We start from the raw sequence: 57671 nt of genomic DNA on the forward strand, positions 1-57671 counted from the left end.
GTGCTATGTTTTTGCTTAAAGTAGCCATGGTTGCTGTGGTGTTCTACGGTAGTATCAACACTGCTAATCTTGCATGGGCGCTCGGCGACGTTGGTGTAGGACTAATGGCATGGCTGAATATTGTTGGTATTTTAATTATCTTCTTTTTGGCTAAACCGACCATCGTGGCGCTAAAAGATTATGAAGAACAGCAAAAGCAAGGCGTTGAAGAATTTACTTTCAACCCCGTCAAGCTTGGCATTAAAAATGCCACTTATTGGGAAGAGAAATACCTACGTAAAACAGGCCAAGCTCCCACCGCTGAGCCTGAAGGTAAAACAACCGAGCAGCCAAGTACCTAATGAGTAAGGCCGCTTTGTAAACACAACCTGCTGTATATAAAAACAAAAAACAGTACCAAGGGTTAGCGATTGCTAACCCTTTTTTATATTTGCATAATGCTGAGTATGATAAAACCAAGCGTAGGGTAAACGGTTACGTCCCCCCGCTTTATAAGGATTTACATGGATGTTTAAAGTACTGATCACCGGCTTTGAGCCATTTGGAGAGGATAGCCTTAACCCATCACTGGCATTAATCAATGCACAACAACAACAACTACAACTCACAGGGGTTGAGGTGATTGGCTGTGTTCTACCCGTGGTTCGTTATCAAGCCGCTGAAACTGCGATTAAAGCCATTGAGATACATCAACCCGATCTAGTCTTGATGTTCGGGCAAGCCAGCGGACGCGCTGCCATTACGCCAGAGCGAATAGCCATTAATCTTGATGACTACCGGATAGCCGATAATTCTGGTCATCAACCGATCGATGAGCCCATTATTGCCGATGGGCCAGCGGCGTACTTTACGACCCTACCGGTCAAAACCATGGTGGAGGATTTACAACAAGCGGGGATCGCCGCCGAAGTATACCACTCGGCAGGAACCTTTGTCTGTAATCATCTGTTTTATTCTATTCAGCATTATTTAGCTCAACATGATATTCCGAGTGGCTTTATCCATATCCCAGCATTACCAGAACAAGTTCCAGCGACTAATCCATCACTACCCAGCTTAGGATTAGAACCGCTCATAGCAGCCGTACAAGTTATGATTCAAGCCTGTTATCACAGCAAACAAGACAGACAAATCGTCGGTGGCAGTGTGTGCTGATGAACTAAGTAATAACAAAAATTAAACTCTTGTTTATATGACGATATTTAAAACAGTAATGGGCTTAAATTTATTAAGCCCAACTCACTAAACAAAAAGCGCCTAGATATTCAGCCACAAATAAAATTACTATCTTATATAATCATAACAGCAGCTAAAAATTATAAATCAAACCTAATGTCAACATATGAACACCTTGATGCTCTGAGCGATAATGAGCAAGTTCTCCAAGTAGACTCCAATTAGAGCACCATTGATAACGCGCACCAATACTAAACATCCCTGAATGGCCATTACGAGAGAAGGTAGCTACTTCATGAATATCAACATCTTCTTTCCAAACAAAAATACCTGTGCGAGTAAAAAAATCAATGCTGTCGGTAACAGGTAGTAAACCAATAATAGAAAAGTCCACACCACTTCCTGAACTAGGTAAACTATTTTTATAAGTATCAACAGGTAATAAAGGATCAATATCTATCTGAGTTTTTACTTTACCTAAATCAACATAGCCAACCTCTAAAGCAAAATGCTTATTCAATTTAAAGCCACCAAAAATACGTAAACCGAATCGTTCAGAATCAAGTGAGTTAACTTGATTACCAGAAGAAAACTGGTCAAGGCGAGTCTGCACCGAGCTTTTTGACTCTCCGCCAAACACGCCGCCTAATTGACCGCCTAAATACCAAGAACCTTCATTACGAGGTTCGGAAGCCACAGATGGAAACGATAGGACTATCATCATCGTAGTAATAATCAAGATAGACGAGTGCTTAGTACCTAGTAACGAGCTTATCGAACGACGATAAACCCCTAGCACAACAATAGCCAAAAGGTACATGATACTCATCACACCTCCCGAGCTAACAACTTGTATTGGCTGGGTTGTTTTATCTTGTTCAGCTAAACCGAGGGCAAGTGTTCCTGGATCTCGAATCACTCCATCAGCTCGCCCATCAATATCGTTGGGCCCACCATCTTCGATAATTAAGCGAATACAACCATGACCAGTTATCAATCCCGATTGCCAACGAGGAGAACCGCTCCATGGGCATATACCATTAATCCGAGGCGCAGAATGAAGTTGATTCGCTAAACCATCACTTTCAAAGTCTCTCCAGCCAGATTCTCCATGCCACTTTCTCCACGTTGCATTCTCTGGGATCACTGTACCTTCTGGCAATGGAACAACGACTGGCACTGATTGCCCTGGGAATTGTAACTCACTTATTTCAAAATCAATTAAATAACCCAAGTGCTCAAAGCGGGTATCGTTACGGTTACTAGCAGGGTTACCTTGGCTATCTTTCAAATTATCGGTGTTGATACCGATCCCGAAACTATCTTCACTCCAAGATACTTGTTCAGCATTTTGTCCCATTCGTAAACGATACCCAGAGGGCACTTCTAATAAAACATCTGAACTGAGTGTTCCGGCACACTGATTGTTACCAACAGCCCTGAATTCACCAGCAGAACAAATAGGTAACCGATGTGAACCATTTTGTTCCTGTTGTTGAATAAGTTGGGTATAAGATTCTGAAATGTCTTCAACAATTCTCAATCTCTCTTCTATCAATAAACGACGTCCATCTTCATGAGTTACCTCGATACGAATTGGATGAACACCAGCCCCCAAAATGGCTGGCGAGATACTGGTTGAGCTTCCTGTTACAGAGTTAAGCAAAGGCGTTGATCTGCTCCAATCGAAACTCTGAGCTTGTGGAGCATTCACTACGATAGATATATCTTCGTCATTTAACCGAGCAACTTGCTCAGACATCGTCAGCTGTGCAACAAATGGCATTTGTTGAGGTAAACGAAGTTGAACAACATGCTTATCTGGCGTACCTACCATAACGGTATCTTGCATCGCCTCCTGATTCAGAGAAACAACCACTTGCTCACTGACGCTATTCGGAGTAGCAAGAAGAGTAATCACTGATTGTGTTCCTTTACCTTGAGTAACTGCAAAACTTCCACTAGGTAAGGTTAAAGTTTGTTCTGAAGTCACTAAATTAGATAATAAGAGATGGTTTTCTATCTCGTATTCAATATCTATGGTGGCAGATTCTAAGAGCCCATTAACTATCAATCGAATTTCAACTGCATCGCCATCCGTACCAAATTGACGGCTACTTGCGAAAGCCAATTGAGGCAAAACTAAAAACTCAACAACAACAATAGTTTGATCTTCATTTTGAAAAATTACCTCGTAGCGGCCTGCAATCGGAGATTCGAATACATAAACACCTTGCTCATTGATCCACAACACTACATTACCGGTTGCTTCATCAATCAAAAGATTCGGATGTTGTCCGGGAATGAGCCTCGTTGTTTCTTCTCCGCGAATGATACTACTTTCAATAAACTGGCCATCATTCTCAGAAAGGAAGCGTAACTCTTCTCCAATAGAAATTTTACTGCTTTCTAAAGGCTCTCCGTCTTCGGTAATCAAAGGATTGTCTTGGCTAGGAGGAAGTATCACTCGCCACTGTGCAGTTACTGTCAAATTAGTCGCAGGCATAGAACTAGGCAGTGCTGGCGTCCAACCAACAAAGGAATACCCATCTTTTATTGGTACCTGTGGAGCATTGACTGTTGTTCCAAAGTCCTGTGTAATCGCCTCTACCGGGCTACCACCATCACTATTAAAAGTGATGGTGTACTGATTAACACTCCACTGAGCTGTTAGCGTAAGGTTCTCTGCTGGCATGGTAGCTGGAATGTCTGGACTCCAACCCAAGAAATGATGCCCTTCTTTGCTAGGAGTGAGAGGAGCAGCTACTTTTGAAGCAAAATCTTGAGTAATCGACTGAACTGACGAACCACCTGCACTATCGAACTTAATGGTGTATTGATTTCTTGCCCATTGTGCATAAAGCGTCACCTCACCAACGAGCTGAGTAATGTTATCTCCTGCCATATAAGCCGTACCGCTACCATCCGCTTCATTATTCCAACCAATAAAACTAAAACCTATTTTGGTGAGAGTTCCCTGATCAGGATAAACATCTTCTCCTTGATAAAGCGGTGCTTCTCCCTCATCAGCCCCATTAGCCTCAAAACTCAGTAAAAAACCATTAAATTGATAGGCTCCAATATCAACACTGTCAACACGTAAAAACCCTCGTTGATCATCTTTTGGAATCGAAGATCCACTCTGACCAGCACCAATAGCAGGGCTGCCAGATAAAAGCGCTAAAGTTTGAGTGGGCCCACCATTATCAGCTAAAGGCCCTAATAGTGGGTCTTCATTAAGTAAGTTATCTAGGGTTTCGTCATTAACAACAACTCTATTACCGACAACACTATGGCTGTAGAGCATTTTTTGACCCACAGGTACTGATACATCAGCACTATCCGCATCTAGGCCAGAACTATTGCCACTAATAATAGTATTAATAATCTGGTGAGTATTAGAACTACTAAACTCTTGTCCTATACCTCCTCCCCAACCTGAAGAATGATTATTTACCAAAGTTGAGTTGATTAAAATCAAAGTACTACCAGAACTAGGAGCGATAGTTCCACCTTGTGTTGAATTAGAAGGACTAGCGGCAGTTAGGCTATTGTTATAAAAAGTAGAATTGGTAATTTCAGCCAAACCTGAGAAACGAATTGCTCCGCCCCACACCTGACCACCATTGGTTCGATGAGCGCTGTTTTCATCAAATAAACAACGATTAATGATTAGCCTACTGTTAGAATTTATTGCCCCTCCCCCACCAATAAAGGTGGAAACATTACGGTTATTGCTCAATCGACAACGTTCTAAAAACAATGGAGACTGAGCCTGAATGGCTCCACCATAGCTATTCCCCCCCGAAGCATTACCATTTTGTAAAGTGAGATCACTGATTCTAATTTCGGGTAAACCGGAGTTGATATTAAAAATTCTTCCTGTTTCTGATTCAGGGACTTCCATTGCTTGAATAATCGTGTGTTCAGCGCCAGCACCTCTAATGACTAATGCTTTATCGATCGTAATGTTTTTTTCGGTGAAAACTTCTGCTTCCAATTGCAAAATATCATAAGGCTCAGCAGCAGCCACTGCTGCTGCTATGGTGGCAAAGTCGCCACTGCTACCTACGGTATGCAAATCTCGAAATTGCAGCGTTAAATCATTGACTTGGGCATTAATATTGGCACCAGCATCCCCATTGATAAAAGCGGAATCCAATAATTGAAGAGTCAAATCCGTTACCGTATCCATTTGACCATTATTGTCTGCGTTACCGAGAATACTCAGCTCCAATTCACTACTGCTGTTAAATATTAAACTTGCAGTTAAGCCAACTGGAAGATGAGTTAAAACGGCCTTGCCTTGCTGTAGAAAGTCATCACCGACATGCCCACTAAAACCATCGCCATCCAACAGGTTATGGCTAATCAATACACTACCATCAAAACGGCCATCATTATGTAAGCTTTCAAATAGAGTTTTGCTACTAAAACTTACCACTGGGCCAGCAGGAAGCACCGTCGGTGCGGGGCTCGACCAACCGCCCCATCCACTTTCTGGCGGTGTATCCGCATCAGAAGTAACACGATAGTACATACCAAAACAAGACTCATACGGTTCGAGAAACCAGTTACCATAACAACGTTTTAGGTACCAGGTCTGTGCTCCTTCTTCTTCTTTACGAAAAGCAGGTACATCATCGACAAGTCCATATTCCATATACAAACCATTGGCATCATCATCACCAGCATCACTGACGATATAAGCCGCTTGAGCCGTTGACATATAGAAAATAGCAAGCATAAACACAGTGATAAAATACCGCATCCATAGGTTGCTTTTGCTAGTCATAACATCCATGTGTAAGCCCTTTCTATTCACTCCATTTATATACAAACTAGGGCATAGTTTAAAAAAACACCAGTTAATGTGCTTGTTTTTATCTTTATGAAAGCCATTAAACCTAAGCAACGTTTGCTAAAGATAGAGAGCAATAAGCTGGCCACAATTCATAAATTGAATGACTACGAAGAATAATTGAAAAGGTAAATACGTAAGGGTCGATAGATATAGAGAGAATATGATTGGGGTAAACGAACGTAGCCAATACGGCAGCCGCTCTTCAAGTTGGAAGGAAATAATACGAAAAAGCCCACACATAGAGAATCTAAAGTTTGCTACGTGTGGGGTGATTGAGATGACTAAGCCGTTAATGGCCTTGCTGTTTCTACTTTACGCTTAGCACCAATAGGTAATACGGTTCTGCCATATTCATTATTGATCACTTGCGCCATGGCAAAATAAATCGCACTCGCACCGCAAAAGATACCTTCAAAACCGGCAATTGTGCCAATCAGCTCACTACCAGTAAAATCACGGATCGCCAGTAAAGCAAACAAGATAGTTAACGAACCAAACACAACTTGTTTAGCTAATGGGTAGCACAATGAACCAATAAACATGAAGCCAGTAAAAATGCCCCACAAGGTTAAATACCAGCCCATAAAATGAGCAGGACTGGCTGGCAGCCCCATATATGGCATCACTAATAGACCAACTAAGGTTAACCAAAATAAACCGTATGAGGTAAACGCAGTGGTACCAAAAGTATCCCCGCGTTTAAAGCACATGATGCCAACAATCACTTGGCTCAGACCTCCATAAAAGATCCCCATAGCCAAAATCATTGAATCAATTGGGAAGAAACCAGCATTATGGATATTAAGTAGAATTGTTGTCATACCAAAACCCATCAAGCCAAGCGGCGCAGGGTTAGCAAGTTGCGTCGACATTCACATTACCTTCAAAAATGTTAATAAAAATTACGCGCGAAGTTTAGTGAACAAGTCGTAAAAAAGGAAAAACCATTAATGAAAACTTAGATTACATTTATACAACTTTTGTTACATTTAGCATTCTATAGTCAAAGGGCCTGAACTATCAGACAACCAAGGATGGATCAGACCTCATGCCTTTGCTGGTCATCCGCCTATCTCTGCCCTCAATTAATACCGAGAATAACTCAGCTTAAGTTATTTTAGCCCTCTGGTTCAGCGGCTTGAGCTGAGGATGAGCCGCGAGTTAGCAAGGTAAAGCAAGCTTGTGCAATTAATACAAACGTAAACGGCAGTGCCCCTGCGATAGCAATCTGTTTATTGAGATCAACATCGTTAATCGTAACCAAGGCAATAGCTAAAGTGACCACAATCACTGACCAACTAATCTTACTGGTCAAACGTTGATCATTGGTCAACATCCCAGCGGCATAGATAGCCGAGTCAGCACTTGAAATCACAAACGTCAGTAACAATACCAGCGCCACTATCGCTAATAGATTACTCGCCGGAAGATGAGAGAAGAACACGAATAAGCCTTTGGTGTAATCATCACTGACTGCTGTGATCACTTCTTGTAGATAAAGGCTATCAAATATTGCGCCAGCAAAACCGGAAAACCACAAAACAGAAGCAAGTGTCGGAATAAGCACGGTACAACATAAAAATTGTCGAATGCTTCGTCCGCGACTAATACGAGCAATAAATGGCCCAACAAACGGCGTCCACGCTATCCACCAGACCAGATAAATCACCGTCCAATTTTGACTCCAGCTTTTATTTTCTCCCAGAGCACCAAGCGAAACTTGCGGCAAAATGTTGATATAGGTGACTAAAGAACTTAATAGGCGCTGAATAACCGCTAAGGTATCAACGTAAACCAATACCACGGCAAATAAAATCAACATCAACAAAACGTTAAAACGGCTGAGTTGTTTAATGCCCTTTTGTAATCCTAGTGCACTTGATGCAGTAAATAACACGCCAAGTAATACCGTTAAACCAATACGAAATATGGTTAAATCTCCTTGATAACCACTGACACTACGTATGCCTTGCTCAACCAGCGCCATGGTATTGGCAAGTACGCCTGCAATACCAAATAATATCGCCAATACGGCAATTAAATCCATGCTGGATAACCAACCCGCTTTATTGTGACCAACAAATGACGCACTGACTCGCATCGGTCTTTTTTGTACATAAGCCAACCATGCCATCATCAAACCAGCGAGTGCATACAAACTCCAAGCATGGATTCCCCAATGAAAATAGGTTAAGGCTAAAGCGAGATCTTTTTGATCCCCTTGATAATCGATACTTGGCAGATGATTAAAATGGAAAATCGGCTCTGCAACGCCCCAAAAAATTAACCCCGATCCCATTCCTGTAGTAAAGAGCATGATGAGCCAAGTCGAAAAAGAAAACTCTGGTTGACCATCACCAAGCGTTTTTTTGCCGATTGGGCTGACACAAAGTGCAATACACAATATAACGGCCAAGCTGGAAAGAAGGATTATTTGATCGTCAAACTGCTCAATACTCCATTGGGTTAATTGAGCAAGTTTAGCCACGCTGATGCTAGGGAAAGCGACAAAAAAAACCGCAATTAAAGCGGCAAAAAAAATCAGGCGGTGGGAAGCTTGTGGTAGAAAAGTCATGATGATCAAATAGTAGTTAAGTCAATCGGCATGACCTAATACGCGATTAATTCGCTAATAGGTCATCAGAAACCATTTTTAAGTACGATCCCGTAACCATACAGAGAACATACTCAAACTATGGTGTCTGTAGCTTAACACAGTTTATTTTCATTTTTGTAACCTTGATGCTCACCTCCTGCCCTTTGTCGATAAAAGCAGCAGACAATATAAGTTAATCCATGCCGCCTGCTGCTTTAAAGATAACGCTATTTATCTAGGGCTGTGTAATCGCTATCCAAGGATCACCCGCCGTTGGTACATCACCTTGCGACCACCATTTCGCTTGATATACCCCACCTTGATAAGTCACGAGATCACCAGCATAGTAAACTTTACTGGCTTGCCATAGCTCTGTTCCTTCAACCGGTGGCTCATCTGGCTGTTCAGGCTCGGTTGACTCTAATTGTTCCACCACTCGTACTTTAGGCCAGCTAGCGTGAGACTGATAATAGTTAGTCACACACTTTTCATAATCGCCTTCAACCAGAGCTGAATAGGCGGTTTGAAAGCCGATTAAATTACATTCAAAAGAATAGCCACCGGGACGATCAGGATAATAACGCCAGTTACCATCCCAATTGGTGTAAAGGACATCCGTTGCGCCATTTAAATTTAAGCTGCCATAGGGCGTTTGTTGCCAACAAGTATTCAGCTCATCAGTTTCAATCGGGATCTGATAATGCTCAGCCAAACCTTCCCAATAACGAATCCGGTTAACCGGCTGACCTTTATCTTTGTTTTGCTCGCCACACTCAATTCCACCATTAATGACATTGATGGTGGTACCAAATCCATAACCAATTCCTGCATCAATTTCACGTTGAGAAGGTGTCCAAGTTCGGTCGATAACGTGCAACATCGCCGGTTTAGGCGCTTGAGGCGTTAAAAAGAACCAAATCGCAGAAGCGAGATTCAACCAAGAGTCCGCGACTAATCCGGGATTATTCAACAATACAGAAGCATCACCATCAAACATCACCTCAGAAAAAGCACCGTAATTAAAGTGATAAGAAAGTTGTTTGGCACCACGACCAAAATAGCCTTGCCCATCACCACAAGGCCATTTCCGGTTTTGCCAATCATTTTGTCCACACCCAGTGGTATAACCGAGCTGTCCTTCCGACCAGCCCATTTCCCGAACATGGACAAGCGCTTGCTGCCACTCCTCCAATCCAAGTGGATTATCAGAAATATTATCTTTCGCTATATGACCACCCGTCTCTTGAGCAAAATGAGCAAAAGCCGTGATCACCGACTTTTTACAAATGGCATCGGCATCCCGTCCATCCTCATAATCACCACAAAAGGCGGGGAACTTGCCGATGGCCCTTAAAAATCGAGTATAGGTGTATTCTGGTGCAGCCATATGAGTGAGGAAATTCCATTCATGCTCAGGAAAAACCCTCTCTACTCGCTTCACATTGTCTGGATTACTCGCCAACCCCGGTTCAATACTTTCGACTAAACTATTGGGTGCTGTTCGTAAAGCTTGTGACCAAATCGCATACATAGGGTCAGCCGTTTTTTGCTGCTCAATGGCTTGTAGCTCAGCACGAGATACCACGTACCCAGAGCTATCGAGAGGATCGACTTGAATCGTCATTGCATAACTTGGCAGTGCACAAATAAGGCTCACCCAACAGGCCGTTTTATTGAGTATGAACATGAAAAAATCCCTCTTATTGATAAACGCCACTTTAGGATAAAGGCTATTCATCTGCTTTTAAGCAAAAACCAATGATGATAAGACGGTTTTGCGAGGCACTAGCGATCATCCTGCGTCCATACTGTATCGTGACATTTTTCTTGGAAGCACCACGACAAATGTGACTGTAGTGGTCAACTAAAATTGGCCACGGTTTTAGATTTTTCCCAATACAATCGTTCTGACTCATTGGGCGTCAAGCCACCGTTATACTGATGGGGCCTGAGCTGGCTATAATATCCAATAATGTAGCGGATGATCTCTTGTTGAGCCTCTGCAAAGCTACGATAACCTACTGTTGGAACCAATTCCGTTTTCAAGCTTCTAAAGAAGCGCTCGATCGGCGCATTATCCCAGCAATTTCCTCGGCGAGATAAACTTTGTTTTATTTGAAAACGCCACAGTAACTGACGGTATTGACGACTCGTATAGTGACTGCCTTGATCACTATGGAACATGACGCCTTTAGGCTTTCCACGAGACTCATAAGCCATCGAAAGCGCTTTGCCTGTTAATCGTGTATCAGGTGATACTGACATTGCCCAACCAATCACTTTTCGAGCAAAAAGGTCGATGACTACCGCTAAATACATCCAACGATTTCCCGTCCAAATATAGGTCACGTCACCCACCCAGACTTCATTTGGTGCCGTGACAGCAAACTGACGATCTAAGTGATTCGGGATTTCAATATGCTCTTGTGAGGCTTTACGGTAACGATGTTTTGGTACTTGGCAACTCACTAATCCCAGCATTTTCATTAGCTTAGTTGCTCGGTAACGACTCAGACTCACGCCTTGGTTTGTTACAATATCGGCAATGGTTCTTGCTCCCGCAGAACCATTGCTTGCCGCATAAGCTTCGCTAATCAAACTGCGAAGTTTTACGGTTTCCGCCTTTATTTCTGTTGGCCGTTTCAGCCAATAGTTATAACTGCTTCGATGAACATTGAAGACTTCGCATAATGTTTTTATGCTGTGGCTCTGCTTGAGTTTCTTGATCATCAAGAATTGTTCAGTGAGTCCGACATCAAGAGAGCCGTGGCTTTTTTTAATATTTCATTATGCTCTTCAAGACGAGCTAGCTTCTTTTTTAATTCACGAATTTCAATTTGCTCAGGTGTGATTGGTGACGCTTTAGGTGCTCTTGTTTTAATTGGCGAACCCACTTATCCATCGTAGATTTACCTACATTCATGGCTTTAGCCGCTTCAGTCACCGAGTAGTTTTGATCGAGCGCTAGCTGTGCCGCTTCCAGTTTGAATTCGGCACTAAATAGCCGTCTTGTACGTTTTGTCATAATGTCACCTATTAACTTATGAGATGATGATATCACCTCTAACTAAGTGACCAAATTCACCATACCACTACAAATCATTGTTTATGATTTGTGAAGGAAAGAAACCTAATAGATCAAAACTAGCATCTGATATCAGTTTAAAGTCGGATAAAAAAACACGACTGTGTGCCTTGTGTGGAAACCCTACAGAGTTTTCACAGTTCATGCACACATGGACAAAACACGGATATATTGAGAGAGAAAACAATGATCATGACAATGCTGAAGACAATGATGAAAAAGAAGGGAAAAAAAAGCGGCCGGATCTGAGTACGAATTACTGTCTAAACCATCGTCCCAAGCTTAATGGCCGATGGAACTCTCTATATAAGCAAGCCAAGCGCTCTGCAGAACAATTTGAGAAAGAAGTCTTGAGATTACAACGCCAAATCGCTCATCCAGACCGTCATAACGCTAAGTCCGGAGATAGATTAATTGATGAGTACTTTTATCACTTCATGCTGAACTCTTCACTGGCCCCAACTAATGTACCCGAACTGCGCAATTTAGCGCGCAAGATGGTAGATTCTCGGATAACGGACAATAAAAAACGCATGCTGGTTCTTCGCAAACAGAACAAATCTAATGAAGATATTGGTATATTGCTGGGTGAAATCACGGGTAAGCCGTTGTCAAACCAGGCAGTGTCTAAGGCCTTGGGAACGATTCGAGAAGAATTTCTATTATCTGGTTCGAAGATCTAAAAATTTTAGCGGCTAAAAGCACTAATTGACTACCAAAGATTCAATTAGGCAAAGAAGTAACTAAAGAATACGTTAAACCTATTCCACCACTAAGGTTTAACGTACTACCTTATAACCTTAGAGCAAACCAGCCCTTTGACCATTTTCAGCATTATTACCATAAAATGTATCTACACCAATACTATTTGTGATCGAATCGGGTATATCTATATTTTCGACAATAATAAATTGCCCAATATTATTTTCGGTTAAATATTTTAAGAAATGATAACTAACCTTAGTATTTGCCAACTTTTTCTCATCATCATCCAAATCTCCATGTTTACTTTTTAATGGGTCTCTATAAGTAACTAAAGGAGAATCGAGTACAATAATCCCTGGGTGGTAAAGGCTACTTTCCTTACAGTGTTTAAGGAGAGCAATTTTAAACACTGAATGTAATATTGCCCTAACTCCTTTGCCATTTAAACTTCTAGGCTTGCCATCGATAACCACATCAAAAGTAGAAAAGTCGAAAGAAACCTCATTATCACCAGGAAAATTTATTTGATTTAAAATATCTTTATATATTCTACAAAAATTATCTACAGCTTCGTTTTCAGGATAAAAATCATGGGATTTATATTTCTTCGGTGTAGGGGCGACTTCTGTTTCTTGGAGTTTTTTATAGAAAAGATTTATACGTTCAAGCAATCGGATATCTGATACAACAAGATTTCGCTCTTCCGTCAACTCTGATATTTTTTCATCAATAATCTTTATTTCTGGAGTTCTATTTTCAACTTCATCATCTATACACTTCAAGTCATAGCTTAAGCTTTGTGACCTTGAATAATAAGTATCTAGCTGGAATTTTAATTTTAATCTTGTTTCATTTAACTCTAATAATTTATATTTTATTTTTTTAATTTCTACTTGAGATGATCTAGCTAATTTTTCGACATCCATCAAGTCTTCACATATTTTCTCTGGTGTCTTACCGCAATGCTCACATTGAGCATGATGTCCGACGCCTAATAGGAATGCAGCTTCCTCTTGGGAACTCAATCTTTCGATATCGCTAATATATATTTTCTCTAATATTTCAAAATTAGCTAGATTTGATTTAATATTATCATTTCTTTCATCAACACTAATTAATTCATTGGCAATATTTCTTTTATTCTTTACAACTTCTGATAGAGACTCTTTCATCAAGCTCATACTATGATTTAACTTTTCTATCGCACTATCTAGCTTAACCTCTCTTTCTTTAAGATCTTCATAACTCTCATCTTTAAACATCAAATCAGATTGTAAAGTCTCTACAACATCTCGTAATACATCTAACTGCCCTTTCTTTTCGCTCTTAAATTCATTACCACGAACTACAGTTTTTACGTTAGAGTCATCATTTCCAGTAAGTAGAAACTTAAATATATTTTTATTTTTACTATCTTCGCTAGTATCTCCAACGACAATCGGAGAATTAGAACTAATTATTTTCTCCTCACTAGAAAAGAAAACCCTTGATAATAATCGTATTGTAAGAGAACTTTTTTCACCATATAGATTAGATGATATTTTTACATCTCTTAAACCGCTTAGATAAAAGTCACTAATATTTCTTACTGTTTTTGTTTCTTTTCCTACTTTAAAATAGCTATAAAAATTTGCACCATCTTTTTCTTCAACGAAATCATGATATATTTCAAAAGAGTTCGAGGGCCATTTTCTAAAAACAGTATAAGGTTTACTATTTAGATAAAGCTGCATTGCTACTTCTGAGTATTTTTCACTTTCTGGTTTAACCTCTTTAAGCTCCTCAGAACCAAACATATAATCTATAGCTTCAATTAATAGAGATTTCCCTGTATTCGAGGCACCATGCACAATATGAAGGTGATTGGAAAAATCAATCGATGCTTTATTATCATCACCAATAAATAGTATTTTATTTATAAAAAAACCAGAATTCATTAAAACACCTTATTTTCCAGAGTTATGTTAAACTTTTCAAATCCATTTTTGTTTAATTCTTTTGCTAGCCATTCTGAGATTGTAATTAATGATAACGAATAATTGGACTTCATTAGATCTAAGTAAGGACTGACATACTCTGATGCTTTATAAGCGACTCCATTATTTGTGTAATCAACTTCGACAAGCCCAAACTTTCTCATAAGATCAAGTCCTGATCTGACTTTCTCTCTACGGGAAAAGTATTCCCCCTTCCGATTAGGTGTTACTGGATGAAGACTTTCCGGGCCACCAAAGTCACTAGAATGAACAAGTATGAAATCAATTTTCATCAATCCATCAAAATCCATACTCTCTGGAAAGTATGAATCAAGAAAGCAGATAGTCCTAACACCTGCTTCTAACGAGCTATTGAAAACATGTGTATTGGACATTATTTTTTCCTCCAGTGTAACTTATCTTCATTAGCAAACTGATGACAATACCCTTGTTTGACGTCTATCTTTCCATGAATTGCTAATTTACCAGATGGCTGTAGTTTTCCAGCTTCAGATAAGACAGTACACATTCTTATAAATGAATTAGGATAATCTAACCTAAGAATTGGTTTTACACCTTTAAGTATTTCTTTCTCAAAGCAATCTAAAACACCATCTACTGTATTATCTCTATAAAATAAACGAAATGCTTCTGCACTATAAAAACGTTCTCTTTGCTCCACAAAGTCTTCTTCAAACTCATCATGGCCAACCACCTCTTCTGGCTTTGAGTATATTATTTGGTCATGATCACTATAAGCATCTAGAATTTTATTAACATAATTTAGTTCACTATCGTCGATATTTTTAGGAACCTCAACAGCTGGAGCACTAGGAAGTTCCCCGCCATATAAATCGACTAAAATTGCTCTAAAATTAGAATCATCGACTATATCATCTATTCCAATAATACTAATAGAAGAGAAATCATAACTTAAAATAAATTGTTCCAGATCTGGTTCAAGAATAATCTCCTTACCATCAACAATAGTGTCTTCACAATATTTACCCCAGTTTTCTATTAAACCTTTCTTCAATTGTGAGGGGTTTAATATCCAAGTTCTAAGGTTTCTATTAATACCTTTTGGCGCTACAAAATAGTAATTTTTTGGTTTTGAGAACTCACCTAAGTAAGAGTAATATAATATTTTTCCAAGCTCATGCATTCCTTTATCTGTTGGGACTGCTTTATTGTATTGTTTGCATTGATAGTTATCCCAATCTCCTTCAAATTTATTTGGAGTATAGAAACCTATTACGTCACAACCTCTATCACCGGCTCCCGCAGGCCGATGTACTGAGGCATACTTACTTGATTGGGCGCTTACCCACTTTCTAACCAATATCTCCAGTTCATCCGAACCCATTGATAGAATATAACGTGTGTAATCAAATATGTTCACATTCTCGTCCTAATGATTGATTAAGTGGGCAAGTCTCTGCCTGCCGCCATTTCCCTACTTATCGTCATTACAGCGAACTACTCAAATAATTGAAGTTACTATATTATTGACTGGCATAGGTATTCTATCATTTGAAAACTCTAGAACTATTCAAACTAACACATATAACAAAAAAAATTTGCTCAAAAGTAAATTTTATTGATCTAGCTATTGCTATAACCCTGATTAGCTCATTTACATATCTAGACTGTCCACTCATCAATCATGTCAGCCCAATCCTGCAACATGGCCGCGCGCTGTTCTCGGTACTCGGCTTTGTTGTAAACTGCCCTAACCCCTTTCTGCTCATGTGCCAAACATTTTTCTATCCAATCAGTGTTGTATCCAGCCTCATGCAGCAAAGTGCTCGCAGTTCGACGCAGGTCATGCGGCCCAAACTTACTTAGTGACTGACCTTCCTTTTGCGCGGCTTTGTATGTCAAATCCATGACTCGGTTCATCGTCGCACTACTCATGGGAGCATCTGAGTCATAACGGGAAGGAAGAATGTGATTAGACCCACCGGCAAATGTCTTCAAGGCGATCAGAATGTCCATCGCCTGGCGTGATAAAAATACTAGGTGAAGGTTACGCCGTTTCATCCTCTCTTTAGGTATCGTCCACAACGCTTCGCTAAAGTTAATTTCGCTCTAGGTTGCATTGGTTAATTCGCTTTTACGTACCATAGTCAGCAATAGCAACTTTACCGCAGCACGAATCGAAGGCGTGGTTCCTACCTTTTCCATATAGCGGTACATCAAACCAATCTCAGCCGGTGTTAACGTTCGGTCTCTTGGCTCAAACCGCGCGATACTTGCGGGCCTCACCAGGTCTGCCGGGTTCTCAACTTTCTGCCCTCTCTCAATCGCCCATCGATACACCTGGAGTACAATATCACGTGTGTACAGCCGTTGCCGGCGCTCCACGCTCTACTATCGTGTCAGTTAGTGCTCGTAGATCTTCATGGGTGATTTCGGTCAGCTTCTTATTGCCAAATTTGCTCACTAACTCTCGGGCATAAACTGAGCGACGCATATCCCGGGTAGAGTCGGCCATCTGATAGCCACGCAGCCATTTCTGAGCCCAGGCACCAAAGGTTTCAGCATCTTTCGTTCTCGCCTTCGCACGGGCTTTCTCTTTGGCCGGTGACTTTCCATCAGTAACCATTCTCTTCGCTTCATTGAGACGCTCACGCGCTTCTGCTAACGTGATGCCCCCTACTCCGTAGCGGCCAAAGGTAATGGTTTCTTGTCTGCCATTGATCGAGTAGTTGTAACGAAATGAGATAGAACCCGCAGTGGTCACAGCAACATAGAGGCCATCACGGTCATTGACTTTGTAAAGTTTATCTTTGGGTTTGAGATTGCGTAGCTTGGTATCAGTCAGCATGTTTTGACCTATTATTCTTGTTTGATACCATGCTGAAACCCCCCTAAAAAACCAGAAATTAATCTTTATAAAACAGATAGATATGAAAACTTAATACCATGCCCCATCAAAAACACTCAGCATGGTATCGGGCGTAATCCATGGCATCACCGATGAATCATACCCATCAAAATACCACGGTCAAACCGTGCTTGGCGTTGCCAGACATTGCCAAAAATGACTAAGCCAAAAACAAAAAAAGTCCGCCATTACGCGGACTTAAGGTTGATTTAGTGCCTGTTAATGCCAGACCTTTCTTAAAGGAGGATTATTCCCACTCAATCGTCGCGGGTGGCTTACCGGAGATGTCATACACCACGCGAGAAATACCACTCACTTCATTGATAATGCGGTTGGAAACCTTACCCAAAAATTCATAAGGTAAGTGAGCCCAATGGGCAGTCATGAAATCGATCGTTTCTACTGCGCGTAGTGATACAACCCAGTCGTATTTACGGCCATCACCCATGACACCAACAGAGCGCACGGGTAAGAAAACGGTAAACGCTTGCGACACTTTATTGTACAAATCGGCATTGTGCAGCTCTTCAATAAAGATAGCGTCAGCACGACGTAGCAAATCGCAATACTCTTTCTTCACTTCACCGAGAACACGCACGCCAAGACCTGGTCCTGGGAATGGGTGGCGGTATAGCATGTCATAAGGTAGACCTAACTCAAGACCTATTTTACGTACTTCGTCTTTAAACAATTCACGTAATGGTTCCACTAGGCCCATTTCCATATCATCTGGTAAACCACCGACGTTATGGTGTGATTTAATCACATGCGCTTTGCCGGTCTTAGAGGCCGCTGACTCAATCACATCTGGATAAATCGTGCCTTGTGCTAACCATTTAGCGTTTTTCAGTTTCTTGGCTTGCTCATCAAAAACATCAACAAACACATGACCGATGGTTTTACGTTTGTCTTCTGGATCAGCTTTGCCTTCTAAGGCTGATAGGAAGCGCTCTTCAGCATCAACTTTAATGATGTTTAGGCCAAATTTATTGCCAAACATATCCATCACTTGCTGACCTTCGTTCAAACGTAGCAAACCGTTATCGACGAATACACAAGTCAATTTATCGCCAATCGCACGGTGTACCAACATCGCAACAACCGATGAATCGACCCCACCAGATAGACCAAGGATCACTTCATCGTCACCAACTTGCTCTTTAATTCGCGCTACAGCATCTTCAATGATCGATTCAGAAGTCCATAGTCGCTCACAGCCACAAATATCGAGTACAAAGTTCTCGAGCATTTTCAGGCCATTTTTAGTGTGGGTGACTTCTGGGTGGAACTGCACCCCGTAGTATTTCTTCTCTTCATTGGCCATGGCTGCGTATGGGCAAGTCTCGGTTTCACCAATTTTTACGAAGTCTGCTGGGATCTCAACGACCTTATCACCGTGGCTCATCCACACATCTTGAGTGGCTTCAAGCTCTTTAAATAAGGCTGACTGGCCTGAAACATTAACTTGTGCGTAGCCAAATTCACGCTCAGTGGAAGTTGCCACGCGGCCACCCAACTGCTCGGCCATGGTTTGCATGCCATAGCACACACCAAATACCGGCACGCCTGAATCAAATACATATTGAGGTGCGCGAGGTGAGTTAAGCTCAGTTACGCTTTCAGGGCCACCAGACAGAATAATGCCGTCTGGGTTAAATTCGCGAATGTCCGCTTCTTCGACATCCCAGCTCCATAACTCACAGTAAACACCAATTTCACGTACACGACGGGCAACTAATTGAGTGTATTGTGAGCCAAAGTCTAAAATAAGGATTCGTTGATCATGAATATTCTTGGTCATAGTTAAGCAGTCTTATCAGCTAAATTAACAAACGGAGGCGAGTCTACCCGCCTCTCTGAGTGGCATCAAGGAAAAAAGCAAACGTTTACGTTTAGCTCATCCGATAGTTAGGCGCTTCTTTAGAAATTTGCACATCATGTACGTGCGACTCTTTCATACCCGCTCCAGAGATACGTACAAACTGTGCTTTGGTGCGCAACGTTTCAATATCTTGTGAGCCAGTCAAGCCCATGCACGAACGTAAACCGCCCATCTGCTGATGAACAATCTCTTTTAATAGGCCTTTGTAAGCGATACGGCCTTCGATGCCTTCAGGAACCAATTTGTCTGCTGCATTATCGGTTTGGAAATAACGATCAGAAGAGCCTTTTGACATCGCACCTAGTGATCCCATACCACGATAAGCTTTGTAAGAACGGCCTTGATAGAGAATAACTTCACCCGGCGCTTCTTCGGTGCCAGCAAACATGGAGCCAACCATGACGCAAGATGCGCCTGCAGCAATGGCTTTAGAAATATCGCCCGAGAAGCGAATACCACCATCAGCGATCACTGGAATACCGTATTGATTAGCGACTTCTGCAGCATCAGCAATGGCGGTGACCTGTGGCACACCAACACCAGTGACGATACGAGTAGTACAAATAGAGCCAGGGCCAATGCCCACTTTAACCGCGCTAACGCCGGCTTCAATCAATGCTCGCGCACCTTCGGCAGTGGCTACGTTACCACCAATAATATCCAGCTCAGGGTAAGCAGCGCGCGTTTCACGAATTCGTTGTAGTACGCCTTCTGAGTGACCATGAGACGAGTCAATCAACAAGACATCAACACCGGCTTCAACTAGGGCTTTAACGCGTTCTTCATTACCTGGCGCAGCACCTACGGCAGCGCCTACACGTAGACGACCCTGAGCATCTTTACAAGCGTTTGGCTTGCTTTCCGCTTTGTGGAAGTCTTTGGCGGTGATCATGCCTTTTAATTGAAACTCATCATTAACCACCAAAATTTTCTCAACGCGCGCTTTATGCATCCGCTCTTGAACTTCTTGGCCTGAAGCGCCCTCTTTCACCGTCGCGAGACGATCTTTCGGAGTCATCACATCAGAGACTAACTTAGTTAAATCGGTTACAAAGCGCACGTCGCGCCCAGTAATGATCCCAACCAGTTCATTATTTTCAGACACCACAGGGAAGCCCGCAAAACCGTGTTTCTCGGTTAATGCACGCACATCGGCAATCGTTGCCTGAGGGCGAACGGTAACCGGATGAGTCACCACGCCCGCTTCAAAGATTTTTACTTGATGAACTTGTTCCGCTTGCTGTTCTATCGACATATTTTTGTGGATAAAACCAAGACCACCCTCTTGGGCAAGTGCGATTGCTAGGCGAGCTTCTGTTACTGTATCCATAGACGCAGAAATCATAGGGATATTGAGCGTAATGTTTTTGGTAAGTCGAGTGCGAAGATCGGCTGTATTGGGGAGAACAGTAGAGTGTGCAGGGACGAGGAGAACATCGTCGAAGGTCAGAGCTTCTTTAGCAATTCTTAGCATTTGCAATATCTCACAACGTGAAGGTTAAGAGTAGTAAATCGCTTTATCGTTTCGCGTAATAAAGAGATTTAGATTTGATATTGCGGTCGGATTATACGCCCAGAGCAATCGCTTGACCACTCATTTTTTAATTTTTTATTTGCAATTACCCCCTTGATATGTATTATATTACCGCTAATTTCCATACTTATGTCTGGCCAAATTAGCGGTGCCCTCCTTTGACTAATCCAAATATCTACACAGTTTCACGTCTTAATGCTGAAGTAAGATTATTACTTGAAAATGAAATGGGCATCGTCTGGTTAATCGGTGAAATTTCTAACTTCTCTGCCCCTGTATCCGGTCATTGGTATTTGACCCTCAAAGACAGCCGCGCTCAAGTCAAATGCGCGATGTTCAAAGGCAATAATCGCTCAGTTTCTTTTAAGCCGAAAAATGGTCAACAAGTGCTAGTTAAGGCTAGACTTTCCTTGTATGAGCCTCGTGGTGATTATCAAATTATCATTGAAAGCATGCAGCCTGAAGGCGATGGACGACTACAACAAGAGTTTGAACAACTGAAAATGCAACTGGCCGCAGAAGGGCTATTTGCGCAATCACTTAAACAACCCCTCCCCGAACACCCGCGCTGTGTGGGCGTGATCACCTCAAAAACCGGAGCAGCCTTACACGATATTTTGCAGGTGTTGAAACGCCGCGATCCAAGCCTGCCGATCATTATTTATCCGACCCTAGTGCAAGGTAGTGAAGCAGCAATCAGTATTGCTCAAGCGATTGGCTGTGCGAATTCCCGCGCCGAATGTGATGTGTTGATCGTCGGCCGCGGCGGCGGCTCACTGGAAGATCTGTGGTGCTTTAACCATGAAATTGTCGCCAGAACGATAGCAGCAAGTCAAATCCCGATCATTAGCGCTGTCGGCCATGAAATCGATGTGACTATTGCTGACTTTGTCGCCGATATGCGCGCACCGACACCTTCTGCAGCGGCTGAAATGGTCAGTCGAGATAATAGCCATAAAAAGGTCGCCTTTAGCAACCAGCAACAGCAGTTAACCAATAGTATCCGCTATTATTTTTCTCGCCAGAAAAGTCATTTGCAGCAGTTACAGCATCGGCTGGACAAGCAGCATCCAGCTCATCGCCTACAGCGACAACGCCAACAAATTGATGACCTTAGCATGCAATTGACACAAGCGATGCAGCGACGTTTAACTTCGCAAACTAAAGCGCTCAATCAACAACAACATCGTTTACAGCTACACTCACCAGAAAAACTGCTTAATACACAAAAGCATCAATTAATGATGAGTCAGCACCAATTGCGTAAAGCAATGGAGCGCCAGTTACTCGAGGCCGAGCATCGTTATGCGCGCTTAGTGGATAAACTCAATACCGTCAGTCCACTCGCTACCCTTTCTCGCGGTTACTCGATTACTCAAAATGAACGCGGTGAAGTGATCCACAGCCAAGATCAAGTGCAAACTGGCGAAATCATTGTCACCCGCTTAGCACAGGGTGAAATTAGCGCTACAGTCAATTAATCATCATCAGCAAGCATTGAGCTGGTTACTGCGCTTTGACAAATTCAATTCGAATACGTGATTTAGACTTAAGTTCGTTACACGAATGACAAAAATAATTCGCTGCTCCGCAAGCCTGAAGTTTTTCTAACTCCGCGCTACAATCTGGGCAATAAGCCATTTTTGTATAATTCACATCACACTGTGCACAGTAATAACGACCACTCCAAAGCAATTCATGTGAACATTGCGGACAACGTGTTTCCATCGCTGTTTTCCTTATTGATTATGATTACTCGGCGACAACTCTACCTAGCCGCTGAAAAAATCGTGGGTAACTCTAATTAGTCAGCAAGTAAACGAAGGTAGCAAGCACCACAGCAGCTTCAAGTAAAAAAGGGATTACCTAGAAAAGTAGGCGGCTAAAAGACATCGAGCGCTTTTTCTTCAAATCACAACGCACCAGCGATCATACCGTCAAGTTCTCGATAGAACAAATCAGTCATTACCAATGTCAGCCCATCCATCTATTTACATAAAATCACGTGAATAGCCTCACTTGCTGCGCTTTGGGGATCTATCATGGATCTTTTGCTTTATCTACCTTGATCAGCGATCTACCATAAAAAGAACATTTATATCACCACACACCGAAAGCATAAGTTACATATTCTGTATTTGGATTTTAAACAGATTAAAAATCTAAGCAGGTTAATCAAAAAACGAAATAATGAAATTTAATAAAAAGATCATTATCACTTATTATCGCTCATAGGATCCTATTTTGAGCATAACATAGAGCAATACTCAGAATTAAACGTTAGTTAGTCGGGCAATAAACAACCAGTAAAATACTGTAACGAAAAAGAATAAAAAAGCCCAAGCTATGGGCTTGGGCTTTTATAAAATATCAGTATCAGTCTATTTTCGACGATCTTTTACCATGTTCATTAAACGCTTACGTTTACGTTCCTGAGACAACGTCATCTTATTGATTTTGTTCTCAAACGGGTTTTCGCTGCTTTGGAACTGAATCCGGATTGGTGTCCCCATGATTTCTAATGATTTCCGGTAATAATTCATTAGATAACGCTTATAAGAATGAGGTAATTCATTCACTTGGTTACCATGAATAACGATGATTGGTGGATTGTAGCCACCCGCGTGAGCGTATTTCAATTTAACGCGTCGACCACGAATCAATGGTGGCTGGTGATCATCAGTCGCCATTTTCATGATACGAGTTAATACTGAAGTTCCCACTCGTGTCGTTGCAGAACGATAAGCTTCTTGCACCGACTCAAAAAGATGTCCGACACCAGTACCATGTAGGGCTGAGATAAAATGGATACGAGCAAAATCAACAAACCCTAAGCGGCGATCTAACTCTTTTTTAACGCGCTCTTTGGTATCATTGCTTAAGCCATCCCATTTGTTGATCGCTATGACCACAGAACGCCCAGCATTTAAGGTAAAACCGAGTAAACTTAAATCTTGGTCGGAGATATTTTCGCGAGCATCGATCACTAACAACACAACGTTAGCATCTTCTATCGCTTTTAGCGTTTTGACGACAGAAAATTTTTCTACCGTTTCATTGATACTTTTGCGACGGCGAACACCCGCGGTATCAATCAAAACATACTCACGATCATCACGCTGCATTGGAATATAAATCGAGTCGCGTGTAGTGCCGGGCATATCATAAACCACAACCCGTTCTTCGCCTAAAATACGGTTTGTCAGTGTTGATTTACCAACATTAGGCCGACCAATAATAGCCAGTTTAATCGGTTGATCTTGTAACCGTTTAAATTCTGCTTCCGCTTCTTCTTCGGTATATTCCAACTGCTCGGGTTCATCAGTATCCACAAACTCTGTCAGATCTTCTAGACTCTGTAGTTCTTCGTTCATCTGCTCAGCAAGTGGATTCAACGCACGATCGATCAGAACAGCAACGCCTCGGCCATGAGCTGCGGCAATTTGGTACATCTGCGATCCCATCCCGAGCTGCCAAAATTCAGCACAGGCCGCATCAGCATCAATACCGTCAACTTTATTCACAACCAAAATTGCGTTTTTCTCAATACGGCGTAAATGCTGAGCAATAGCTTCATCAGCGGAAGTTAACCCAGCACGGCCATCAACCATAAATAACACGACGTCCGCTTCATCGATCGCCGCCAATGATTGTTGAGCCATTTTGGTTTCAACGCCTTCTTCTGTACCATCAATACCACCGGTATCAATCACGATGAATTCGTTTTCACCTAATTTTGCTTGGCCATATTTTCTGTCGCGGGTTAAACCGGGGAAGTCCGCTACCAGTGCATCTCGTGTACGGGTGAGCCGGTTAAATAGCGTCGATTTACCTACATTGGGACGCCCAACAAGAGCAACAACAGGTATCATAACAACCTCAATAATAATTCTTTCTTATGTAATTATACTCAAATGATTTTGCTACTCGGTACTAAAGTTTAGTATGACAAACACATTTGGGTATACAAACTCAAGGTTTATTGCAGCAAAACGGCCCCTAGCTGTGTACAGCCAGGAGCCGAATGTGAATTATATCACGATTTATTGAGTGATAGTCAGTTTCTTTATTTTACCATCTCGCGAGATAATCAAGTAACCATCGTCAAGCGCAAGAGGACCGACAGCAAAACCGCTTTTGCTGACGAATTGTTGAGCAACAAATTCACCACTATTGCGATCCAACCAGTGAAGATACCCTTCACTATCTCCAACGACCAAATAGCCATCAATCAATTTCGGTGCTGTTAATAAACGATGCTCTAGCTGACTATTCTGCCATAGCTCCGTACCACTGCGAGCATCAACGGCAACAACATGATCTTTATCCGTGACTAAAAACAGACGGCGACCATCACTAGCCATATCAGTCGTTGATGAATAATTGCGTTTCCATACCGCACTACCGGAACGCAAATCAATCGAAATCAACTGCCCGTTAAAACCGATGGCATAGAGATTAGCTCCGATGATCAACGGAGCGGCATCGACATCCACCAAGCGATCAATTTCAGTGGCACCTTGCGGCTGTCCTATCGGTTGTTGCCAAATTAATTGGCCACGCTCAATAATCGCCGCAGCGAGACGGCCGTTAGACGTCCCCCAAAAAACACCACCAGAAGCAGTCACTGGCCGACTATCGCCACGTAAGGTTAAACTTGGCACCTCAGTACTGATAGTCCATTTTTGAACACCATTAGTACTGTCTAACGCAAGCAATATGCCTCGGCTGGTATTGACAATCACTAGGTTACTGTCTGTCGCAACCGAAGCCAGTACTTCACCGGCTACGTCAGCTCGCCAATTCAGCTCGCCCGTTTCCGCATCTAAAGCTAATACTTGACCGTTTTCACTGCCAATAAACAGCTGATTGTAAGCCGCAACAATGCCTCCAGATAAACGAGCTGGCATATCTTGTCTTACATTAACACGCCATAATGTTTTCCCATCATTGGGATCAAGTGCTTTTACTTCACCGTCACGACTGGCGACAAATACTTTGCCATAAGCGTATTCAGGAGTCAGATTAGAGAAAAAATGACCGACTCCCCGACCAACCGAATTACTCCAAATGGGTTGAGGCGTAAATTCACTACTCACACTGGGTAGTGGAGCCATAATGATATTTTCTTCTTCCCCAGCACATCCGCCTAACAAACCGATTACGGCCGCAGACAAAAGCACTTTGTTGAATATTTTTTTCATCAACAGATGCCCTTATCTGGCTAGATCATCAAGTTTCAGTTGCAATGTCTGGCTAGCATTACTCGATTGTTGAGCTTGTGAATAGGCTGCATAAGCCGCGTCTTTATCTCCTTTACGTAATGCTATATCACCACGTAATTCAGCGACACGCGCAGCCCAACTGGCCTCAGTAATCGTTGTTAGTTCAGCTAGAGCGGCATCAAATTGTTGCTGTTCGGCCTGTAAACGTGCAATGCGAAATGCGATCACAGGTGTTAATGCCGCGTCTTTCGTGGACTTCTTAGCCCATTCAAGTTGTGCTAACGCCTCATCAAACTGTCCAGCATCAGCTTGTGCTTTAGCAAGCTGCATCGCCGCTAAAACGGCATACTCCGATTTCTGATGATTATCGATAAAATGCTGTAAATCAGACTCAGCTTGCGCCCCTTTAGCTGAAAAGTTAGCGATTGCTTTGCTATACGTTTCAGACGTTGTTTCTTGACCTGTCGTGGTTGAATGTTGGTAATAACGCCATCCAAACAAACCGCCAAGACCAAGCACAGCACCAAGGAGAACGGCCTTACCGTTCTCTTTCCACCAATCTTTGATCGCTTCAACTTGTTGTTCTTCGGTATCGTAGAGTTCCACTTCCTGTCCTCTTAAATAAGAAATCTCAAAAACGTGCGTTTAAACGAGATGAGCCAATTGGCTAGCAATGTCAGTTTGAGATAACGTGGTTTGTTGACCACCAAGTAAATCTTTTAGTACTACGGTTTTTTCAGCGATCTCGTCTTCACCAAGTACCAGAGCCACCGCAGCACCGACTTTATCTGCGCGTTTAAATTGTTTTTTGAAGTTACCACCGCCACAGTGGTTCATCACGCGTAAACCTGGAACTTGCTCACGCAACTGTTCCGCAAGCTTCATACCTGCCATGGTGGTACCTTCACCAGCGGTGACAATATAAACGTCTACGCTACGCCGCACGTCTGTATTACCTAGGGTTTCCATCATCAATACCAGACGCTCAAGCCCCATAGCAAAACCAACAGCCGGAGTCGCCTTCCCTCCAAGCTGTTCAACCAAGCCGTCATAACGTCCACCGCCACACACGGTGCCTTGTGAGCCTAAGCTTTCTGTTATCCATTCAAAAACCGTTCGATTGTAATAATCTAATCCACGCACTAAACGTTGATTAACGGTGTATTCGATACCTGCCGCGTCAAGAAGTTCACACAAACCGCTAAAATGTTGTTTCGACTCGGCATCTAAGTAGTCGGCCAATTCGGGCGCATCACCAAGTATCGCTTGAACGTCTGGATTTTTACTATCCAGAACACGCAATGGATTGGTATACATGCGACGTTTGCAATCTTCATCTAATACATCTTGATGTTGCTCTAAATACTCAATCAATGCACTGCGATAATCAGCGCGAGCCGCCAATGAACCAATCGAATTAAGCTCTAGTCGCACATGCTCAGCAATGCCAAGTTCACGCCATAGCCGTGCTGTCATCATGATCAGCTCTGCATCAACATCTGGCCCATCGATACCAAATACTTCAACGCCACATTGATGGAACTGACGATAACGACCTTTCTGAGGACGCTCATGACGGAACATTGGTCCGATATACCATAAACGCTGCTCTTGATTGTACAGCAACCCATGTTCAATTCCGGCACGAACGCAACCGGCTGTTCCTTCAGGACGAAGGCTTAAGCTATCGCCATTACGATCCGCAAACGTATACATCTCTTTTTCGACCACATCGGTCACTTCACCAATAGCACGGCTAAAAAGTGGCGTCATTTCAACGATAGGCATACGCACTTCGCTATAGCCATAGGCACTAACGACATTTTTAACTGCGTTCTCCACTTTTTGCCAAAGTGGAGATTGAGTAGGGAGGCAGTCGTTCATGCCTCGAATTGCTTGAATAGTCTTTGCCAAAATATTTACCGTAATATCGTGAGGTTAATCTTGCTCGATTTGCTGAATAGCAATACGATTTTTCGTGTCTAATTGAGCCGCTTTTGAGCGGATTCTAGCTTCGAGCTGAGCAACGAGATCATCGTTATCAAAGCGCTCTTTCTGACGAACACCATCTTCGTAGAAAGCACTTTTTTTATTACTGCCAGCCAATCCTAAGTGAGAGACTTCCGCTTCACCAGGGCCATTGACAACACAACCAATGATCGAGACATCCATTGGAGTTAACACATCTTCTAAACGCTGCTCAAGTGCGTTGACCGTACTTATCACATCAAATTCCTGACGAGAACAACTTGGACAAGCGATAAAATTGATCCCACGCGAGCGAATACGCAGTGATTTCAGAATATCAAAACCGACTTTAATCTCTTCAACAGGATCGGCTGCTAAAGAAATCCGTAACGTGTCACCAATACCTTCTGCTAATAGCATTCCTAAGCCAACAGCCGATTTAACAGCCCCCGCTCGGGCACCGCCCGCTTCGGTGATCCCTAAATGAAGAGGTTGATCAATTTGTTTGGCCAGTAAGCGATAAGAATCCACTGCTAGAAACACATCCGAAGCTTTGACACTGACTTTGAATTGATCAAAGTTTAGTCTGTCGAGAATATCGACGTGGCGCATCGCAGATTCAACCAAAGCTTCGGGTGTTGGTTCGCCATATTTAAGCTGCAGATCTTTTTCTAATGAACCACCATTAACACCAATTCGAATCGGAATGCCTTTATCACGAGCACAGTCAACGACCGAGCGAATCCGAGCTTCATTACCGATATTGCCAGGGTTAATCCGTAAACAATCAACACCATACTCGGCCACTTTTAAAGCGATTCGATAGTCAAAATGAATATCTGCCACTAAAGGAATCGAGACCTGTTGCTTAATTAACTTGAATGCGTCAGCAGCATCCATGGTTGGAACGGAAACGCGGACAATATCTGCGCCCACTTTCTCCAACGCTTTTATTTGAGCGACGGTCGCAGCCACATCTGTGGTTCTGGTGTTGGTCATGGATTGTACGGCGATAGGCGCGCCATCGCCAATAGGTACGTTACCCACATAAATACGTGTAGAGGGGCGACGCTTAATAGGAGACTTGTGTTGCATAATTTCGTCTAAGGTAAGGTGAATCTAGCTACTCTGCCTGAAGTATACCCAGAAAGGTCGACAGGTTCACTCGCAAATGTGACAGAAACACCTTCTGGTGCTCCAAGAATGACACTAATTGGGGTTTCACCACGCACATTGACCGATTGACCGGCTTTTTTAACGCCAGTAGACAATGTTTTGCCTGTGGCATCTTTAACTTGAATCCAACAGTCGGCGCTAAAAGTCATGCTCAGTAAATTACTCTCGTCAGCGTTGACAGGAGTATTTTCTGTCACTGCGGATGTGATGGATGGCTCAACCTCTAAAACAGGCTCAACAGCACTGTCGTTAACGGATTCACTTTCTGATTGCTCGGCAACTGAGGCATCGTTATCAGCAGTAAGCTCACTGACCGTCGGCAACTGATCTAAAACTGGATCGACCGTTGCTAAAGGACGCTGGCTATTTTGCTCAGTAATCAGTGAGCTGCGCTCACTCGACGACGTGAGATTATTGTGTTGGTTATTCTGCCACCACCACAGTGATGACATACCAATAATCACCAATACAATAACCCAAGTGATCAACATGATACGGCTATCGTGCTGATCACGCTTGGTTTTTTTAGAAAAACTTTGCATCTTCTGCTCTTGAGGCTCAATCACATAGTGCACCTCATAAGCTTCGACGACTTCAGCAGCCGAAAGTCCGACGGCTTTAGCGTAAGAACGCAGATAACCACGAGTAAAAGTGGCCACTAAATCAGAATCAAATTGGTTATCTTCAATATTGCGAATAATCGCTACCCGCAATCGTAAGCGATCAGCCACCTGCTTTTGACTCAACCCTAAAGCTTCTCGTTTAAGCTTAAGCAGTGTGCCGGGTTGTTGAACGTTCGGCGTTTCTTCAACGATGGTCTCTTGTTGTGTATTCATCCGCGCTATCAATCTCTTTTATTCGTGTTCGAGCCGAAGCCTACGCTGTTATTTTTGTCTCTATTCGTTAGTCGCGTTTAGGTTCTCAGGGCTCCAACAGGGAAAATGGTTTCATCCAATTCACTTAAGTTTCAATAACGCCGACTTCCGTACTGATTTTGCTTATACAGCGAGGAAATTGCATTATTACTCATCAACTAATTTGGATATCACGTTTGTTTGATTCGACCGCTACATCGAATGGGCTATCATTAATTCATTCTAATGGATCTTAGGCGGTAAACAACATTGATTTGAAAAAGAAATTACAGCTAGGTCAAGATTTTTCGTTAAATTGACATAAAAAAGCCATAATTTGCCACTGTGAACTAAGAATCCAACTATGCATCAAAACACCTTACGCAGCCTGTTTCAGTTAATAGCATGATTCTATCAAGGTGCTCTATGACCGATAAAAACTGAACATCCCTTGGCTTATAAACTCAAAATCTAACTCGACTTGTTTAGCGGTTTTCTCTTAACAACAACGCCAGCGAAAAGGCTGGCGTTGTTAAAAAGGTTTATAAGGTTTTTACGGGAATAATCTGCTCCGGCTGCTGCTTTAATTTCGTCCGTTTGGTTCTGTCTATTACATCACCAACCAACTGGCCGCAAGCAGCGTCAATATCATCACCACGCGTTTTACGTATTGTCACCGTATGCTCATATTGCATTAAGGTTTTTTGAAAACGATCAATGCGTGAGTTACTGGGTTTTTTATACGGTGAGCCTGGATAAGGATTAAACGGAATCAAGTTAATTTTACAAGGTGTTCCTTTCATCAACTGAGCCAACTCATGCGCATGTTCCGTGCCATCATTGACATGATCCAACAAAACATATTCAACAGTCACTTTACCGCGATTAGCGTTAGAAGAGGCAATATAACGGCGCACTGAAGCAAGGAAATCTTGAATATCCCAACGATCATTAATAGGCATAATTTCGCTGCGTAATTTATCGTTAGGTGCATGAAGTGAAATCGCTAATGCCACGTCAATTTGCCCGGTCATTTGATCTAAACCAGAAACGACACCTGAAGTAGAGACCGTTACGCGACGTTTCGATAAACCAAAACCGAGATCATCAAGCATAATTTCTAACGCAGGAATGAGGTTTTTCATATTGAGCAACGGCTCACCCATACCCATCATTACTACGTTAGTGATCGGACGGCGGCCCGTTTCTTTTTCCAAACCAATTTCACGTGCAGCACGCCAAACCTGACCAATAATTTCCGAAACGCGTAAATTACGGTTAAACCCTTGCTGGGCGGTTGAACAAAACTTACATTCCAGCGCACAACCAACTTGTGAAGAGACACATAATGTAGCGCGATCTTCCTCGGGGATATAGACGGTTTCAACATCTTGATCCCCCACTCGCATCGCCCATTTTATCGTGCCATCACTGGAGTATTGAGCATCAGAAACGTAAGGCGCTCGAATCTCACAATGAGTCTGTAATTTCTCACGTAGGTTTTTGTTAATGTTGGTCATTTTTTCGAAGTCATCACAACCGAAGTGATAAATCCACTTCATGATTTGATCAGCTCGAAACGCTTTTTCACCCAATTCTTCTGCGAAATAAGTACGTAAGCCTTTGCGATCAAAATCGAGCAGATTGACTTTTTCAGTGGTCATGTGGCCTCTCCAAAATGGAACTAGAATTAAGGGCGCGAATTGTACAGCCTTTATTCAGTGACAACAAGCACAGTAAAACCCTGAATTTTTTACGACATTATCGGGATAGGAAAGCGGTTCTGGTCGATGATAAATCCCTGATGAGATATGACTTATCAGGGATTACAAATAGATATGGATATGAACTATTTACCAACAGCTTAACGTTTACTTTATAGTGAGGTAAAGCCATAAACCATCCAGATCTGAGTCTTGATGATGGTATTTTTGTTCTACGGCAAATCACTCACTGCGCGGGCAAATTTCAGCTTCGGGAAAAAAGAACTCAATTTCACGAGCTGCGGAAGCCGGACTATCACTGCCATGCACGGAGTTATAACGCATACTCAGCGCATAATCGGCGCGAATCGTACCACAAGCCGCTTCTTCAGGATTGGTTTTGCCCATTAATTCACGGTAACGAACAATCGCATTTTCTCCTTCTAACACCTGAACCATGATCGGACCTGATGTCATAAAGGCTTTTAGGTCATTAAAGAAGGCTTTCCCTTCGTGCTCAGCATAAAAGCCACTCGCTTGATCTTCGGTTAAATGAACCATTTTGGCTGCGATAATTCTCAACCCAGCTTTTTCTATGCGATGGTAAATCTCGCCAATCAAGTTACGCTTTACCGCGTCAGGCTTGATAATTGAAAACGTTCTTTCAAGAGCCATAAGATGTCCTTTTTACATTTTGATAATAATAGTAAGGCTTATTGAACCACTCCCCAACGGCTTACTGTGGCTAATCTGCGAGCTAATCAGGCCAAGATAGAAATAGACTCATCAACGCCGTCAATAGCACTACCCCAGCAAAAACAATGGGTATAAAACGGGGCAAACGACTGCCCCTTAATTAATCATTATTTGGCCTGATCCAATAAAATACGCGCGACGGTCTTAACGCCCATCGCTGTTGCCCCTGCGGCCCATTTATCACTAGCGGATTTACGATACGTTCCCGCGCAATCAACATGTAGCCAGCCTTGATGGTAATCGTCAACAAAGTAGGATAAGAAAGCCGCTGCCGTACTTGCACCCGGTGAATAATCACCAGAACAAATATTAGAGAGATCAGCAAAGTTCGAGGGCAACATATCACGGTGAAAATCAGCTAATGGCAGTGCCCATAATCCCTCATTTTCCTCTTTAGCCGCATCGAGCGCTTGTTGACTCAAAGTTTTATCAAAACTCAGCAATGCATGATAGTCATTACCCAACGCATTTTTTGCAGCTCCCGTTAGGGTGGCACAATCGATGATCAATTGTGGTTTTTGCTCTGAAGCGTAAATCAAACCATCGGCTAAAACTAACCGCCCTTCTGCGTCAGTATTCATAATTTCAACGGTTTTGCCGTTTTTATAGGTGATCACATCACCCAATTTTAATGCACGGCCAGATACCATGTTCTCAGCACAACACAAAATGAGCTTAACGCGTTTATTTAAGCCACGCATGATAGCCAGACCAAGGGCTCCGGTGATGGTTCCTGCTCCGCCCATATCCGCTTTCATCGAAGACATGAAATTAGACGGTTTTAAACTATAGCCACCAGAGTCAAAGGTAATGCCTTTGCCGACTAAGCAGGCAAATACAGGGGCATTATCATCGCCCGTTGGGTTGTAGTCTAATTGCAACATGGCAGAAGTGCGCTCAGAGCCTCGCCCTACCGCATAAATGCCTTCCCAGTTTTCCGTCAATAGGTCTTTGTCTTTTACAATTCGATAAGAGACGTGATCCGGAGCTAATGACTTAATAAACTCGGCAGCCATGGTCGCTAATTGACGAGGAGCCACTTCTTCAGCACTTTTATTGATAATATCGCGTGTCCAATCCGCCGCTTTAATCCGTGCTTCAAGTTCCGCTTGATCAGCGGCAGCTAACGATTCCCACTGCAAGGTATTTTTCTTTTTAGGATCACGGTAACCTTGGTAAAATGCCCAGATCGTTTCCAAAGTCCATGCGGAACCGGATAAATGTAATGAACGCAATCCTTGGCCATCTAATTTACGCGCAGCACGCTGAATGGCATTGAGATCATTCTCTTTCGATAAATGAATGGTCGCGCCTTGCTCTGTAAATGATACGAGGGCTTTTTCTCCCCACTGAGGCTGGGCTGATTCTAGACTAATAAATACAGGCATCTGTGTAGACATGGTTTCTCCTTGTCCTATATGGTGTGGCCTTAATAGATATATTCCATTGTTCCGTTACACTACCGCGCGATTACCGCTCTAGTAACGAGTTGAGAATAACTACTCTCGGATATATCTGAATCACAACGAATAATCAACCTAACGATGTTAACATTTTGTCGCGTAAAAATACCCACTGGATAAAAAAACGGACCATTAGGTCCGCTTATTTTGCTTAAAATTGTTAACTCAACACTGATTTGATGGTTCGCTACCTACTATATCGTTGCGCTTTCTTTGTGCATTTGCCACAAAGGCGACATATTACGCAATTGAGTGACAGCACTACGAATATGTTCTATTGCATAATCTATTTCTTCTACGGTTGTAAAACGGCCAAATGAAAAACGAAGCGAGCTATGTGCTAACTCATCATCCAAACCCAGCGCACGCAATACATAAGAAGGCTCTAAGCTAGCAGACGTACAAGCACTGCCTGAAGAGACCGCAAGATCTTTCAGCGCCATTAACAACGATTCGCCTTCGACAAAAGCAAAACCGAGATTAAGATTATGAGGAACACGCTGCTCTAGATCACCGTTAATACTTACGGCTTCGATGTCTTGTATGCCATTAAGTAAACGGTCACGCAAAGTTTTAGCATGCTGATAATCATGTTCCATCTCTTGTTTAGCGATGCTAAACGCTTCTCCCATCCCAACAATTTGATGGGTCGCTAACGTTCCTGAACGGAAACCGCGCTCATGACCACCGCCATGCATCTGTGCTTCAAGATAAATACGCGGTTTGCGACGCACAAAGAGAGCGCCAATACCTTTAGGACCATAAATTTTATGCGCTGAGAGTGAGATAAGATCGACTTTCATCGTTTGCACGTCGATCTCGACTTTCCCCGCTGATTGAGCAGCATCGACGTGAAAGATAATATTTCGCTCACGGCACAGCTCTCCTATCGCGGTGATATCCTGAATCACACCTATTTCATTATTGACATGCATTACGGAGACTAACACTGTGTCCTCACGCATTGCGTCTTGTAATTGGTTTATATCAATTAATCCACGATGGTCAGGATCAAGATAAGTCACCTCAAAACCTTCACATTCAAGCTGGCGCATGGTATCCAATACCGCTTTATGCTCAGTTTTACAGGTGATGATGTGCTTACCTTGTTTAGCGTAAAAATGCGCCGCACCTTTAATCGCCAAGTTATTCGACTCGGTCGCCCCTGAAGTAAAAACAATCTCACGCGGATCAGCATGAATAAGTTCAGCAACTTGTTCACGCGCCGTATCCACCGCTTCTTCTGCCTGCCAGCCATAACGGTGCGATCGAGAGGCCGGATTACCAAACGTCCCATCCATCGTCATATGCTGAATCATCTTTTCGGCAACACGCGGATCAACCGGACATGTAGCCGAATAGTCTAAATAAATAGGCAGTTTCATTTTTTACTCCAGTGTAAACATTGCCGCTATGAGCGAACGTTAAGACCAAAGGAGGCTGCACCAATAGTGACAGATTGAGAATGCTTATGGCCACTCCCTTGGTTCGCCGCAAGGTTCATACCTTGACGGTCAGAAATTTGTAAGACTTCATTATCAACCATCAACTCACCGAGAGTGATGTTATTTAAGAAGTCACTAATACGAGAACTGAGATCACACCACAAGGTATGAGTGAGACAACGAGTGCCACCTTGGCAATCACCTTTACCATGACACTTCGTCGCATCGACAGATTCATCTACCGCGGCAATGACCGTACCAATAGAAATGGTGCTTGCTTCTGCACCTAAACGATAACCACCACCTGGGCCTCGCACACTGGCGACCAAACCAGCTTTGCGTAACTTAGAAAAAAGCTGCTCTAGATAAGACAGAGAAATACCTTGTCGCTCTGAAATGTCCGCTAGCGGTACTGGGTTTTGTTGCGAATTTAGCGCCACATCTAACATGGCCGTTACCGCGTATCTTCCTTTAGATGTTAATCTCATATTACACCATATCCACATCGATTATGTGGTTGGAATTCTTCCATACCCTACTAAACCAGTCAAGTATTTAATTGGCTAAATTACTCAGGTATTTAACCTTAAGTTAATCAGGTGATTAGTGATAATTAAGGCTGACGCATTTTTTTCTCTACCGCAGTCAATACACCGCGTAAGATATTAATTTCTTGTGATTCTGGACGAGCTCGACTGAATAATCGACGGAGCTTGTTCATTACCTGCCCGGGTTGTGAAGGAGAGATAAACTCACTTTCCAGTAATACTCGTTCTAGATGCTGATAAAATCGGTCCAACTCTTGATGACGAGGATAGTCAGCCACCGATGGGGATGAAAATTCACTCTGTTGCTGAGTTAAGTGAGCAACGCGAATCTCATAGCATAACGTTTGCACGGCCATCGCTAAGTTTAATGAGCTGTATTCAGGGTTGGCAGGAATGCACACATGATAATGACAAAGCTGTAATTCCTCGTTGGTTAAGCCCGTTCTTTCACGGCCAAATACTACAGCAACCGCGTGTTTTTGAGCTTCAAGCGCAAATTGCTCACCACACTGACGAGGGTCAAGCATCGGCCACTCTAATGTGCGTGAGCGGGCGCTGCTACCAACAACTAACCCACACTCAGCGACGGCCTCACTCAACGTACTGACGACCTGCGCATTTAACGCAATATCACTGGCACCAGCCGCTAACGCTATTGCTTGAGCATCCACTGCACATTCAGGAGCCACCAGCACCATCTGGCTTAAGCCCATCACTTTCATCGCTCTGGCGGCTGAGCCAATATTCCCAGAATGTGAAGTGCCTACTAAAACGATTTTAACATTGTCTAACATGACGTTCATTTACCATCAGTTTATCGCTCATTTCGCCGTCGATAGTGATACTCACTCGCTAATTATTATCGACGATAAGCATCATCTTAAAATTGACGGTATTGAATTGGCTTGAAGGATTGGCTCAGTAACCTAGGGATAATGAATAAAAGAGCAGTTACTTGGCGTTAATCGCCAGATAATAGCATAAAGCAAAATGAAATGAGCAGGCCCTTTATTAGCAGAGCCATTAAGCGCATAAAAAATAACCACTTCCTTTTTGGTACGATTTTGCTATAATACGCTCCGCTTTTTTCGTTCTTTAACATCCGTTGGGAAACTCGTATGCATCCAATGCTAAACATTGCTATTCGCGCTGCGCGAAAAGCAGGTAACCATATTGCTAAATCTCTAGAAAACGCTGACAAAATTGAATCCTTTCAAAAAGGAAGCAATGACTTTGTTACTAATGTCGACAAAGAAGCCGAAGCGCTAATCATTGCTACCATCCAAAGCTCTTACCCTGAGCACTGCATTATTGCCGAAGAAGGCGGTCTTATCGAAGGTAAAGATAAAGACGTACAATGGATCATCGACCCACTGGATGGAACCAATAACTTCGTGAAAGGTATCCCTCATTTTGCGGTATCGATTGCCGTAAGAATGAACGGTCGCACCGAAGTTGCCTGTGTTTATGACCCAATGTTAAATGAACTATTTACTGCTCAACGCGGCTCTGGCGCTCAATTAAACAATGGTCGTATTCGCGTTAAGCCATTGAAAGATTTGCAAGGCGCTATCCTTGCAACTGGTTTCCCATTTAAGCAAAAGCAGCACTCTGAATCTTACCTGAAAATTATTTCTTCATTGTTTGTTGAGTGTGCCGATTTTCGTCGCACTGGGTCAGCCGCTTTAGATCTGTGTTATTTGGCGGCTAACCGTGTTGATGGTTACTTTGAACTGGGTTTAAAACCATGGGATATGGCGGCAGGCGAATTGATCGCTCGTGAAGCTGGAGCAATTCTGACCGATTTTGCTGGTGGTACTAATTACATGCAATCGGGCAATATTGTCGGTTCAAGTCCTCGTGGCGTCAAAGCGATTTTGCAACACATCCGTGAAAACGGAAATAGTGCTATTTTTAAATAACCGCTCTGTCGTCAAGCAACGGCTATTGATCAATAACTGATGTGAGTGTGATAAAAAACCGCTGAATATTCAGCGGTTTTTTTAGTTATTGCTTAAGAGGAATATCACCCTTAAGGCAATTCATCCAACTCAACCCCCTCTTTTTCCACCACTGGTGGAATCAGGTGTTCACGGGTAATACCAAGTTTTAACGCTAACGCAGAAGCAACGTAGATAGAAGAATAAGTACCAACGGTGATCCCGAGTAGTAATGCGGTAGCAAAACCATGAATATTAGCGCCACCTTGGACAAATAGTGCAATCACCACAAACAAGGTCGTTCCTGAAGTAATTAACGTCCGACTCAGCGTTTGCGTAATGGAGCTATTCATCACTTCCGCTGAATCGCCTTTGCGCAACTTACGGAAGTTCTCACGAATACGGTCAAAAACCACAATCGTATCGTTCAACGAATAACCGACCACCGTCAATAAGGCAGCGACAATCGTTAAATCAATTTCGATTTGCAGTAACGAAAAAATACCTAAAGTGATGATGACATCGTGAGCAAGAGATAATACGGCTCCAGAAGCTAAACGCCATTCAAAACGCATTGAAACGTAGAGCAAAATACAGATCAGTGAGGCTAAAATGGCTAAGCCCCCCGCCTCTGCCAGCTCATCGCCAACGTTAGGACCAACAAACTCGATCCGGCGCATCTCAACGCTTTCACCCGTTCCCTCTTTAATGGCATTAAGAATTTGGTTACCAAGCGTTTCTCCTGCAACCCCTTCACGAGGGCGCAAACGGACCATAACATCACGTGCTGAACCAAAGTTTTGTACCGTTGCATCACCAAATCCACGCTCATCAAGAGCATGGCGAATTTTCTCCAGATTCGCCGGTTCTGCAAAACCCACTTCTATCAGTGTTCCGCCAGTGAAGTCCAATCCCCAATTTAACCATTTGGTGGATAAGGTAAAAATTGACGCGCTAATCATCAATAACGATAAGACAAACGTAAACTTTGACCAACGCATAAAGTCGATCGTTTTCTCTGCTTTCAGAATTTGATACATAATGATTCCTAGCCTTAGATCGACAATTTATTGATACGTTTCCCGCCATACAGCAGGTTAACCACACAACGCGTACCGATAATTGCGGTAAACATCGACGTTAAGATACCAATTGATAAGGTAACAGCGAAACCTTTGATCGCACCAGTACCCACCGCAAATAAAATAATCGCAGTGATAAGCGTCGTGATGTTCGCATCCGCAATAGTACTAAACGCGTTCGCATACCCCTGATGGATGGCTTGTTGCGGATTACGACCTTCACGTAACTCTTCACGAATACGTTCAAAGATCAGTACGTTAGCATCCACTGCCATACCAACAGTTAACACAATACCGGCAATGCCAGGTAAGGTCATCGTTGCTCCGGGAATCATCGACATAATGCCGATAATCAGCACTAAGTTGGTTAACAAAGCTAAGTTAGCGATCAAGCCAAACGTACGATAGTACAGTGCAGTAAAGATCATCACCGCAAACAAGCCCCAAATACAGGCTTGAATACCCATATCGATATTCTGTTGTCCCATTGACGGGCCAATCGTTCGCTCTTCAACGATCGAAATCGGTGCGATTAATGCACCTGCACGTAGTAATAAAGCTAAGTTCTGAGCTTCTGCCGCCGAGTTGATGCCAGTGATTCGGAAATTACGCCCCAATGCTGACTGAATCGTCGCTTGGTTAATCACTTCTTCATGCTTTTCTAAAATCACTCGACCGTCAGCCGTTCTTTCACCACTGTCTCGATATTCAGCAAAAACCGTGGCCATTAGTTTGCCAATATTATTTCTTGAGAAAGCCGACATCTTACTGCCACCTTCACTATCAAGAGAAATATTGACCTGTGGACGACCGTATTCGTCGGCACTTGAACTGGCGTCAGTAATACTGGAACCACCCAAAATGACCCGGCGCTTTAAAACAACAGGACGACCATCACGATCCAGTTTAATTTCACTACCAGCAGGCACTCTGCCCGCCGCCGCCGCAGCTAGATCAGCGGTGGCATCGACTTCACGAAACTCAAGGGTTGCTGTCGCACCTAAAATTTCTTTAGCACGAGCAGTATCTTGTACGCCAGGCAGTTCAACCACAATCCGACTCGCGCCTTGACGCTGAACCAAAGGTTCTGCAACCCCTAACTCATTGACACGATTACGTAAAATAGTGATATTTTGCTCAACGGCGTAGTTGCGAATTTCTTGTAAACGGGCGTCTGTAAATTTGGCCACCAAAAGGAAGCGCCCATCACGATCAGAAGCGGTAAAGTTCATATCACGATGATTCGCCTCTAATAGACGGCGAGTGTCTTCAAGCTGAGCGGCATCGCGTAAAATGATCTCAACAGAATCCGCTTGACTGCGGATCGCACGGTAGCGAATCTTTTCGTCACGCAATTCACTACGAAAAGCTTCTTCTTGTTGACTAACTAATCGCTCCATTGCCGCATCCATGTCCACTTCCATCAAAAAGTGAACCCCACCACGTAAATCAAGGCCAAGTTTCATAGGCGCTGCGCCAATGGATTCTAGCCAACGAGGAGTGGAAGGCGCTAAGTTCAGCGCAACAATGATATCATTGCCTAAAGCTTCATTAATGATGTCACGAGCACTGATTTGGGTATCTGTGTCATTAAAACGCACCAAAATTGAGCCATTTTCGAAAGCAATGGATTTATGAGAGAGTTGCGCTTTATCGAGCGCTTGGGTGACAGCATCCAGCGTTGACATATCTACAGAGGCGCCACGCGCCCCTGTAACTTGAATAGCCGGATCTTCACCGTAAAGATTAGGAAGTGCGTATAAAGCAGAAATGGTAATGGCAAACACGACCATTAAGTACTTCCATAACGGATAACGGTTTAGCACAGCGAGGATCCTCTAGCTGTTTTACAAAGATTTAAGTGTACCTTTTGGTAACACGGCAGAAACGAAGTCTTTTTTAATCACAACTTCGTTGTTGTTGTTCAATTCAACAGAGATAAAATCGTTATCATCAGCAATTTTCGTGATTCTTCCCACTAAACCACCACTGGTTAAGACTTCATCACCTTTCGCCATTGAGGCCATTAGGCTTTTATGCTCTTTCACTCGTTTAGACTGTGGGCGGTAAATCATGAAATAGAAAATCACCGCAAACATGCCAAGCATGATCAGCATTTCGAAACCACCACCCTGTGATGCACCTTCACCTGCTGCGTGTGCTACAGAAATTAGACTCATTGAGAAACGTCCTCTAAGTTATTGTTTGTAATGTTTATAGGTATTGGGCCGCACTGAGACAAATTCAAGCTATCAATAAGCTCTTCAAGATAAATCCATCTCAGTGCTTGCTATTACGCTTGTTCGACTTGTAAAGGCGGCACTTCGCGTTGACGACGTGCGTAAAACGCTTCTACAAATTGATCAAAGCGATCTTCATCTATCGCTTTACGAATACTTTCCATCAACCGTTGATAATAACGGAGATTGTGAATGGTATTCAGACGAGCGCCAAGGATCTCGTTACAACGATCCAAATGGTGCAAGTACGATTTAGAATAATTTTTGCAAGTGTAACAGTCACAATGTGGATCGAGTGGTGTTGTATCCGTTTTATGTACTGCATTACGGATCTTGATCACACCACCAGTCACAAATAGGTGGCCGTTACGAGCATTTCGCGTTGGCATCACACAGTCAAACATATCGACGCCACGACGCACCCCTTCCACTAAGTCTTCTGGCTTGCCCACGCCCATTAAGTAGCGAGGCTTATCTTCCGGCAGTTGTGGGCACGTATGCTCCAAAATGCGATGCATATCTGGTTTCGGTTCCCCAACCGCAAGACCACCGACGGCATAACCATCAAAACCGATTTGGGTCAATCCTTTCACTGACTCATCACGCAAATCTTCATATACCCCACCTTGAACAATCCCAAACAACGAATTGGTATTGTTGAGCTTGTCAAAATGGTCACGAGAGCGCTGCGCCCAACGCAATGACATTTGCATCGACTTTTTCGCTTCTTCATGCGTCGCAGGATAAGGCGTACATTCATCGAAAATCATTACGATATCTGAACCTAAATCTTTTTGGATTTCCATCGATTTTTCGGCATCCATAAAGATTTTGTCACCATTAACAGGGTTGCGAAAATGCACCCCCTCTTCGGTGATTTTGCGAATATCCCCCAAACTGAAGACTTGGAAACCGCCGGAATCGGTCAGGATTGGGCCTTGCCAATTCATAAAGTCATGCAAATCGCCATGCATTTTCATCACTTCTTGACCGGGACGCAGCCAAAGATGGAACGTATTGCCAAGCAATATTTCAGCCCCCGTTTCTTTGACTTCTTCTGGGGTCATGCCCTTTACTGTGCCATAAGTACCGACGGGCATAAAGGCCGGGGTTTGTACGGTGCCACGCTCAAAGGTCAACTGACCTCGACGCGCATTGCCATTTTTCTTTTTCAGTTCGAACGTTAACTTCACAAAGCCTCCAATGTCAGAGAAACAGTCTGACGATATTAAGGGATCAAGCTTAAGCCTGATTTTTTTCAATGAACATCGCATCGCCATAGCTGAAGAAGCGATATTTCTGCTCTACCGCATGCTGATAAGCAGCCATAGTGTGCTCATAACCAGCAAAGGCACTGACCAACATAATCAGCGTCGACTCTGGTAAATGAAAATTGGTGATCAATGCATCAATCAATTGATATTGATAACCAGGAAAAATAAAAATATCCGTATCACCAAAAAAAGGCGCTAACGCTGTGCCTTTCGCAAGTGCATCTTGCGCTGCGCTCTCTAAAGAACGCACCGAGGTTGTCCCAACCGCAATCACTCTGCCACCACGAGCCTTGGTCGCTGCAATCGCCGCGACCACTTCTTCTGGTACTTCAACGTATTCAGCATGCATATGGTGATCATGAATATTTTCCACGCGCACCGGTTGGAAAGTACCCGCGCCGACATGCAAAGTCACATAGGCAAACTCAACGCCTTTGGCTTGAATTTGATCCAATAATGCTTGGTCAAAATGTAGCCCTGCTGTTGGTGCAGCAACGGCGCCCGGCTTTTGATTATAAACCGTTTGATAGCGCTCTTTATCGGTTTCTTCATCGGGACGATCAATGTATGGCGGCAAAGGCATATGACCAATATGGTTTAAGATTTCCAAAACCGTTTGCTGGGCATTAAATCGAATCTCAAACAAGGCATCATGGCGTGCAACCATGGTCGCTAAATATTGGTCCTGCTCACCCAGATACAATTCCGTCCCCGGTTTAGGCGGCTTGGAACAACGAACATGAGCTAAGATTGAGTGCTCATCAAGCATACGCTCAACCAATACTTCTAGTTTGCCTCCACTGGCCTTACGGCCAAATAGACGAGCAGGGATGACACGAGTATTGTTAAAGACCAATAAGTCACCCGGTTCGATATAGTGCAGTACATCGGTAAATGTGCCATCAATCCGTTCACCGGTGGTGCCATTTAATCGCAGTAATCGACTATCAGTACGCTGCGCTTTCGGATAACGAGCAATTAGCTCATCTGGGAGGTCAAAGTGAAAATCTGAAACTTGCATGGCTCTTTCTTGGTTATTGATAAGGTTAGCGACGGTTTATTTCGCGGCGCAACAGTATATACCCAAGCATCGGCAAGATACAGGATTGTCAGCGGCCAGTACATGTTCAATCAAATAAGGATTGTAATCAAAAGTGACTTTGCAACTTCTCCGCTAGAGTTACCAGCAAAAACTGACTTAACTCTCAGATATTTGCTACAAACAAACCTATACTGAATATCAACAAACCACACGCCACTTTACGTTCATTGGCAAGCTAACTTGGTTACCGATCATCAAAAAGAAAAGGAGTTGGTTATGATCAAAGTTGAAGACATGATGACTCGCAACCCACATACTTTGTTGCGTACCCACACAATAGCCGACGCCCGAAATATGATGGAAGCATTGGATATTCGTCATATTCCTATTGTTGATGCTAACCGTCGATTATTAGGGATTATTACTCATCGTGATGTATTAGCAGCACAAGAGTCCAGTCTGTACAATAAAATCACCGATACCTCGCATACCGAAACGACCCCTTTGTATGAAGTCATGCACACTGGCGTCATGTCGGTCGCCCCACAAGCTGGATTAAAAGAAAGCGCCATCTACATGCAACGACATAAGGTTGGCTGCTTACCGGTAGTCAGCAAAGGCGAGTTAGTTGGGATTATTACCGATAGCGACTTCGTCGCTATTGCTATCAACTTGCTGGAATTGCAAGAAAACAGCGAGCCTGATGAAGTCGATACTGACAATGACTTTGAACAAGACGTTTTATAACAGGCCAATAGCTAGCCGATAGAATAGATGGATAAATAAAAAAGAGCATGGTGATCAATACCCTTGCTCTTTTTATTTTTCAGATAACTTGCTATCACTCAGATAATCGATTGATGCGATAAATTTATTAAAGTTGCAGTGTTCACTGCAACTTTACGTCATCGGATTATCACCATGCAGAAGTTAGAACTGCTCTTCTTCAGTTGAACCGGTTAGCGCAGTGACTGACGATTGACCACCTTGAATCGTATTGGTCATTTTATCAAAATATCCCGTTCCCACTTCTTGTTGGTGGGCAACAAACGTATAGCCTTTCTCGGCGGCGGCAAACTCTTTACGCTGAACCATTTCAACATAATGACGCATCCCTTCACCTTGAGCATAAGCATGGGCAAGTTCAAACATGTTAAACCACATATTATGGATGCCAGCTAAAGTGATAAACTGGTATTTATAACCCATGTTCGCCAATTCTTGCTGGAATTTAGCAATCGTTTCTGCATCAAGATTTTTCTCCCAGTTAAACGATGGCGAACAGTTGTAGGCCAAGAGTTGATCAGGGTACTGAGCATGAATCGCTTCAGCAAACTGCCTGGCTTCTTCTAAATCGGGTTTAGCGGTTTCACACCAAATTAAGTCAGCGTAAGGAGCGTAGGCCAAACCACGAGAAATCGCTTGGTCAATCCCAGCACGAACACGATAGAAGCCTTCAGCGGTACGCTCACCAACAATAAAGTCAGCATCATAAGGATCACAATCTGACGTTAATAGATCCGCGGCGTTAGCATCGGTTCGAGCAATCACCAACGTGGTTGTTCCAGAGACATCAGCAGCCAAGCGTGCAGCGACCAATTTTTGCACCGCTTCTTGAGTGGGAACCAGTACTTTGCCCCCCATGTGACCACACTTTTTCACCGATGCTAATTGGTCTTCAAAGTGAACCCCAGCCGCTCCAGCCTCAATCATCGATTTCATCAGTTCATAAGCATTCAGTACACCGCCAAACCCCGCTTCTGCGTCCGCGACTATTGGCAAAAAGTAATCGATCCCCCCTTCATCTTGTGGAGATTTACCATTTGACCATTGAATTTGATCGGCACGACGAAACGCATTATTGATTCGTTTAACAACGCTAGGAACCGAATCAACTGGATAAAGCGATTGATCAGGATACATCGTCCCAGCGGTATTATTATCCGCCGCGACTTGCCAGCCAGAAAGATAGATGGCTTCAATACCCGCTTTAGCTTGCTGTACCGCTTGTCCGCCCGTTAAAGCACCAAGACAGTTAACATAGCCCTTTTTGGAACTGCCGTTAACCAATGCCCATAATTTATCTGCACCACGCTGGGCAATAGTATTCGCAGGTGTCACTGAGCCACGTAAGTTAACGACATCTTCTGCACTGTAAGTACGTTTGACGTGTTTCCAACGTGGATTGGTAGCCCAATCTTTTTCTAATGCTTCGATTTGTTGGCGGCGAGTTAATGTCATGATCTATCCCTCTTATCATTGGTTTCGCGTGGCTGATGGCACACGCCGATATCGTCCTTTTCGCCACTCACTTCGATTCAGTGAGCTTTGAAGTTCGGTTTCACGTTACTGTTATTTATTATTGGTTAAGGCCGTTCTACGCCAAATAGTCGTAGCCCGGGATGGTTAAAAAGTTACCGAGATCGTCACTGGTGGTGAGACGTTCAATCAATTCAGCCGCTTCGGTAAACCGGCCTTGTTCAAAACGGGCTTCTCCGACTTCAGCTTTAACGACTTCAATTTCTTGAGCTAAGTAATCACGAAATAACGTTTTCGTGACCACCTGTCCGTTATCTAAGGTTTTACCGTGCTGAATCCATTGCCAAATTGAAGCGCGAGAAATTTCTGCGGTTGCAGCGTCTTCCATCAAGCCATAAATAGGCACACAGCCATTCCCAGAAATCCACGCTTCGACGTATTGCAAAGCAACACGAATATTGTGTCGCATACCTTGTTCGCTACGCGGACCATCACAAGGAGCAAGCAACTCTTCTGCACGGATTGGCGCATCCGATAAGCGAGTCACATCCAATTGATTACGACGCTCACCCAGCACTTGATTGAAGACCTCCATAGCGGTATCCGCTAATCCAGGATGAGCCACCCAAGTCCCATCATGACCATTCTTCGCTTCGAGCATTTTGTCATGACGGATTTTTTCCAGTACTTGAGCGTTGAGAGCGGGATCTTTGGACGGAATAAAGGCCGCCATGCCTCCCATGGCAAAAGCGCCACGTCGATGGCAGGTATAGATCAGCAAACGTGAGTAAGCATTCAAAAATGGCTTATCCATTGTCACGACTTGACGGTCAGGCAATACGCGATCAGGGTGTTTTTTCAAGGTTTTAATGTAGCTAAAGATATAATCCCAGCGACCACAGTTAAGCCCCACAATGTGTTCTTTAAGAGCAAAGAGGATTTCATCCATCTGAAACACCGCAGGTAAAGTCTCAATCAGTACCGTCGCTTTTATCGTCCCTGTTTCTAAACCAAAATAATCTTCTGTAAAATGAAAAACATCACTCCACCATTGCGCTTCTTGGTAAGCTTGGAGCTTCGGTAAATAGAAATAAGGACCGCTGCCTTTTTTCAATAACGCTTTATAGTTATTGAAAAAATACAAAGCAAAATCAAACAAAGCTCCAGGAATCGCTTGCTCAGCAAATAGCACATGCTTTTCTTGTAAATGCAGCCCTCGAACTCGACAAATCAATACGGCAGGGTCTTTTTTAAGTTGATAGACTTTATCATTGTCAGGATTGCGATAACTGATGGTGCCATTCACCGCATCACGTAAGTTAATTTGTCCATCAAGCAACTTATCCCAAGCGGGAGACATCGAATCTTCAAAATCTGCCATGAAGACTTTCACGTTAGCGTTGAGTGCATTAATGACCATTTTACGATCCGTTGGACCAGTAATTTCCACTCTTCGATCTTGCAGATCATTAGGAATACCAAGGACTTTCCAACTGCCTTCACGAATATCGATGGTTCGCTCTAAAAAATCTGGCAAATGGCCTTGATCAATACGCATCTGTTGCTGTTCGCGCTCATTCAGTAACGTATTCACTCGCGACGCAAAGTGATGGCACAACTCAGCTAAAAAGGTTTGGGCTTCAACAGGGAAAATAGCGCTATGTTCAGAGGATAGAGCCCCTTTAACAATTAATTGCTCGTGATGCTTAGCATTTTCAATGGCTAAGGACGATTTATCGGGGGTTTGAGCAAGCATGGCATCCTTCCTTAAATAGTATCCTTGTGTATCATTTGTAATTTTAGAACCACAAAAACACGATAATCATATGGTTATATTATTGGTATGTCGTGTTTATTAACTTGACTTAATCCATCAACAAGCCAAAGAACAACAAGCACTAAACAAACCAATAAACTCAAGATAAACATTACCCGATAAGCCATTGCAATTAAAGAGTCAAAGTTAACACATCGTTAAATTCAAAGTTTTATTCCGTTTCAAACTCTCGTTTACCTCCGCCCAGCAAAACGTAACTTATTACGTAATAAAATTACAATAAGGGCAGGAACAAAAAATCGTTTAAAACAGATGTTCGATTGTTAGATAAGAAAAATAATCTCGCGTTTTAAGGGTTCAAGTGGCACAACTACTCGCACATTGAAACAATTGAATGAGGGTAAAGTGTAAAATTCACCATGTGAAGTTTTACTATTTTATGAAAGCTTCAAAACTTTATCGCTGTAAAATTTGACAACAAAAGATTTACCATCAGAGTAAAACTCTGAGTAACGTTAGAAAATAGGTAAATAAAACTAGATACACACTAAAACATAGCGGATAACCGAACAGCTTAACGCCATTATTATGTCCAAATAATTCTAAGAGGCTGCTACAGAGCTATTCATCTTAATCATAGGATGGCTATTACCATCCCGATGAACTGAGATAGACCACTAGATTAAAGAAGAATAAACCTAGCAACACCCAAACCACTTGGAGTTGCAGGTAGGCGGCAAGTGAGTGACAAATTTGTCTGGAACAAATTTGAACAGCCGTAGGCTGGCCTTTGGTGAGAGCCACGGATGGCTCTCATAGTCCCCATGAGCATAGATAGACTATGTGATTGGGGCGAACGAACGTAGCCAACACCCCTGCAGCTTCAAGTCGGAAGGGTATAACACTGCTGCGGCTTCAAATAGGCAAGGCACATCTCTTATATTGCTCTATAACGAGGTTATAGTAATTGAGCGACGACTTCAGCAAGCTGTTCGAAAGTCGGCTGGCGAGATGAGCCAGGACGCCATACCACACCAATTTCCCGATAAGCCTGTTGACCGGGAGGATCAATGATCACCAAATTTTGATTATCTAACAGGCCATGTTCAATCGCCATTTGCGGAATGAACGTCATACCCAATCCATTGGCCACCATTTGCACTAAAGTATGTAAACTGGTTGCCATAAAAGGATTAATTTTTTCTTTATCAGTTAACTTACAAGCAGATACCGCATGCTCGGTTAAGCAGTGTTCATGCTCTAATAAAAACACAGACTCATTTGGTAAGTCATCATAGGTGATTGGCACTCGAATACTGTTTGCTTGCTGACGACTGATAACCATCCGAAAAGGATCTCTGCCAACAATTCGGCTGACCATCTGACCAATATCCATCGGTAATGCCAGAATCAGCACATCGAGTTCACCAACTCGCAAAGCATTTAAAAGATTAGCGGTCGTATCTTCGCGTAATAATAAGTGCAACTTAGGGTAACGCTGATTAAGTTCTTGCACCAAATCACACAATAAAAAAGGCGCGATCGTCGGAATACAGCCTAGTTTAAGCTGCCCCTCCATTGGCCCATTCTGACACTGTTGCCCTAACTCCAGCAGATCTTTACCTTTCGCTAACAATTCTCGGCCCCCTTTCACCACTTGTTCACCGGCATAGGTAAAAACCAACGGGCTTTTTTTATCCGATTTCTCGTATAAAGGGCAACCAATCAGAGCCTGTAAGTTTTGAATGCCTTTACTCAGTGTCGATTGACTAACAAAACAGCGTTCGGCAGCCTCACTAAAATGCCGCGTTTCATATAATGTAATCAGATAATGTAGCTGCTTTAAACTTGGCCATTTATTCATCGTATTCTCTTTATGATCCGCTCAAATAAATCAAAGCGCGGTTTCCCCGTATTAAGCATTCTCAATCATCGGATAGCTATCGCTTTTTTCGATTAACTTAATCTATTTAATTCGCTTTTTTCTATGCTACATGGTGTACTATAGTTTGTCTCGTTCAAATGGACTTGGTAAAACATGCTGTTTTATCAAGTATTAACCATCATCTTAGGAGCAAAAAAATGGTACTCGTAGGTCGTCAAGCCCCTGATTTTACTGCTGCAGCTGTTCTTGGTAACGGTGAAATCGTTGAAAACTTCAACTTTGCACAGTTTACAAAAGGTAAGAAAGCCGTTGTTTTCTTCTACCCTCTTGATTTCACTTTCGTTTGTCCTTCAGAGCTTATCGCTTTTGACAAGCGTTTTGAAGATTTCCAAGCTAAAGGCGTTGAAGTGATCGGTGTTTCTATCGATTCACAATTCTCACACAACGCATGGCGTAATACCCCTGTAGAAAACGGCGGTATCGGCCAAGTTAAATACCCATTGGTTGCAGATATCAAACATGAGATCGTTAAAGCTTATGATGTCGAGCATCCAGAAGCAGGTGTTGCATTCCGTGGTTCATTCCTCATTGATGAAGAAGGCCTAGTTCGTCACCAAGTGGTTAACGACCTACCTCTTGGCCGTAATATCGATGAAATGCTACGCATGGTCGATGCTTTAAACTTCCACCAAAAACACGGTGAAGTTTGTCCAGCACAATGGGAAGAAGGCAAAGCCGGTATGAAAGCGTCTAGCGAAGGTGTTGCGGCTTTCCTTTCTGAGCATGCTGCTGATCTAGGTAAAAAATAAGTTAATAGGCCCACCATAGGCCTATTAATGGCTCGCGCTCAACTCGAGTCGTACTGATAAAGGTTGGAAACAATAAAAAGCGTTTAACGCATAAGCCAATCAGTTATAAGTAAAGTCATCAAAGCCCAAAACCAATCGGTTTTGGGCTTTTTTTCATCTCTCTCATCGACAATAAACGTCAATTACTAAGCTCTCTAAATCACTCACTAACGGTATTTAAGGAAAGGCTACCTGCGTAACTTTACCTCTATTTCAGACCTTAGGTTAACAGACGCTGTCGCGACAGACTGATAAAATCAGCATCAACAACGCAAACCGTCTAAGTGAGAAAATCTCATGAATTATGAACTTGAAGTCTGTATTGATAATATCGAATCGCTGCATTATGCCATCCAAGGAGGAGCGACGCGTATCGAACTTTGCTCAGCGTTAGCATTAGGAGGGCTAACCCCCAGCTATGGCATGATGAAGCAAAGTGCTCGCCTATCAACCATTCCAGTGTATGCCATGATACGACCACGCCAAGGCGATTTTTTGTATGATCGTGATGACATCGCCGTGATGTTAGATGATATTGATGCTGCGGCCGAAGCTAAGCTTCAAGGTGTCGTCATTGGAGCCTTAACCGCACAGGGGGAGATAGACGAATCACAGGTCAAACAACTGGTTACTCGTGCTCAGCAACATGATTTAGGTGTGACGTTCCACCGAGCAATTGATCAATGTCGAGATTTTCGTCAAGCACTTGAAACATTAATAGACTTAGGATGTGAGCGAGTACTTACCTCTGGTCAAGCAAATCAAGTAGAACAAGGCATCACCACCTTGATAGAGATGGTCGCTCTCGCCAAAGGCAGGATTCGCATTATGGCAGGCGCAGGTTTAACCGCGAATAATGTGACACAGATTATTCAACAAACCGGCGTACAGGAAGTTCACTTATCTGGTAAAAGCACGCGCCCCAGTCACATGCAGCTCAAATCGGCTGAGGCAAAAATGGGCCGAGCGGATGTGGATGATTTTATGATCCCGGTAACCGATCCAACCGCGATTGCTCAAGTCGCTAAAAAATTGAGAGACTTAGTTTAGCGTAAAACATCATCTATCGATTGCTTGCCCAAGTGACGAACATCTTTTCCTTTCACAAAGTAAATAATGTATTCGCAAATATTTTGGCAACGATCACCGACCCGTTCAATAGCACGTGCAGACCACATCACTTGTAAAATGTGCGGTATATTTTTCGGGTCTTCCATCATATAAGTCATTAACTGACGGATCACCGCTTCATATTCTTGATCTAATTTATCATCTTGTTTATGCAAAGCGGCCGCCGCCACGACATCCATACGAGCAAAAGCATCTAAGACTTGATGCAACATAGCGATGGCTTGACGGCAGAGAGGCTCTAATGAAACTTGAAAGCGACGTTCTTTATCCGCCGGACTTTCAATAGCGATATAGGCCATCTTAGTCGCAACGTCACCAATGCGTTCTAAATCGGTAATGGTTTTAATGATTGCCATAATCAAACGCAAATCTTTGGCTGTCGGTTGGCGCTTGGCGATGATCCGCGTGCACGCTTCATCGATTGATACTTCCATCTCATTGACTTGATGATCATCACGCACGACTTTACGAGCCAGCTCGATATCTTCTTTGTGCAGCGCCTGCATTGCTAAAGAGAGTTGCTGCTCAACCAAGCCTCCCATGGTCAATACATGGGTTCGAATCGATTCGAGTTCGACATTAAATTGCCCTGAGATATGTCGGCCTAACTGCATCATGCCATCCTATTATTTGCTATTTGATTAGCCATATCGACCAGTAATGTAGTCTTCCGTCTGTTTTTTCAATGGAGAGGTGAAAATAGAATCCGTATCGGCATACTCGATCAATTTCCCCATATGAATAAAAGCGGTGTGATCACTGACTCGCGCCGCTTGCTGCATATTGTGCGTCACTATCACCACGGTATATTGTTTTTTCAACTCATGAATCAATTCTTCAATGGTTAAGGTTGAAATAGGATCCAATGCCGAAGTAGGTTCATCCAACAACAAGACCTCAGGTTCAATCGCTATCGCTCTCGCAATAACCAAGCGTTGCTGCTGTCCACCGGATAATCCAAATGCATTTTCGTGCAAACGATGTTTCACCTCATCCCACAAAGCGGCGGCACGTAACGAATACTCTGCAGCATCATCAAGTGTTCGACTATTTTTTATACCTTGTAAGCGTAGACCATAGACCACATTCTCATAAATGGATTTAGGAAAAGGATTGGGACGCTGAAAGACCATACCGACTCGGCGTCGCAGTGTCGGCACATCAACATTACTGTCATAAACATTTTTACCATGCAGTTTCACCGCGCCTTCAACTCGACAGCCATCAACTAAATCGTTCATCCGATTAATACAGCGTAATAACGTTGATTTACCACAACCGGAAGGACCAATAAATGCCGTCACCTGCCCCTTGGGAATACGCATCGAAATACCGTTTAAAGCACGAGTTTGTTGGTAATACAAACTGAGTTCTTCAATAGCAATCGCTGTTTGCTGATCCGTTAAATGATGAACATCTAACGGCGGTTGATAACCTAATGTTTGCTCAACAGAAAACATGTTTAATCTTGTCCTAAGGTTCGGTATTTTTCACGCAAGTTATTGCGAATATGAATAGCGGTTAAATTCAGCACTACCACCACGGTCACCAACAAAAAAGCCGTGGCATACACTAAGGGACGAGCGGCTTCAATATTCGTTGTTTGAAAACCCACATCGTAGATGTGAAATCCCAAATGCATAAACTTGCGCTCTAGATGTACAAAAGGAAACTCGCTATCGACAGGCAAGTTTGAAGCAAGCTTAACTGCCCCAACCAACATCAAGGGAGCCACTTCGCCAGCGGCGCGAGCAATCGCCAGAATAAGTCCAGTAATCATCGCTGGACTAGCCATCGGCAGCACTATCCGCCAAATGGTTTCAAACTGTGTTGCCCCTAACGCTAATGAACCATAACGTACTGATGGTGGAATACGTGTTAACCCCTCTTCGGTGGTCACAATGACCACTGGCAAGGTAAGTACCGCTAAAGTTAATGCCGCCCACAATAATCCCGGCGTACCGAAGGTAGGTGCTGGTAAACTATCGGCATAAAACACATTATCAATACTTGCACCAATCGTATACACAAAAAAGCCTAGTCCAAATACGCCGTAAACAATTGATGGCACCCCCGCTAGGTTGATCACCGCAACACGAATTAAACGCGTAAAAGCGTTATCTTTGGCATATTCATGAAGGTAAACCGCAGCAATAACCCCCAGTGGCATGACAATCACTGACATGATCAATACCAACAACACCGTACCAAAAATGGCAGGAAAGACGCCACCTTCAGAGTTCGAATCGCGAGGTGAATCGGATAGAAAATCCCATAAGTTTTTCAGCCAGCGAATAATTTTTTCACCGCTGGTCATTTCATTGGGATACCAATAGTCGAGCACCTGACTCATTGGAATACCAATCGTATTGCCAGCCATATCTTGCAATAAAAGCCGCTGATCATCTAATGTCGTTCTTAACGTTTCTAATCGTTGTTCAGCTTCAGCAAGCTCACTGAGCCATTGTTGCTCTTTTTTCTGACGCTCAATACGTTGGGGAGAAGTTTGGGCTAAGTAACGATGCCCAGATTGGTCAAACATCGCCAACTGATTGGCTAATTCACGAATTCGTGGGCGAACTTGTTGCTCGATCTCAGCCCTTATCTGCTGAGTTTGTGCAAAAACCGTTGCTAACCACTGCGATGTACTTAAAGGCTGATCTTGACTGATGAGTGTCGATTCGAAACCAATTGGCTTACCATAAAACTGCCCGTCATGAGTTCGTTGCAAGACGAGCCAGCCATGGGCAAGCGTCGCTGGTGACAACTTAATATCAAGGATCGACACAAAATCGGCCTGATAAATGTCTCGATTAGCCACCTTAATGTTTAATCGTTGCACGTGGCCTTGCGCAATCGCTTCTTCAGGTAGACTTATGCCCATTTCAAGAAGGTGCTTAACCGTCACCTTTTCTTGAGCGTAGAGTTGCCCCACTAAGGTTTTACCATCCTCGGTTTGCCACTGATAGAGCGGGGCTGGCCAAAAATAGACTAATCCTTTCCAGCCAATTAATAACAATAAGCCTAATACTGAAATCAAACTGATACTAACAGCGCCAGCGGTCATCCATATCCAAGGGGAGCCTGATTGAAATTGCTGAGTTAGTTTCATTATCTCCCCCTCTTACAATGAACGATATTTAGCGCGTAAGCGCTGACGCACCCACTCGGCAAAGGAGTTAACGATAAAAGTAAAAACAAACAACAATAACGCCGCTACAAACAGGACTCGATAATGAGAGCTCCCCACTGCAGACTCGGGCAATTCAATCGCAATGTTGGCAGAGATAGTGCGCATGCCTTGTAAAATATTCCAATCTAAAATGGGCGTATTCCCTGTTGCCATCAGTACAATCATGGTTTCACCAACCGCTCGCCCTAACCCCATCATGATTGCCGAAAAAATTCCTGGACTGGCGGTCAATAACACTACATGCGTTAAGGTTTGCCAGCCAGTTGCACCGAGAGCTAAAGAGCCGTCCGATAAATGTTTCGGAACCGAAAAAATCGCATCTTCTGCAATGGTAAAAATCGTGGGGATCACAGCAAACCCCATCGCAATACCCACAATTAACGCATTACGCTGATCAAAACCAATGCCTCTTTGATCCAAAAAGAGCAGTACATCGCCAGCAAACAATGCTTGCTCAATGACATGACTAAAAGAGAGAGTTAATGCCATAATAACCATCATCAATGGCACCAAGATCAGTGCTTGCCAACCGGAAATATCATAGCCTAAATAACGTTTAGGCATCCAAGACCAGACAACACCAATAATTAACGTCGCAATCGGTAAACCAATTAACAGTGCCACCACAGCCGCCAAATTGTTTTCTACGATAGGAGCAAACCATAACCCAGCGAGAAAACCAATGATCACCGTTGGTAGCGCCTCCATCAATTCAATGGTCGGCTTCACCACTCGACGCATCGCGGGTTTCATAAAATAAGCGGTATAAATAGCGGCAAACACCGCTATCGGCACGGCAAATAGCATGGCATAAAAAGCCGCTTTCAATGTACCAAACGCAATTGGGACTAAGCTTAATTTAGGTTCAAACTGCTCATTCGCCGCGGTTGACTGCCACACAAACTGCGGCTCTGGATAGCCTTCATACCAGACTTTTTTCCATAGTGCTGAAAAGGAAATCTCAGGGTGAGGATTATCCAATTCAATGACCTGAACCATTCCATCGTCCCAAGTGGCAATATAACGCTCGTTATTCGACATCACCGCTAACGTTGGTGCTCTAGGGAAAACCCGCTCAAACAGCACCAGCTTTTCACTGGTGGTATAATGGCTTTGCAGCGTACCATTGGGATAAAAAGTATAAAAACCTTTGCGCTGAGTATCCGTGAGCAAAAGCTGAATAGACGGTGCCAACTGAAAATCACGAATCGACTGCAACTGACGTTGGCCTTGCTGTAAAACATCAAACCATTGGCTAACAACACCATTTTCGTAGGTTACCAGCAAAGAATAAGCACCGGATAACAAGGTCATATTCGTCACTAAACGCTGTGGGTCGCCGCGACTAAGATCGACCTGTTCCCGTAGTCGATACGTTTCACCATCACGCTGGATGACTGCGAGTTGCGAGCCTGTACGTAAGTAAATCGTTTGACCATCAGGGATCATGAGGAGTTGATCCAGCTGCGCATAGCGAGCAGGTAACACCGTTTCTGCCATTGCTAAAGGCGCTTGTCGCCCCAGCCAACGAATCATCACGCGTTGATCGGCCAAATAACTGACCGTGTAAAGATAGTCCGTCGTTAGCGCAAAACTAAACTGCTCAATCACCGCTTCCTCTGGTGCAGCAATCCATTCCGATTCGGTGGTTAATGACTCCAAGATAGGGGTGAATTTTCGTTTCTGCTGGGTAATCGAGTAATCAAATCGCGGACGAAAAAGATGCACTTGATGAGCAGAATCCAATACAGCATACCAGCCATCTTGCGCGGTACCAGCGACTATTTGCGCAGGGGAAAAAGGCAGTGCCTGCCGCCATAACGGTTGATCACTGGATACTTTCAGTGACCAGAACTCGGCCTGTCCCAACTCATCAACCACGAACAGATGCTCACCATAATCGTCCATCGCCAATAACTGAGGTTGTACAGAAGAAATCGTTTGTTTAGCAAAGCTTGGATTAATTTTCGCATCGGCAAAAAGTGGCAGAGTGACCAAGGCCAGATAAACAAAGATTAAAATCAGAGCGGCTAGAACGCCAACCCCACCACAGGTTACCGCAAAGCGAACGCCACGATCTTTCAAACGTCGCTTATGATCTCGTTGCTGTAATGAAAATTCACTGTGGGGCATCAATTTACTCTATCCTTGTTATCTTGAGAGGCGACCAAACCTAGAAAGCTTCAGTGTTCCAACAGCACGAAGAGTAAGAACAGTATCATGAACATAAAAGGCGCATCAGAATGAGCGTCCACTTAACTATGTGAAGTGTTTCATACTTTATGGTGCTACAGAGTATACTATTTCAAATACGTGACGGTTATATTACAGCGCAGATAAGCAACTGAAAACAAAACAACTCCGTATCAACTCAATTTGTAATAATTATGTCATATCATCGCTTTAGTTTGCACAATCATCATCGTTATTCGCTCGGTCACAACACCGCTGGAAGTCAACTACCCCGTTGGTACGAGTGAACAGAGATAAACCATGTGACTGAAGCGAAGTAAAATATAAACCAGACAATCAATAAGCATGGCGAAAACCGACGCTTTAAGCTGAGCAAGGTTTTCGAGCTTAAGAGAAAGAAAGGAATCCATGAGTACTGAAAAGTTGTACATTGACAAAGAGTTAAGTTGGCTTTCGTTTAATGAGCGCGTGTTACAAGAAGCGGCAGATAAAACGGTGCCTTTAATTGAGAGAATTCGTTTTTTAGGTATTTTTTCTAATAACTTAGATGAGTTCTATAAAGTCCGTTTCGCTGATGTCAAACGACGGATTTTGATCAATCGTGAACAAGGCGTAAAAGATAGCTCCAAGCATCTACTGAGTAAAATGCAGAGCAAAGCGTTTAAACTCAATCAAGATTTTGATCGCTTATACAGTGAGCTAATTGTCGAGATGGCCCGTCGACGAATTTTTTTGGTCAATGAAACGCAACTCGATGCCATGCAACAAAAGTGGATCGTTAAGTATTTTTATAAAGAAGTATTACCCCATATTACGCCACTACTGCTGCGTGATGATATTGATGTCTTGCAATTTCTTAAAGATGAATATGCGTACATTGCCGTTGAACTCAAAAAAGAGCAACAATCAAGCTATGCCCTCATTGAGATCCCAACCGATCATCTCCCTCGTTTTGTCATGC

The 57671-nt window shown here is 43.2% G+C and carries 43 protein-coding genes and 2 pseudogenes (2 of these 45 cut by a window edge); 9 read left to right on the forward strand and 36 right to left on the reverse strand.

Annotated features, from left to right (window positions below; genetic code table 11):
* Both BSR11_RS01565 and pcp read left to right on the forward strand, forming a co-directional pair.
* A protein-coding gene (locus BSR11_RS01565) for an alanine/glycine:cation symporter family protein (protein WP_072668746.1) crosses the window boundary here: on the forward strand, positions 1-341 show its 3' end. It extends 1204 nt beyond the left edge of the window; only the last 341 of its 1545 coding nucleotides appear in the window; the start codon falls outside the window, past its left edge; its stop codon occupies positions 339-341.
* A gap of 166 nt (positions 342-507) precedes the next feature.
* Positions 508-1155 (forward strand): pyroglutamyl-peptidase I, encoded by a 648-nt coding sequence (gene pcp, locus BSR11_RS01570; protein ID WP_072668747.1) that lies wholly within the window; start codon positions 508-510, stop codon positions 1153-1155.
* A 154-nt stretch (positions 1156-1309) separates the two neighbouring features.
* On the opposite strand, the gene BSR11_RS01575 is transcribed toward pcp, so the two are convergent.
* From BSR11_RS01575 to BSR11_RS01595, 5 genes and pseudogenes are all read right to left on the reverse strand, one after another.
* On the reverse strand, positions 1310-5980 hold the full coding sequence (locus BSR11_RS01575; RefSeq protein ID WP_072668748.1) for an InlB B-repeat-containing protein: 4671 nt from the start codon (positions 5978-5980) through the stop codon (positions 1310-1312).
* A 341-nt stretch (positions 5981-6321) separates the two neighbouring features.
* Positions 6322-6912: an acetate uptake transporter gene (locus BSR11_RS01580; RefSeq protein WP_072668749.1), complete on the reverse strand. Its 591-nt coding sequence runs from the start codon at positions 6910-6912 to the stop codon at positions 6322-6324.
* A 245-nt stretch (positions 6913-7157) separates the two neighbouring features.
* Positions 7158-8615 carry a BCCT family transporter gene (locus tag BSR11_RS01585; RefSeq protein ID WP_072668750.1) on the reverse strand — a complete coding sequence of 486 codons (1458 nt, stop codon included), beginning with the start codon at positions 8613-8615 and terminating at the stop codon, positions 7158-7160.
* A gap of 256 nt (positions 8616-8871) precedes the next feature.
* Positions 8872-10323, reverse strand: a complete 1452-nt coding sequence (locus BSR11_RS01590) for a chitinase (protein WP_072668751.1) — start codon at positions 10321-10323, stop codon at positions 8872-8874.
* Between the two features lie 173 nt (positions 10324-10496).
* Positions 10497-11661 (reverse strand): annotated as a pseudogene (locus BSR11_RS01595) (IS3 family transposase).
* 203 nt (positions 11662-11864) lie between these two features.
* Here BSR11_RS01595 and BSR11_RS01610 point away from each other — a divergent pair.
* Positions 11865-12404, forward strand: coding sequence for a hypothetical protein (locus BSR11_RS01610; RefSeq protein ID WP_240004028.1), 540 nt, complete (start codon positions 11865-11867; stop codon positions 12402-12404).
* A gap of 117 nt (positions 12405-12521) precedes the next feature.
* Here BSR11_RS01610 and BSR11_RS01615 read toward each other — a convergent pair whose 3' ends face one another.
* From BSR11_RS01615 to guaB, 6 genes and pseudogenes are all read right to left on the reverse strand, one after another.
* Positions 12522-14363, reverse strand: coding sequence for an AAA family ATPase (locus BSR11_RS01615; RefSeq protein WP_072668754.1), 1842 nt, complete (start codon positions 14361-14363; stop codon positions 12522-12524).
* Positions 14363-14797, reverse strand: coding sequence for an ABC-three component system middle component 2 (locus BSR11_RS01620; RefSeq protein WP_072668755.1), 435 nt, complete (start codon positions 14795-14797; stop codon positions 14363-14365). Before BSR11_RS01620 ends, BSR11_RS01615 begins: the two co-directional genes overlap by 1 nt.
* On the reverse strand, positions 14797-15804 hold the full coding sequence (locus tag BSR11_RS01625) for an ABC-three component system protein (RefSeq protein WP_072668756.1): 1008 nt from the start codon (positions 15802-15804) through the stop codon (positions 14797-14799). The genes BSR11_RS01620 and BSR11_RS01625 overlap by 1 nt, the downstream gene beginning before the upstream one ends.
* A gap of 242 nt (positions 15805-16046) precedes the next feature.
* Positions 16047-17232 (reverse strand): annotated as a pseudogene (locus BSR11_RS01630) (tyrosine-type recombinase/integrase).
* Between the two features lie 307 nt (positions 17233-17539).
* Positions 17540-19093 carry a glutamine-hydrolyzing GMP synthase gene (guaA, locus tag BSR11_RS01635; protein ID WP_072668757.1) on the reverse strand — a complete coding sequence of 518 codons (1554 nt, stop codon included), beginning with the start codon at positions 19091-19093 and terminating at the stop codon, positions 17540-17542.
* Between the two features lie 91 nt (positions 19094-19184).
* Positions 19185-20648 carry an IMP dehydrogenase gene (gene guaB / locus BSR11_RS01640; RefSeq protein ID WP_072668758.1) on the reverse strand — a complete coding sequence of 488 codons (1464 nt, stop codon included), beginning with the start codon at positions 20646-20648 and terminating at the stop codon, positions 19185-19187.
* 218 nt (positions 20649-20866) lie between these two features.
* On the opposite strand from guaB, the gene xseA reads away from it, so the two are divergent.
* Positions 20867-22189, forward strand: a complete 1323-nt coding sequence (gene xseA, locus BSR11_RS01645; RefSeq protein ID WP_072668759.1) for an exodeoxyribonuclease VII large subunit — start codon at positions 20867-20869, stop codon at positions 22187-22189.
* Positions 22190-22214: 25 nt separating this feature from the next.
* Here the strand turns inward: xseA and BSR11_RS01650 are convergent, their stop codons facing one another.
* The 13 genes from BSR11_RS01650 to trmJ form a co-directional block, all read right to left on the reverse strand.
* The gene (locus BSR11_RS01650; RefSeq protein WP_072668760.1) at positions 22215-22436 is read right to left on the reverse strand and encodes a zinc ribbon domain-containing protein; all 222 of its coding nucleotides are present in this window, start codon (positions 22434-22436) and stop codon (positions 22215-22217) included.
* A gap of 653 nt (positions 22437-23089) precedes the next feature.
* Positions 23090-24580: a ribosome biogenesis GTPase Der gene (gene der, locus BSR11_RS01655; RefSeq protein WP_072668761.1), complete on the reverse strand. Its 1491-nt coding sequence runs from the start codon at positions 24578-24580 to the stop codon at positions 23090-23092.
* Between the two features lie 171 nt (positions 24581-24751).
* Positions 24752-25912: an outer membrane protein assembly factor BamB gene (gene bamB, locus BSR11_RS01660; RefSeq protein ID WP_072668762.1), complete on the reverse strand. Its 1161-nt coding sequence runs from the start codon at positions 25910-25912 to the stop codon at positions 24752-24754.
* Positions 25913-25924: 12 nt separating this feature from the next.
* A complete protein-coding gene (locus BSR11_RS01665; protein ID WP_072668763.1) occupies positions 25925-26539 on the reverse strand; it encodes a YfgM family protein in 615 nt (204 codons plus the stop codon).
* A gap of 39 nt (positions 26540-26578) precedes the next feature.
* Entirely contained in the window at positions 26579-27847 is a 1269-nt protein-coding gene (gene hisS, locus BSR11_RS01670; RefSeq protein ID WP_072668764.1) for a histidine--tRNA ligase, read from the reverse strand.
* Between the two features lie 24 nt (positions 27848-27871).
* Positions 27872-28996 (reverse strand): flavodoxin-dependent (E)-4-hydroxy-3-methylbut-2-enyl-diphosphate synthase, encoded by a 1125-nt coding sequence (gene ispG / locus BSR11_RS01675; protein WP_072668765.1) that lies wholly within the window; start codon positions 28994-28996, stop codon positions 27872-27874.
* An 8-nt stretch (positions 28997-29004) separates the two neighbouring features.
* Positions 29005-29913, reverse strand: a complete 909-nt coding sequence (locus tag BSR11_RS01680; RefSeq protein WP_072668766.1) for a RodZ domain-containing protein — start codon at positions 29911-29913, stop codon at positions 29005-29007.
* A 560-nt stretch (positions 29914-30473) separates the two neighbouring features.
* Positions 30474-31595 carry a dual-specificity RNA methyltransferase RlmN gene (gene rlmN / locus BSR11_RS01685; protein WP_072668767.1) on the reverse strand — a complete coding sequence of 374 codons (1122 nt, stop codon included), beginning with the start codon at positions 31593-31595 and terminating at the stop codon, positions 30474-30476.
* A gap of 282 nt (positions 31596-31877) precedes the next feature.
* Positions 31878-32309, reverse strand: a complete 432-nt coding sequence (gene ndk, locus BSR11_RS01690; protein ID WP_072668768.1) for a nucleoside-diphosphate kinase — start codon at positions 32307-32309, stop codon at positions 31878-31880.
* Positions 32310-32497: 188 nt separating this feature from the next.
* A complete protein-coding gene (gene pepB / locus BSR11_RS01695) occupies positions 32498-33790 on the reverse strand; it encodes an aminopeptidase PepB (RefSeq protein WP_072668769.1) in 1293 nt (430 codons plus the stop codon).
* A 257-nt stretch (positions 33791-34047) separates the two neighbouring features.
* Complete coding sequence (locus BSR11_RS01700; protein WP_072668770.1) at positions 34048-35238, reverse strand: IscS subfamily cysteine desulfurase; 1191 nt, start codon at positions 35236-35238, stop codon at positions 34048-34050.
* Between the two features lie 26 nt (positions 35239-35264).
* Positions 35265-35786, reverse strand: a complete 522-nt coding sequence (iscR, locus tag BSR11_RS01705) for a Fe-S cluster assembly transcriptional regulator IscR (RefSeq protein WP_072668771.1) — start codon at positions 35784-35786, stop codon at positions 35265-35267.
* Positions 35787-35911: 125 nt separating this feature from the next.
* Positions 35912-36640 carry a tRNA (cytosine(32)/uridine(32)-2'-O)-methyltransferase TrmJ gene (gene trmJ, locus BSR11_RS01710; RefSeq protein WP_072668772.1) on the reverse strand — a complete coding sequence of 243 codons (729 nt, stop codon included), beginning with the start codon at positions 36638-36640 and terminating at the stop codon, positions 35912-35914.
* A 324-nt stretch (positions 36641-36964) separates the two neighbouring features.
* Here trmJ and suhB point away from each other — a divergent pair, with 324 nt between their 5' ends.
* Complete coding sequence (gene suhB / locus BSR11_RS01715; RefSeq protein WP_072668773.1) at positions 36965-37768, forward strand: inositol-1-monophosphatase; 804 nt, start codon at positions 36965-36967, stop codon at positions 37766-37768.
* A gap of 110 nt (positions 37769-37878) precedes the next feature.
* Here the strand turns inward: suhB and secF are convergent, their stop codons facing one another.
* The 5 genes from secF to queA all read right to left on the reverse strand — a co-directional run bounded on the left by secF (position 37879) and on the right by queA (position 43403).
* Positions 37879-38826 carry a protein translocase subunit SecF gene (gene secF / locus BSR11_RS01720; protein WP_072668774.1) on the reverse strand — a complete coding sequence of 316 codons (948 nt, stop codon included), beginning with the start codon at positions 38824-38826 and terminating at the stop codon, positions 37879-37881.
* Between the two features lie 14 nt (positions 38827-38840).
* Positions 38841-40694: a protein translocase subunit SecD gene (secD, locus tag BSR11_RS01725; protein WP_072668775.1), complete on the reverse strand. Its 1854-nt coding sequence runs from the start codon at positions 40692-40694 to the stop codon at positions 38841-38843.
* A 21-nt stretch (positions 40695-40715) separates the two neighbouring features.
* Complete coding sequence (gene yajC / locus BSR11_RS01730) at positions 40716-41048, reverse strand: preprotein translocase subunit YajC (protein WP_072668776.1); 333 nt, start codon at positions 41046-41048, stop codon at positions 40716-40718.
* A gap of 113 nt (positions 41049-41161) precedes the next feature.
* Positions 41162-42301, reverse strand: coding sequence for a tRNA guanosine(34) transglycosylase Tgt (gene tgt, locus BSR11_RS01735; protein WP_072668777.1), 1140 nt, complete (start codon positions 42299-42301; stop codon positions 41162-41164).
* Positions 42302-42350: 49 nt separating this feature from the next.
* Positions 42351-43403: a tRNA preQ1(34) S-adenosylmethionine ribosyltransferase-isomerase QueA gene (queA, locus tag BSR11_RS01740; RefSeq protein ID WP_072668778.1), complete on the reverse strand. Its 1053-nt coding sequence runs from the start codon at positions 43401-43403 to the stop codon at positions 42351-42353.
* A 297-nt stretch (positions 43404-43700) separates the two neighbouring features.
* On the opposite strand from queA, the gene BSR11_RS01745 reads away from it, so the two are divergent.
* The gene (locus BSR11_RS01745; protein ID WP_072668779.1) at positions 43701-44171 is read left to right on the forward strand and encodes a CBS domain-containing protein; all 471 of its coding nucleotides are present in this window, start codon (positions 43701-43703) and stop codon (positions 44169-44171) included.
* 183 nt (positions 44172-44354) lie between these two features.
* Here the strand turns inward: BSR11_RS01745 and aceA are convergent, their stop codons facing one another.
* The 3 genes from aceA to BSR11_RS01760 form a co-directional block, all read right to left on the reverse strand.
* Complete coding sequence (gene aceA / locus BSR11_RS01750) at positions 44355-45665, reverse strand: isocitrate lyase (protein WP_072668780.1); 1311 nt, start codon at positions 45663-45665, stop codon at positions 44355-44357.
* Between the two features lie 136 nt (positions 45666-45801).
* The gene (gene aceB, locus BSR11_RS01755) at positions 45802-47439 is read right to left on the reverse strand and encodes a malate synthase A (RefSeq protein ID WP_072668781.1); all 1638 of its coding nucleotides are present in this window, start codon (positions 47437-47439) and stop codon (positions 45802-45804) included.
* Positions 47440-48418: 979 nt separating this feature from the next.
* A complete protein-coding gene (locus tag BSR11_RS01760; RefSeq protein ID WP_072668782.1) occupies positions 48419-49324 on the reverse strand; it encodes a hydrogen peroxide-inducible genes activator in 906 nt (301 codons plus the stop codon).
* A gap of 218 nt (positions 49325-49542) precedes the next feature.
* On the opposite strand from BSR11_RS01760, the gene BSR11_RS01765 reads away from it, so the two are divergent.
* Both BSR11_RS01765 and BSR11_RS01770 read left to right on the forward strand, forming a co-directional pair.
* Entirely contained in the window at positions 49543-50154 is a 612-nt protein-coding gene (locus tag BSR11_RS01765) for a peroxiredoxin C (RefSeq protein ID WP_072668783.1), read from the forward strand.
* Between the two features lie 336 nt (positions 50155-50490).
* The gene (locus BSR11_RS01770) at positions 50491-51243 is read left to right on the forward strand and encodes a copper homeostasis protein CutC (protein ID WP_072668784.1); all 753 of its coding nucleotides are present in this window, start codon (positions 50491-50493) and stop codon (positions 51241-51243) included.
* Here BSR11_RS01770 and phoU read toward each other — a convergent pair.
* From phoU to BSR11_RS01790, 4 genes are read right to left on the reverse strand one after another with little or no spacing between them, the layout of a single operon-like run.
* The gene (gene phoU / locus BSR11_RS01775) at positions 51240-51938 is read right to left on the reverse strand and encodes a phosphate signaling complex protein PhoU (protein ID WP_072668785.1); all 699 of its coding nucleotides are present in this window, start codon (positions 51936-51938) and stop codon (positions 51240-51242) included. The two genes, BSR11_RS01770 and phoU, sit on opposite strands and share 4 nt — an antisense overlap.
* Positions 51939-51965: 27 nt before the next feature.
* Positions 51966-52784, reverse strand: coding sequence for a phosphate ABC transporter ATP-binding protein PstB (gene pstB, locus BSR11_RS01780; RefSeq protein WP_072668786.1), 819 nt, complete (start codon positions 52782-52784; stop codon positions 51966-51968).
* Positions 52785-52786: 2 nt separating this feature from the next.
* Entirely contained in the window at positions 52787-54436 is a 1650-nt protein-coding gene (pstA, locus tag BSR11_RS01785) for a phosphate ABC transporter permease PstA (protein WP_072668787.1), read from the reverse strand.
* Positions 54437-54448: 12 nt separating this feature from the next.
* On the reverse strand, positions 54449-56650 hold the full coding sequence (locus BSR11_RS01790) for an ABC transporter permease subunit (RefSeq protein ID WP_072668788.1): 2202 nt from the start codon (positions 56648-56650) through the stop codon (positions 54449-54451).
* 468 nt (positions 56651-57118) lie between these two features.
* Between BSR11_RS01790 and ppk1 the strand changes: the two genes are divergently transcribed.
* Positions 57119-57671, forward strand: partial view of a polyphosphate kinase 1 gene (gene ppk1 / locus BSR11_RS01795; protein WP_072668789.1) — the 5' portion only. The gene runs 1550 nt beyond the window's last position; the window shows 553 of its 2103 coding nt (coding positions 1-553); its start codon is at positions 57119-57121; its stop codon lies off the right edge, out of view.

It is taken from the genome of Vibrio injensis (genome assembly GCF_001895205.1).
Lineage (GTDB): Bacteria > Pseudomonadota > Gammaproteobacteria > Enterobacterales > Vibrionaceae > Vibrio > Vibrio injensis.

Bases quoted from the DNA above. Each gene is read 5' to 3' on its own strand.
- BSR11_RS01620 (WP_072668755.1), bottom strand. From the start codon at position 14,797: ATGTCCAATACACATGTTTTCAATAGCTCGTTAGAAGCAGGTGTTAGG.
- guaA (WP_072668757.1), bottom strand. From the start codon at position 19,093: ATGACCAAGAATATTCATGATCAACGAATCCTTATTTTAGACTTTGGC.
- BSR11_RS01615 (WP_072668754.1), bottom strand. From the start codon at position 14,363: ATGAATTCTGGTTTTTTTATAAATAAAATACTATTTATTGGTGATGAT.
- BSR11_RS01580 (WP_072668749.1), bottom strand. From the start codon at position 6,912: ATGTCGACGCAACTTGCTAACCCTGCGCCGCTTGGCTTGATGGGTTTT.
- BSR11_RS01585 (WP_072668750.1), bottom strand. From the start codon at position 8,615: ATGACTTTTCTACCACAAGCTTCCCACCGCCTGATTTTTTTTGCCGCT.
- BSR11_RS01590 (WP_072668751.1), bottom strand. From the start codon at position 10,323: ATGTTCATACTCAATAAAACGGCCTGTTGGGTGAGCCTTATTTGTGCA.
- BSR11_RS01790 (WP_072668788.1), bottom strand. From the start codon at position 56,650: ATGCCCCACAGTGAATTTTCATTACAGCAACGAGATCATAAGCGACGT.
- der (WP_072668761.1), bottom strand. From the start codon at position 24,580: ATGATACCTGTTGTTGCTCTTGTTGGGCGTCCCAATGTAGGTAAATCG.
- bamB (WP_072668762.1), bottom strand. From the start codon at position 25,912: ATGAAAAAAATATTCAACAAAGTGCTTTTGTCTGCGGCCGTAATCGGT.
- yajC (WP_072668776.1), bottom strand. From the start codon at position 41,048: ATGAGTCTAATTTCTGTAGCACACGCAGCAGGTGAAGGTGCATCACAG.
- BSR11_RS01680 (WP_072668766.1), bottom strand. From the start codon at position 29,913: ATGAATACACAACAAGAGACCATCGTTGAAGAAACGCCGAACGTTCAA.
- BSR11_RS01700 (WP_072668770.1), bottom strand. From the start codon at position 35,238: ATGAAACTGCCTATTTATTTAGACTATTCGGCTACATGTCCGGTTGAT.
- ndk (WP_072668768.1), bottom strand. From the start codon at position 32,309: ATGGCTCTTGAAAGAACGTTTTCAATTATCAAGCCTGACGCGGTAAAG.
- BSR11_RS01765 (WP_072668783.1), top strand. From the start codon at position 49,543: ATGGTACTCGTAGGTCGTCAAGCCCCTGATTTTACTGCTGCAGCTGTT.
- queA (WP_072668778.1), bottom strand. From the start codon at position 43,403: ATGCAAGTTTCAGATTTTCACTTTGACCTCCCAGATGAGCTAATTGCT.
- guaB (WP_072668758.1), bottom strand. From the start codon at position 20,648: ATGCTAAGAATTGCTAAAGAAGCTCTGACCTTCGACGATGTTCTCCTC.
- pstB (WP_072668786.1), bottom strand. From the start codon at position 52,784: ATGTTTTCTGTTGAGCAAACATTAGGTTATCAACCGCCGTTAGATGTT.
- phoU (WP_072668785.1), bottom strand. From the start codon at position 51,938: ATGCAGTTAGGCCGACATATCTCAGGGCAATTTAATGTCGAACTCGAA.
- ispG (WP_072668765.1), bottom strand. From the start codon at position 28,996: ATGCAACACAAGTCTCCTATTAAGCGTCGCCCCTCTACACGTATTTAT.
- pepB (WP_072668769.1), bottom strand. From the start codon at position 33,790: ATGTCTACACAGATGCCTGTATTTATTAGTCTAGAATCAGCCCAGCCT.
- trmJ (WP_072668772.1), bottom strand. From the start codon at position 36,640: ATGTTAGACAATGTTAAAATCGTTTTAGTAGGCACTTCACATTCTGGG.
- BSR11_RS01770 (WP_072668784.1), top strand. From the start codon at position 50,491: ATGAATTATGAACTTGAAGTCTGTATTGATAATATCGAATCGCTGCAT.
- BSR11_RS01650 (WP_072668760.1), bottom strand. From the start codon at position 22,436: ATGGAAACACGTTGTCCGCAATGTTCACATGAATTGCTTTGGAGTGGT.
- rlmN (WP_072668767.1), bottom strand. From the start codon at position 31,595: ATGACCACTGAAAAAGTCAATCTGCTCGATTTTGATCGCAAAGGCTTA.
- aceB (WP_072668781.1), bottom strand. From the start codon at position 47,439: ATGCTTGCTCAAACCCCCGATAAATCGTCCTTAGCCATTGAAAATGCT.
- iscR (WP_072668771.1), bottom strand. From the start codon at position 35,786: ATGAGATTAACATCTAAAGGAAGATACGCGGTAACGGCCATGTTAGAT.
- BSR11_RS01610 (WP_240004028.1), top strand. From the start codon at position 11,865: ATGCACACATGGACAAAACACGGATATATTGAGAGAGAAAACAATGAT.
- secF (WP_072668774.1), bottom strand. From the start codon at position 38,826: ATGTATCAAATTCTGAAAGCAGAGAAAACGATCGACTTTATGCGTTGG.
- BSR11_RS01745 (WP_072668779.1), top strand. From the start codon at position 43,701: ATGATCAAAGTTGAAGACATGATGACTCGCAACCCACATACTTTGTTG.
- aceA (WP_072668780.1), bottom strand. From the start codon at position 45,665: ATGACATTAACTCGCCGCCAACAAATCGAAGCATTAGAAAAAGATTGG.
- BSR11_RS01575 (WP_072668748.1), bottom strand. From the start codon at position 5,980: ATGGATGTTATGACTAGCAAAAGCAACCTATGGATGCGGTATTTTATC.
- BSR11_RS01760 (WP_072668782.1), bottom strand. From the start codon at position 49,324: ATGAATAAATGGCCAAGTTTAAAGCAGCTACATTATCTGATTACATTA.
- pcp (WP_072668747.1), top strand. From the start codon at position 508: ATGTTTAAAGTACTGATCACCGGCTTTGAGCCATTTGGAGAGGATAGC.
- suhB (WP_072668773.1), top strand. From the start codon at position 36,965: ATGCATCCAATGCTAAACATTGCTATTCGCGCTGCGCGAAAAGCAGGT.
- pstA (WP_072668787.1), bottom strand. From the start codon at position 54,436: ATGAAACTAACTCAGCAATTTCAATCAGGCTCCCCTTGGATATGGATG.